This is a genomic window from Rhizobium ecuadorense, from assembly GCF_001187535.1.
Lineage (GTDB): Bacteria > Pseudomonadota > Alphaproteobacteria > Rhizobiales > Rhizobiaceae > Rhizobium > Rhizobium ecuadorense.
The window spans coordinates 54,952-112,622 of the sequence record NZ_LFIO01000947.1 but is presented as its reverse complement, the minus strand read 5'-3'; the positions used below and the strand labels follow the sequence as shown (position 1 = coordinate 112,622).

The 57,671-nt window shown below is 60.9% G+C and carries 47 protein-coding genes and 2 pseudogenes (2 of these 49 only partly in view); 18 read left to right on the top strand and 31 right to left on the bottom strand.

What is annotated here, in order from left to right:
* On the bottom strand, positions 1-379 hold the 5' portion of the coding sequence (gene hutC / locus AF337_RS17215) for a histidine utilization transcriptional repressor HutC (protein ID WP_049733007.1). The gene continues 377 nt to the left of window position 1, outside the view; the window shows 379 of its 756 coding nt (coding positions 1-379); it begins with the start codon at positions 377-379; the stop codon falls past the left edge of the window.
* A gap of 194 nt (positions 380-573) precedes the next feature.
* On the opposite strand from hutC, the gene AF337_RS17210 reads away from it, so the two are divergent.
* The 5 genes from AF337_RS17210 (at position 574) to AF337_RS17190 (ending at position 5,251) form a co-directional block, all read left to right on the top strand.
* Positions 574-1,416 carry a transporter substrate-binding domain-containing protein gene (locus AF337_RS17210; protein WP_049733006.1) on the top strand — a complete coding sequence of 281 codons (843 nt, stop codon included), beginning with the start codon at positions 574-576 and terminating at the stop codon, positions 1,414-1,416.
* Between the two features lie 105 nt (positions 1,417-1,521).
* Positions 1,522-2,247 carry an ABC transporter permease gene (locus AF337_RS17205; protein ID WP_049733005.1) on the top strand — a complete coding sequence of 242 codons (726 nt, stop codon included), beginning with the start codon at positions 1,522-1,524 and terminating at the stop codon, positions 2,245-2,247.
* A gap of 10 nt (positions 2,248-2,257) precedes the next feature.
* Entirely contained in the window at positions 2,258-2,962 is a 705-nt protein-coding gene (locus AF337_RS17200; protein WP_049733004.1) for an ABC transporter permease, read from the top strand.
* Positions 2,963-2,987: 25 nt separating this feature from the next.
* Entirely contained in the window at positions 2,988-3,764 is a 777-nt protein-coding gene (locus AF337_RS17195) for an ABC transporter ATP-binding protein (RefSeq protein WP_049733003.1), read from the top strand.
* Complete coding sequence (locus AF337_RS17190; protein ID WP_049733002.1) at positions 3,761-5,251, top strand: HAL/PAL/TAL family ammonia-lyase; 1,491 nt, start codon at positions 3,761-3,763, stop codon at positions 5,249-5,251. The genes AF337_RS17195 and AF337_RS17190 overlap by 4 nt, the downstream gene beginning before the upstream one ends.
* An 8-nt stretch (positions 5,252-5,259) precedes the next feature.
* Here AF337_RS17190 and AF337_RS17185 read toward each other — a convergent pair whose 3' ends face one another.
* On the bottom strand, positions 5,260-5,802 hold the full coding sequence (locus AF337_RS17185; protein WP_049733033.1) for a hypothetical protein: 543 nt from the start codon (positions 5,800-5,802) through the stop codon (positions 5,260-5,262).
* Positions 5,803-5,980: 178 nt separating this feature from the next.
* Here AF337_RS17185 and AF337_RS17180 point away from each other — a divergent pair, with 178 nt between their 5' ends.
* Positions 5,981-6,730 carry a phosphatase PAP2 family protein gene (locus AF337_RS17180; protein WP_049733001.1) on the top strand — a complete coding sequence of 250 codons (750 nt, stop codon included), beginning with the start codon at positions 5,981-5,983 and terminating at the stop codon, positions 6,728-6,730.
* Positions 6,731-6,790: 60 nt separating this feature from the next.
* Here AF337_RS17180 and AF337_RS17175 read toward each other — a convergent pair whose 3' ends face one another.
* The 4 genes from AF337_RS17175 to AF337_RS17160 all read right to left on the bottom strand — a co-directional run bounded on the left by AF337_RS17175 (position 6,791) and on the right by AF337_RS17160 (position 10,339).
* Positions 6,791-9,352 carry a GcvT family protein gene (locus tag AF337_RS17175; protein WP_049733000.1) on the bottom strand — a complete coding sequence of 854 codons (2,562 nt, stop codon included), beginning with the start codon at positions 9,350-9,352 and terminating at the stop codon, positions 6,791-6,793.
* A gap of 156 nt (positions 9,353-9,508) precedes the next feature.
* Complete coding sequence (locus tag AF337_RS17170; RefSeq protein ID WP_049732999.1) at positions 9,509-9,748, bottom strand: hypothetical protein; 240 nt, start codon at positions 9,746-9,748, stop codon at positions 9,509-9,511.
* A gap of 9 nt (positions 9,749-9,757) precedes the next feature.
* Positions 9,758-10,018, bottom strand: coding sequence for a hypothetical protein (locus tag AF337_RS17165; protein WP_049733032.1), 261 nt, complete (start codon positions 10,016-10,018; stop codon positions 9,758-9,760).
* A 3-nt stretch (positions 10,019-10,021) separates the two neighbouring features.
* Positions 10,022-10,339, bottom strand: a complete 318-nt coding sequence (locus AF337_RS17160; RefSeq protein WP_049732998.1) for a helix-turn-helix domain-containing protein — start codon at positions 10,337-10,339, stop codon at positions 10,022-10,024.
* A gap of 271 nt (positions 10,340-10,610) precedes the next feature.
* Between AF337_RS17160 and AF337_RS17155 the strand changes: the two genes are divergently transcribed.
* Entirely contained in the window at positions 10,611-11,672 is a 1,062-nt protein-coding gene (locus AF337_RS17155; RefSeq protein WP_049732997.1) for a class I SAM-dependent methyltransferase, read from the top strand.
* A gap of 12 nt (positions 11,673-11,684) precedes the next feature.
* Here the strand turns inward: AF337_RS17155 and AF337_RS17150 are convergent, their stop codons facing one another.
* A complete protein-coding gene (locus AF337_RS17150) occupies positions 11,685-12,527 on the bottom strand; it encodes an AraC family transcriptional regulator (protein WP_049733031.1) in 843 nt (280 codons plus the stop codon).
* Between the two features lie 246 nt (positions 12,528-12,773).
* Here AF337_RS17150 and melA (AF337_RS17145) point away from each other — a divergent pair, with 246 nt between their 5' ends.
* From melA (AF337_RS17145) to melA (AF337_RS17120), 6 genes are all read left to right on the top strand, one after another.
* Positions 12,774-14,240: an alpha-glucosidase/alpha-galactosidase gene (gene melA / locus AF337_RS17145; protein ID WP_049733030.1), complete on the top strand. Its 1,467-nt coding sequence runs from the start codon at positions 12,774-12,776 to the stop codon at positions 14,238-14,240.
* Between the two features lie 124 nt (positions 14,241-14,364).
* A complete protein-coding gene (locus tag AF337_RS17140; protein ID WP_049733029.1) occupies positions 14,365-16,455 on the top strand; it encodes an ABC transporter substrate-binding protein in 2,091 nt (696 codons plus the stop codon).
* 114 nt (positions 16,456-16,569) lie between these two features.
* Positions 16,570-17,577 carry an ABC transporter permease gene (locus AF337_RS17135; protein ID WP_049733028.1) on the top strand — a complete coding sequence of 336 codons (1,008 nt, stop codon included), beginning with the start codon at positions 16,570-16,572 and terminating at the stop codon, positions 17,575-17,577.
* Between the two features lies 1 nt (position 17,578).
* A complete protein-coding gene (locus tag AF337_RS17130; RefSeq protein WP_049732996.1) occupies positions 17,579-18,718 on the top strand; it encodes an ABC transporter permease in 1,140 nt (379 codons plus the stop codon).
* Between the two features lie 10 nt (positions 18,719-18,728).
* Complete coding sequence (locus AF337_RS17125) at positions 18,729-20,396, top strand: ABC transporter ATP-binding protein (RefSeq protein ID WP_049732995.1); 1,668 nt, start codon at positions 18,729-18,731, stop codon at positions 20,394-20,396.
* A 22-nt stretch (positions 20,397-20,418) separates the two neighbouring features.
* Positions 20,419-21,789 carry an alpha-glucosidase/alpha-galactosidase gene (gene melA / locus AF337_RS17120; RefSeq protein WP_049732994.1) on the top strand — a complete coding sequence of 457 codons (1,371 nt, stop codon included), beginning with the start codon at positions 20,419-20,421 and terminating at the stop codon, positions 21,787-21,789.
* A 99-nt stretch (positions 21,790-21,888) separates the two neighbouring features.
* Here melA (AF337_RS17120) and AF337_RS17115 read toward each other — a convergent pair.
* The 5 genes and pseudogenes from AF337_RS17115 to AF337_RS17095 all read right to left on the bottom strand — a co-directional run bounded on the left by AF337_RS17115 (position 21,889) and on the right by AF337_RS17095 (position 27,293).
* Positions 21,889-22,186 (bottom strand): annotated as a pseudogene (locus AF337_RS17115) (hypothetical protein).
* Between the two features lie 407 nt (positions 22,187-22,593).
* Positions 22,594-23,682, bottom strand: coding sequence for a methyltransferase (locus tag AF337_RS40570; protein ID WP_160320324.1), 1,089 nt, complete (start codon positions 23,680-23,682; stop codon positions 22,594-22,596).
* A complete protein-coding gene (locus tag AF337_RS42330) occupies positions 23,609-24,547 on the bottom strand; it encodes a hypothetical protein (RefSeq protein WP_049732992.1) in 939 nt (312 codons plus the stop codon). Before AF337_RS42330 ends, AF337_RS40570 begins: the two co-directional genes overlap by 74 nt.
* Entirely contained in the window at positions 24,544-26,412 is a 1,869-nt protein-coding gene (locus tag AF337_RS17100; RefSeq protein ID WP_049732991.1) for an ORC-CDC6 family AAA ATPase, read from the bottom strand. The genes AF337_RS42330 and AF337_RS17100 overlap by 4 nt, the downstream gene beginning before the upstream one ends.
* Positions 26,409-27,293, bottom strand: coding sequence for a phosphoribosyltransferase-like protein (locus AF337_RS17095; RefSeq protein ID WP_049732990.1), 885 nt, complete (start codon positions 27,291-27,293; stop codon positions 26,409-26,411). Before AF337_RS17095 ends, AF337_RS17100 begins: the two co-directional genes overlap by 4 nt.
* Before the next feature lie 153 nt (positions 27,294-27,446).
* Between AF337_RS17095 and dut the strand changes: the two genes are divergently transcribed.
* Complete coding sequence (gene dut / locus AF337_RS17090; protein ID WP_049732989.1) at positions 27,447-27,881, top strand: dUTP diphosphatase; 435 nt, start codon at positions 27,447-27,449, stop codon at positions 27,879-27,881.
* A 21-nt stretch (positions 27,882-27,902) separates the two neighbouring features.
* Here dut and AF337_RS17085 read toward each other — a convergent pair whose 3' ends face one another.
* The 4 genes from AF337_RS17085 to AF337_RS44470 form a co-directional block, all read right to left on the bottom strand.
* Complete coding sequence (locus AF337_RS17085; RefSeq protein WP_082336827.1) at positions 27,903-29,279, bottom strand: anti-phage deoxyguanosine triphosphatase; 1,377 nt, start codon at positions 29,277-29,279, stop codon at positions 27,903-27,905.
* A gap of 8 nt (positions 29,280-29,287) precedes the next feature.
* On the bottom strand, positions 29,288-29,434 hold the full coding sequence (locus AF337_RS43290) for a hypothetical protein (RefSeq protein WP_160320323.1): 147 nt from the start codon (positions 29,432-29,434) through the stop codon (positions 29,288-29,290).
* 156 nt (positions 29,435-29,590) lie between these two features.
* The gene (locus tag AF337_RS17080) at positions 29,591-30,979 is read right to left on the bottom strand and encodes a hypothetical protein (protein ID WP_049732988.1); all 1,389 of its coding nucleotides are present in this window, start codon (positions 30,977-30,979) and stop codon (positions 29,591-29,593) included.
* A gap of 18 nt (positions 30,980-30,997) precedes the next feature.
* A complete protein-coding gene (locus AF337_RS44470) occupies positions 30,998-31,279 on the bottom strand; it encodes a hypothetical protein (protein WP_152971112.1) in 282 nt (93 codons plus the stop codon).
* A 177-nt stretch (positions 31,280-31,456) separates the two neighbouring features.
* Between AF337_RS44470 and AF337_RS17075 the strand changes: the two genes are divergently transcribed.
* From AF337_RS17075 to AF337_RS17060, 4 genes and pseudogenes are all read left to right on the top strand, one after another.
* On the top strand, positions 31,457-33,418 hold the full coding sequence (locus tag AF337_RS17075; protein WP_049733026.1) for an elongation factor G: 1,962 nt from the start codon (positions 31,457-31,459) through the stop codon (positions 33,416-33,418).
* Between the two features lie 208 nt (positions 33,419-33,626).
* Positions 33,627-35,744, top strand: coding sequence for a carboxy terminal-processing peptidase (locus AF337_RS17070; RefSeq protein ID WP_049732987.1), 2,118 nt, complete (start codon positions 33,627-33,629; stop codon positions 35,742-35,744).
* Between the two features lie 136 nt (positions 35,745-35,880).
* Positions 35,881-36,039 (top strand): annotated as a pseudogene (locus tag AF337_RS17065) (type II toxin-antitoxin system TacA family antitoxin); the annotation flags it as partial.
* Between the two features lie 401 nt (positions 36,040-36,440).
* Positions 36,441-37,337 carry a sensor domain-containing diguanylate cyclase gene (locus tag AF337_RS17060; protein WP_049732985.1) on the top strand — a complete coding sequence of 299 codons (897 nt, stop codon included), beginning with the start codon at positions 36,441-36,443 and terminating at the stop codon, positions 37,335-37,337.
* A 20-nt stretch (positions 37,338-37,357) separates the two neighbouring features.
* On the opposite strand, the gene AF337_RS17055 is transcribed toward AF337_RS17060, so the two are convergent.
* From AF337_RS17055 to AF337_RS16985, 15 genes are all read right to left on the bottom strand, one after another.
* Positions 37,358-37,720, bottom strand: coding sequence for a hypothetical protein (locus AF337_RS17055; RefSeq protein WP_049732984.1), 363 nt, complete (start codon positions 37,718-37,720; stop codon positions 37,358-37,360).
* Positions 37,721-37,745: 25 nt separating this feature from the next.
* Entirely contained in the window at positions 37,746-38,216 is a 471-nt protein-coding gene (locus AF337_RS17050; protein ID WP_049732983.1) for a hypothetical protein, read from the bottom strand.
* Between the two features lie 19 nt (positions 38,217-38,235).
* Positions 38,236-39,456: a gluzincin family metallopeptidase gene (locus AF337_RS17045; protein WP_049732982.1), complete on the bottom strand. Its 1,221-nt coding sequence runs from the start codon at positions 39,454-39,456 to the stop codon at positions 38,236-38,238.
* Between the two features lie 42 nt (positions 39,457-39,498).
* Positions 39,499-40,263, bottom strand: coding sequence for a TfuA-like protein (locus AF337_RS17040; protein WP_049732981.1), 765 nt, complete (start codon positions 40,261-40,263; stop codon positions 39,499-39,501).
* Positions 40,253-41,413, bottom strand: a complete 1,161-nt coding sequence (locus tag AF337_RS17035) for a YcaO-like family protein (RefSeq protein ID WP_049732980.1) — start codon at positions 41,411-41,413, stop codon at positions 40,253-40,255. The genes AF337_RS17040 and AF337_RS17035 overlap by 11 nt, the downstream gene beginning before the upstream one ends.
* A gap of 19 nt (positions 41,414-41,432) precedes the next feature.
* Entirely contained in the window at positions 41,433-44,441 is a 3,009-nt protein-coding gene (locus AF337_RS17030) for an ATP-binding protein (protein WP_049732979.1), read from the bottom strand.
* Positions 44,442-44,612: 171 nt separating this feature from the next.
* Entirely contained in the window at positions 44,613-47,240 is a 2,628-nt protein-coding gene (locus tag AF337_RS17025; protein WP_049733025.1) for an AMP-binding protein, read from the bottom strand.
* Positions 47,241-47,420: 180 nt separating this feature from the next.
* The gene (locus AF337_RS17020; protein WP_049732978.1) at positions 47,421-49,190 is read right to left on the bottom strand and encodes an adenylate/guanylate cyclase domain-containing protein; all 1,770 of its coding nucleotides are present in this window, start codon (positions 49,188-49,190) and stop codon (positions 47,421-47,423) included.
* Positions 49,191-49,348: 158 nt separating this feature from the next.
* Positions 49,349-50,161, bottom strand: a complete 813-nt coding sequence (locus tag AF337_RS17015) for an ABC transporter ATP-binding protein (RefSeq protein WP_049732977.1) — start codon at positions 50,159-50,161, stop codon at positions 49,349-49,351.
* Positions 50,158-51,147 carry an ABC transporter ATP-binding protein gene (locus AF337_RS17010; RefSeq protein ID WP_049732976.1) on the bottom strand — a complete coding sequence of 330 codons (990 nt, stop codon included), beginning with the start codon at positions 51,145-51,147 and terminating at the stop codon, positions 50,158-50,160. Before AF337_RS17010 ends, AF337_RS17015 begins: the two co-directional genes overlap by 4 nt.
* Before the next feature lies 1 nt (position 51,148).
* A complete protein-coding gene (locus AF337_RS17005) occupies positions 51,149-52,006 on the bottom strand; it encodes an ABC transporter permease (RefSeq protein ID WP_049732975.1) in 858 nt (285 codons plus the stop codon).
* A 3-nt stretch (positions 52,007-52,009) separates the two neighbouring features.
* Positions 52,010-53,014 (bottom strand): ABC transporter permease, encoded by a 1,005-nt coding sequence (locus tag AF337_RS17000; RefSeq protein WP_049732974.1) that lies wholly within the window; start codon positions 53,012-53,014, stop codon positions 52,010-52,012.
* A gap of 122 nt (positions 53,015-53,136) precedes the next feature.
* The gene (locus AF337_RS16995; protein ID WP_049732973.1) at positions 53,137-55,041 is read right to left on the bottom strand and encodes an ABC transporter substrate-binding protein; all 1,905 of its coding nucleotides are present in this window, start codon (positions 55,039-55,041) and stop codon (positions 53,137-53,139) included.
* 192 nt (positions 55,042-55,233) lie between these two features.
* Positions 55,234-56,742, bottom strand: coding sequence for an arabinosylfuranosidase ArfA (arfA, locus tag AF337_RS16990; RefSeq protein ID WP_049732972.1), 1,509 nt, complete (start codon positions 56,740-56,742; stop codon positions 55,234-55,236).
* A 210-nt stretch (positions 56,743-56,952) separates the two neighbouring features.
* Positions 56,953-57,671, bottom strand: partial view of an ArsR/SmtB family transcription factor gene (locus AF337_RS16985; RefSeq protein WP_049733024.1) — the 3' portion only. It continues 205 nt past the right edge of the window; 719 of the gene's 924 nt are visible here — the last part of the coding sequence; its start codon lies off the right edge, out of view; it ends in the stop codon at positions 56,953-56,955.

The window sequence follows — 57,671 nt, the reverse complement described above, 5'->3', positions numbered from 1 at the left end:
CGTCGGCGATCTCAGGAGAGGCCGTTTCCTGGGCAAGAACGACGACGGAGGCCTCGTGGGCATGGCCGCGTTCGGCGATTTCCTCGGCGATGTTGCGCACCTCGAACAGCGCCGAATAGCCCTTGCGCTCGGCGACGAAGGAGCCGACACCCTGGATGCGGACGAGCTCGCCTTCATTGGCAAGTTCGCGCAGTGCCCGGTTGGCGGTCATCTTGCTGACGCCGAGTTCGACGACCAGCTCGTTTTCCGACGGCACGCGGTATTTCGGCGGCCATTCGCCGCTGTGGATGCGGTCGAGGATCACCTGCTTGACGCTGGCGTAAAGCGGCGTGCTATCATTTTCCGCCAGCTCGCGCTTCATCTCCCCGGAACGCTTCATTGCCTATTCCTTTTGCACGAATGGAATTCGCCACATAAACCGACTTTCCTCTTGCATATCACAAAATATCTCATATGGTACCATATACAACCTCCCAATCGGTCCTGGACACAGAAATAGGACGGAAAGGGCAAGCCGGCGAAGATCGGCGTGGCGCCGCAAGGTCTGTTTCAACTCCAGAGGAGAATTCATCAATGAAATTCAGCACAATCCTGTTTTGCGGCGTCGCCGCTCTTTCCGCCTTTGCCGCTCCCGCCTTCGCCAAGGACTGGACGAAGGCGACCATCACGCTCGAAGGCGCCTATGCGCCGTGGAACCTGACCAATGCCGACGGCACGCTCGGCGGCTTCGAGCCGGAGCTTGCCAAGGTGCTGTGCGAACGCGCCAAGATCGAATGCACGCTGGTTGCTTCCGATTGGGACGGCATGATCCCGGCGCTCAATGCCGGCAAGTTCGACGTCATCATGGATGCGCTGTCGATCACCGAGGAGCGCAAGCAGGTCATCGACTTCACCATTCCCTATGCTGCGACGCCCGCCGCCTTCGCCACCGCCAAGGACAGCCCGCTGGCGAAAGCCGCCGGCACCGGCGGCACGATCAAGATGACGCCCGGCCAGACCGGCGTGAAGGAGATCGAGGCGCTGAAGGCTGCCTTCAAGGGCAAGACGATCGGCATCCAGGCGGCGACCGTCTACGCCAAGTTCGTCTATGACAATTTCGGCGATATCGCCGAGATCCGCGAATACAAGACCGGTGCCGACCGCGACCTCGACCTGCAGAATGGCCGCATCGACCTCGGCTTCGACGACGCCGTCTATTTCGCCAATGCCTTCAAGAGCGCCAACGACACGCTCGACTTCACCGGTCCGGAGATCGTCGGTTCGATCTGGGGCGAGGGCGAAGGTCTCGGCGTCCGCAAGGCCGATACGGATCTGCGCGACAAGTTCAACGAGGCGATCAAGTCGACGCTTGCCGACGGCACCGTCAAGAACCTCTCGATGAAGTGGTTCAAGGTCGACGTCAGCCCGCAGCAGTAAGCGCTTCGGCCTTTTGGCCGCAGGCGCCGGTCTCCGGCTTTGTCGCCGGAGACCGCGTGTTATTCTCGATCCATAAAACACTGCCACGGACGGGGAACGGACGATATGGCAAGCTTGGAACTGCTTGGCTTCGGCTCGACGGGATGGGGCGCGCTGCTCATTCTCGCCGCCTTGATGACGCTGGCCGTCACCGCGACGGCGCTGGCGATCGGCGCGGTGCTGGGTGCGCTCGTCGCGGGCGCGAAGCTCTCCGGCAACCCCTTCCTCGTCGCGCTGGGGAACGTCTATACAACAGTGTTTCGCGGCGTTCCGGAACTGCTGATCATCTATCTCATCTATTTCGGCGGCTCCTCGGCCGTCACCTCGATCGGCAAGGCGATGGGTTACGAAGGCTTTCTCGGCCTGCCTTCCTTTGCCGCCGGCGCGCTTGCCGTCGGCATCATCTCCGGCTCCTATCAGGCGGAGGTGTTCCGCGGCGCCTTCCTCGCCATCTCCAAGGGTGAGCTGGAAGCGGCCTCGGCGATCGGCATGCATCGCGGCCTGCGCTTTCGCCGGATCATCATGCCGCAGGTGCTGCGGCTCGCCATTCCCGGCCTCGGCAATGTCTGGCAGCTCAGCCTCAAGGATTCCGCACTGATCTCCGTCACCGGCCTTGCCGAACTGATGCGCACCAGCCAGGTCGCGGCCGGCTCGACGCGGCAATATTTTCTGTTCTTCATCGCCGGCGGCTGCCTCTATCTGATCCTGACCAGCCTTTCCGACCGCATCTTCAACGGCGCCGAACGCCGCGCCAATCGCAGCATGCCGGCATCCGCCATGGGCCAGGCGTAAGGAGGCGATGATGGACTTCACCTTTCTCGCTTCGACCATGGTGACGCTGCTCAAGGCGGTGCCGACGACGCTGATCCTGTTTTCTCTGTCGATCTTCTTCGGCGGCCTGCTGGCGCTGGTCATCGTCTCGATGCGCGTCAGCGGCAACCCTCTGCTTATGGGCTTCGCCAAGGGCTATATCTTTGTCTTCCGCGGCTCGCCGCTGCTGATCCAGATGTTCCTGGTGTTCTACGGCCTCGGCCAGTTCGGCGTCATCCGCTATTCTTTCCTCTGGCCGTTCCTGCGCGAGCCGATGGTCTGCGCCGTGCTGTCGCTGGCGCTCTGCACGGCCGGTTACACGGCGGAGATCTTCCGCGGCGGCATCCGCGCCGTTTCGCCGAAGGAAATCGAGGCGGCCCGCTCGATCGGCATGTCCGGCTTCCTGCTGGTGCGCCGCATCCTGGCGCCGATCGCCTTCCGCCACGCGCTGCCGGCCTATTCCACCGAGATCGTGCTGATGATGAAGTCGACGGCGCTCGCAAGCCTCGTCACCGTCTGGGAGGTCACCGGCGTCGCCCAGCGGCTGATCTCGCAGACCTACCGCACGATGGAAGTCTTCCTCTGCGCGGCGATCATCTATCTCGTTCTCAACTTCATCATCCTGCAGGGCATGGCCCTGCTCGAATATTCGCTGTCCCGACACCGCCGCGCGGCCCCGCAGCCGCTGAAGGCATAAGCGATTTGACCTGATTGGAGCAACCATGCCAGGCGTAACCCGACTTTCGGTCCGCAATATCCGCAAGAGCTTCGGCACGCACGAGGTGCTGCGCGGCATTTCCCTCGATGCCGAGGACGGCGATGTGATTTCGCTGCTCGGCGCCTCCGGCTCCGGCAAATCGACCTTTCTGCGCTGCATCAACATGCTCGAGACCGCAAGCGACGGCGAGATCTGGGTCGATGGCGAGCACATCGAGATGGTGCACAAGAACGGCCGCAGCAAACCGGCCAGCCAGAAGCAGGTCGATCATATAAGATCCGAACTCGGCATGGTGTTCCAGTCCTTCAATCTCTGGTCCCATATGACGATCCTGCAGAACGTCATCGAAGGCCCGATCCATGTGCTGAAGCGGCCGCGCGCCGACTGCATCGCCGAGGCCGAAGCGTTGCTCGAAAAGGTCGGCATCGCCGACAAGCGCCATGCCTATCCCGCCCATCTTTCCGGTGGCCAGCAGCAGCGCGCCGCAATCGCCCGCGCCCTGGCGATGAAGCCGAAGGTGATGCTCTTCGACGAGCCGACCTCGGCGCTCGATCCGGAACTCGTCGGCGAGGTGCTGCGCGTCATGCGCGCGCTTGCCGAAGAGGGCATGACCATGCTCGTCGTCACCCATGAGATGAGCTTTGCCCGCAACGTCTCCAACCGCGTCGTCTTCATGCGCGAGGGACTGATCGAAAGCAGCGGCAAGCCGGACGAGATGTTCACCGGCGGCGCCACACCCGCCTTCCGCCAGTTCATCGGCCATTTCGGAAGCGGCCAATGACCATCACCATCGATAAAGTGCTGACCTGGCGCGACGTCGCGCGCGTCGGGGCAGGAGAGGCGCTTGCGCTGTCGCCGGCCGCCTGGGCGCGGGTCGAGCAGGCAAGCCGCATCGTCGCCAGCATCGTCGAGTCGGGCGTGCGCGCCTATGGCGTCAATACCGGTGTCGGGGCGCTGGCCGATACGGTCGTCGATCGCGCCTCGCAGAGCCTGTTGTCGCGCAGCATCGTGCTCAGCCACGCCTGCGGCGTCGGCCCGTTACTCGATGCCCGCGCGGTGCGCGCCATCATCGCCGCGCAGATCGCCAATTTCGCCCATGGCCATTCCGGCGTGCGGCGCGAGATCGTCGAGCATCTTACAGCCCTGTTGGCGCATGATTGCATTCCCGATGTGCCGTCGAAGGGCTCGGCGGGCTACCTCACCCATAATGCCCATACGGCGCTCGTGTTGATCGGCGAAGGCAGCGCCACGTTGGGCGGCCAACGCCTGAGCGGCGGCGAGGCGCTGGCCGCGATCGGCTTCGAACCGCTGGTGCTTGGCGCCAAGGAGGGGCTTAGCCTCGTCAACGGTACGGCCTGCGCCACCGGTTTGACCGCCACCGCACTTTTGCGCGCCGAACGGCTGCTCGACTGGGCCGATGCGGTCGCGGCGCTGACGCTGGAGGCAGCAGGCTGCCAGATCGCCGCTTTCGATTCGGCGGTGCTGGCGCTGCGCCCATCGGCGGGGATCGAAAAGGTGGGAGCGACGCTGCGTGCCCGGCTTCAGGGTAGTGGCCTTGTCGCTGCCGCCTTCAGCCGGCGCACCCAGGATGCGTTGAGCTTGCGTTCGGTGCCGCATGCGCATGGCGCGGCGTGGGATGTCTTCGACAATTCCGCCCGCATCGCCGATCAGGAGCTTGCCTCGGTGACGGACAATCCGGCCGTCTCAGGCACGCCGGAGCAGCCGATCGTCTCCTCCGAGGCGCATGCGGTGGCGCCGGCGCTCGGACAGGCGGCCGATAGCCTCGCCATCGCGCTGGCGCAGATCGGCGCGATCAGCGAGCGGCGCATGGACCGGCTGGTCAATCCGCTGGTGAGCGGCCTGCCGCCGTTTCTGGCGAGCGATGCCGGCAGCCATTCCGGCTTGATGATCGCCCAATATACCGCCGCAGCCCTCAGCAACGACAACCGCCGGCTTGCCGCACCGGCGGCCCTGGACGGCGGCCTGACCTCCGGCCTGCAGGAAGATTTCCTTGCCCATCCGACGGCGGCCGCCGGCAAGCTGCTCGCCGTCATCGACAATGCCGAATATATCCTGGCGATCGAGCTGATGGCCGCTGCCCAGGCGCATGATTTCCTGGCGGCGACCGCGCCGCGGGCGGCGGGCACGGATGTCGTCTACCAGGCCGTGCGGCAGCGTGTCTCTCATTACGGCGACGAGCGGCCGCTCAATCGCGATATAGAGGCCGTGCGCAGCCTGATCCGCGAGATCGCGCCGCCGGCTGTCTAAGCGAGTCGTCAGAACGGCTTGCTTGACGCCGAATCCTGCTTGGTCTTTTCGCCGGCCTCGAGGCGCTTGAGGCACTGGGCGAAGGTGGGGTAGAGCTGGTCCACCCGTGACAGCGGCAGCGTCCAGTCGCCTTCGTCGCCGGCAAAGGTCAACTGCACGTCAGGCGTTCCGGCAAAGGAATTCTTGATGAGCTTCTTCAGGCCGCCACTTCCCTTGCTGCCCACGGGCCAGAGGCGAAGCGTGTTCTTGTCGAAGAATTCGGCGGCGACCACTTTCGTCGCATTGCGATCGGTCAGCGTCACCTCGGTCTTGGTGGCGGCCGGAATGTCCCATGTGGTCTTGGTGACCAGCCAGAAGGTCTCGGTGGCGCTCTGGCGGAATTCCATGGTTTTGCCGAGCTCGCTGTTCCACAGCAGCCGGCAATAGGCAGGCTGCTCGCTGGCAAAGCCGACCGACCATTGTCTCGCCCCGCCCATCCATTCGGTCTCGCCGAGCGCCGCGACCGGCTGCAGGACGGCTGCCATCAAAACCATCGTGGTCAGAATTTTCATCGCCGAAACCATCTCCAGGACAATCGGCTCCAGCCATAGCAAAAGAAGGTTGAGCTTTTGCTACCGGGCGTTCCGGTTGGCTTCAGCATGTCTCCAAATGCCGCAAGGGCTTGAATTTGCGGCTCGCCTTGCCGATCTGGCGAGGAATGACATGATGTGAAGGGAGTTCGATGGCGGCATGAGCGAGGTTCAACGACGCGGATTTTTGGCGAGGCTCACCGCATATGAGCCGCTGACGCTGATCATGCTGGCATCGGTCGCCGGCGGGCTGTTCGTGCTGCAGCGGCTGACGAGCGAGGTGCTCGAAGGCGAGACATTCCGTTTCGACGAAACGATCCTGCTGGCGCTGCGGCGGCCGGGCGAGCTTGGCGTGCCGATCGGCCCTGGTTGGCTGACGCATGCCGTCAGCGATATCACCAGCCTCGGCGGCGTCACCGTTCTCTCGCTGATGACGGTCCTCGTCACCATCTATCTGTTGCTCGACCGGCGCTGGCCGATCGCGCTCTTCCTCTTCTCCTCGGTATTGACCGGCTGGCTGGCGAGCGCGACGCTGAAGATCCTCGTCGCCCGGCCGCGCCCCGATATCGTGCCGCATCTGGTCGAGGTCAGCGATCTCAGCTTTCCCTCCGGCCACGCCATGGTCTCGGCGGTGACCTATCTGACGCTCGGCGCGCTGCTGGCCCGGACACAGCGTTACCCCTCGACGCGGATCTTCGTCATGGGGGCCGGGGTTTTCCTGGCCGTCATCATCGGTTTGAGCCGGATCTATCTCGGCGTCCATTACCCGACGGATGTCTTCGCCGGATGGTGCGCCGGGGCGCTCTGGGCACTCGGCTGCTGGCTGATCTCGAAACGCTTCATTCCGAGCCGCGCCCCTGACGATGCGGCCGAAGCCGAAAACGGCGGCGGCAGACAGCGCGATCTCTAGGCCAGGCGGCTCACTCTCATGTTTGTGGCGCCGCATCCCTGCGGCGCCACAAAAGACCGATTAGGTGCGCGGCTTCAGATTTTCCGGGTCGTAGATCGGCTTGTAGCCGACGCCGACAACCTCGACCGGATAGGTCTCGGCAAAGTATTCGACATTCAGCTTGCGACCGACCTGGCAGTGCGACCAGGGCAGGTAGGCGAGCGCAATGTTCTTGCCGACCGTGGGGCCGTAGGCGATCGAGGTCGTGTAGGAGCGGCGGCCGAGCTCGTCGACCAGGACCTCTCCGGTGGCGGGATCGACGACCGGCAGGTTGCCGAGCGGATAACGCTTCACGCCCGATTTATCCGTATTCTCCGTCATCACAAGTGTGCAGAGCATGGCCGGCTGGTGTTCACGCGCCTTGTATTCCAGATGCTTGGCCTTGCCGCGGAAATCGGCTTCCTTGACCTTCGGACGGGCGAGATCGGCTTCGATCAGATTGTACTGGGTCAGGAGGTCGGCGTTCTGCAGGCGCAGGCTCTTTTCCATGCGGCGCGAGTTTGCATAGGTCTCGACGCCGAAGGCCATCACGCCGGTGGCGCGCAGCGCATCCCAGACGGCGAGGCCGTCTTCGTACTTCATGTGCAGTTCCCAGCCCTGCTCGCCGACATAGGAGATGCGGAAGGCGGTGACGGACTTGCCGGCGATTTCGATCGGCTTGATCGCCGCAAAGGCGAAGTTTTCCTGATCGAGCCCGGCCGGATCGGCCACGGCCTTTTTCAGCGTGTCGCGGGCGTTCGGACCCCAGATGCCGATCGTCACGAATTTCTCCGAGACGTCGGTGATAGTCACGTCGAGGCCGCGGTCTTCGGCGACCCGCTTCATATAGTACAGGTCGCGCGGGCCGGCGTCGGCGCCGTTGACGAGACGGCAGCGGTCGGCCATGCGGAAGACGGTGAAGTCGGCGCGGACCATGCCTTCATCGTCGAGGAAGTGGGTGTAGACGCCCTTGCCGATGTTGGCATCGCCGCCGACCTTGGCGGCGCACAGCCATTCCATCAGCTCGACATGATCGGGCCCCTCGATATCGACCATGTGGAAGTGGCTGAGATTGACGATGCCGCAATCCTCGCTCATCGCCAGGTGCTCGGCATTCGAGACGCGCCAGAAATGGCGGCTGTCCCATTCGTTCTCACGGGCCGGGACGCGGTCGGCATATTTCTGCAGAAGGTGCTCGTTGGCGGCGTAGCCGTGCGCACGCTCCCAGCCGCCCAGCTCCATGAAGTAGCCGCCCAGCTCCTTTTCGCGCTCGTAGAAGGGCGAGCGCTTGGCATTGCGGCCGGATACATAGGGTTCGCGGGTGTGAACAGCCGGGAAATAGATCTTCTGGGCGGCCTCGTAGCAGCGGCCCTCGATGAACTCTTCCGTCAGCTGATGCGGATAGAAGCGGGCGTAGTCGATGCTGTTGTGATCGATTTCGGTGCGGCCGTCGGTCATCCAGTCGGCGATCAGCTTGCCGTAGCCCGGGCCGTCCTTGACCCAGATGGCAACGCAATACCAGAGACCCCTGACCTTCTGGCTCTCGCCGCAGGATGCGCCGCCGCTGGCGGAAACCTGCAGCAGGCCGTTGAAGGAGTGGCCTTCGTTGTAGCCGAGTTCGCCGAGGATCGGCGTCAGTTCCATGGCGCGCTCAAGCGGCTCGATGATCTGTTCCATCTCGAGGTCACGCTGCGAGGGCGAAAGGCGCGCTTCGTGTTTTTCGAGAATATCGCGCGGATGGCACATGCGCGGATTGTTGGCTTCGTAATAGCCCCACTCGATCTGGCCACCTTCCGTCGTCGCGGGGTCGCCGGTATCGCGCATATAGGCGGAGTTGCCCTGGTCGCGCAGCAGCGGGAACCCGATTTCCTTGCCGGTGCCTTCGAACTCGTTATAGGGGCCGAAGAAGGTGAGCGGGTGATCGACCGGCATGACCGGCAGGTCTTCGCCGACCATCTCGGCGATCAGGCGGCCCCAGAGGCCGGCGCAGACGATGACGTGGTCGGCCATGATCGTGCCGCGATGGGTGACGACGCCCTTGATGCGGCCGCCTTCGACGATCAGCGACTTGGCCGGCGTGTTGCCGAACACCTGCAGCTTGCCGGCCTTTTCGGCGGCATCGACCAGCTTGCCGGCAACGGTCTGCGAGCGCGGAATGACCAGGCCGGCATCCGGATCGTAAAGACCGCCCATCACCTGATCTTCCTCGATCAGCGGGAACTTCTCCTTGATCTCGGACGGGCTGACATAATGGGCGCGGGTGCCGAAAGCCCGGGCCGAGGAGAGCTTGCGCTTGATTTCCTCCATCCAGGCATCGTCGCCGGTGCGCGCCACTTCGAGGCCGCCGATGCGGGCGTAGTGGCCCATCTTCTCATAGAAATCGATCGAATATTGCGTCGTCCAGACCGACAGATAGTCGTGGCTGGTGGTGTAACAGAAGTCCGAGGCATGGGCTGTCGAGCCGATATCGGTCGGGATGCCCGACTTGTCGATGCCGACAATATCGTCCCATCCGCGCTCGACGAGATGATGCGCGATGGAGGCGCCGACGATACCGCCGAGGCCGATGATGACGACCTTTGCCTTTTCCGGAAATGCTGCCACGTGCTGTTCCTTCTACTGATCGGACGAACTAAAATTTTGCCAGCCGCCCTCGACTTGCGACAGGGGCATTATGCATCAGGCGGATGATCGCCATTGGTCCTACGCCGCCGAGGACCGGCGTGATTGCGCCAGCGGGGCTTGCCAGGCGCCCCGGGATCACGGCGCCGAAATCGCCTGGAGCCGGTCGATATCCACCAGCACGATGTCGTCGGAAACCGGCTCGCGATTGTGCAGGCGGAACCATTCCACCGCTTCGCGCACACGCTCTCCATGCGGGCCTGGATAGGCGCCGAGGCCGAGGACCCATTCGCGCACGGTCTCGCGCTCGATTCGCCCGGCCCGGTATCGATCGCAGACGGTTTTCGCCGAGGCGACGAGATCATTGATGCTTTTCACGACGATTCCTCAGTGAACGGACGGCTCTTCATCGTCGAGAAAGGATCGAATGCCATCGCGCGCGACAGTGGCGAGGAATTCGTCGAACGCTTCCCGGTCGGTGGCAAAGGGCTCGTCCCAACGGATCAGATCCTCGCCTTGCGTGACGACTTCCATCGTCCAGTCTTCATTGCTGCCGGAGGTGCGGAAGATATCGACGAGCACGGTGATCCCGTCATCGCTGAATTCTCCGGCCAGTTCCGAGTGTTCGAGCTTCTGCTTCTTCGTCATCATTCAGCCACCCGCGCCGGGCGGCGCGTCGTTTTCGAGATATTCTTCATATTGAACCGTTTCGGTCTCGTTGGTGTCGATCGAATTTGTCCGTTTGGCAAGGCGCACACCGGCCCCTCCACCGTTTTCCGGGATGAAAACGACGCCGCCTGCTTCGAGCGCCTGCTTCATATCCTGAAGGGTTCGGTCATAGGGCGAGCGTTTGCCGGCCTCGAAATTGGCGATCGTCGCCTTGGCGACGTTTGCGGCCGAGGAGAGATCGTCCTGCGACCAGGCCAGCAGGGCGCGCGCGGCGCGGCATTGGGCGGGGGATAGAGACATAAGGATAACCCTACATCAAAAGTGTGATTCTGCCTCGGGGAGATTTCCGGACCAGGCGTTGATGCAAACACCGCCAGGCGCTTACGGCGGTCCTGATACGGTTTCCTGCATAGGTTGATAACTCCTACAGGTACGTGATGCGGGCTGAAATCTTCTGGAATCTTTCGACCCTTCATATCCTACTTTCAGCCGCTGAAAGGGAAGGTTGATTGACGGAATATTATTAAAGCCTAATTTTGCAGTCCCTTAATCACGCACTCGGGAGGAAACAATGCGTGAGCCGGATATGCAGAAACTCGATGCACTCGTCGGCCGGCTGGTCGGCGATGTCGGCGCCGCCATGTCGGGCGCCCTGGTCGTGCTGGGCGACAAGGTCGGAATTTTCAAGGCGATGGCCGATGGCACGCCGATGAACGTCCAGCAGCTTTCGCAAAAAACCGGGGTGAAGGAGCGTTACCTCCGGGAATGGCTGAGCGCCCAGGCAGCGGCCGAGTATATCAGCTATGACGAAAAGACCGATCGTTTCAGCCTGACGGCGGAGCAGGCGATGGTCTTTGCCGAGGAAAACAGCCCGGCCTTTTTCGTCGGCGCCTTCGAGGTCGTGCAATCGATGTGGATGGATGAGCCGAAGGTCACTGATGCCTTCCGCACCGGCAAGGGTCTCGGCTGGCACGAGCACAGCACCTGCCTGTTCCGGGGAACCGAGCGGTTCTTCCGTCCTGGCTATAACAGCCATCTCGTCGCCGAATGGATACCGGCCCTGGCCGGGATGGAAGACAAGCTCAAGGCCGGCGCCAAAGTCGCCGATGTCGGCTGCGGCCATGGCGCCTCGACCATTCTGATGGCGCAGGCCTATCCGGCCTCGCGCTTTACCGGCTTCGATTATCACGGCCCGTCGATCGAAAAGGCCAAGGCGGCTGCGAAAGAGGCAGGTGTCGGCGACCGTGTGACCTTCGAGCAGAGCCGGGCGGCGGAATTTCCCGGCCGCGGTTATGACATGGTCGCCATGTTCGACTGCCTGCACGACATGGGCGATCCGGTCGGCGCCGGCCAGCATGTCAGGGAAACGCTCGGGCCGAACGGCACCTGGCTGATCGTCGAGCCCTTTGCCCATGACCATCTCAAGGACAATCTCAACCCCGTCGGCCGCGTCTATTACGGCGCCTCGACGATGATCTGCACGCCGGCATCGCTCTCGCAGGAGGTGGGGCTCGGGCTCGGCGCCCAGGCGGGCGAAATGAAGCTGCGAAAGGTGGCGCTCGACGCCGGCTTCACGCATTTCCGCCGCGCCACGGAAACCCCGTTCAACATGGTGTTCGAGGTGCGGGCCTGAAGGAACTGTGTCCTATCTGAGCTTGCCGATGCTGGCATACATGCCGGTGGTGCGGAATTCCGTCGGGTTGGTGCCGTAGACCCGGCGGAAGACCTTGGAGAAATAGTTCGGATCCTCGAAGCCGCACATGATGGCGACTTCCTTGACCGGCAGAAAATCCGCCTTGGTCAAAAGCTTGGCGGCGCGCTGCAGCCGCTGCTGCAGCACGAATTCGGCCGGCGGCATGCCCTCGCTCTCGGCGAAGCTGCGCGAGAAATGCGCGCGGCTGAGGCCGACGATGCCGGCAAGGTCGCTGACCGGCAGCGGTTTTTCCAGATTGGCGTTGATATGGTCGATCACCGGCTGCATCAGGCTGAGCTCGGCGGCAAAGGCCGGCGAGCCGAAGACGTCGTCATAAAGCGCCATCGCCGCTTCATAGGCAATCGCCGAGGCAGCCCCCGGCGAGGTCGCGCCGGTGACGAGGCGCAGGCTGCAATCGGCGAGATGATCGATGGTCGAGGGCTGCAGCTTCAGCACCGGGCCGGCGGTCGACAACACCAGCTGGTGGATGCGCAGCGTTTCCTCGCCATTCATCGAAATCCAGAAATACTCCCAGCGGTCGCCTTTCTCCAGCCAGTAGCGATGATTGTGCGGGACGAGCACCAGCAGCGTGTCGCCGCCCTGCAGACGATAATTGCGGTTCTGGTAGCGCAGCCGGCCGGTGCCGCTGATCGTGTGCTGCAGCACGGTGAAGGGCGTCTGGCCGCGCCTGCGGCCATCCCAGTCATAGGGTTCGTTCTCGCGCACTTCATAGCCGGAGCTGGTCGGCATGGCATGCAAACGCTGCCGGCCGCGGGGCAGCGAAACCGTCCTCATCGACTGTCCGTTGGCAATCAAATTCTGCAGCACAAAATTACCCCTGAAAGCATAATCCTTCTCTGGTCGCCCCGCTGAATTCGGGCATAATCCCGCTCGACAAACAGGGAAGAGACCACGGCCGATCGAGCGGCCGGGAGGAAAACAGGCAGTTTTTCGGCTTTTTCAACCACATGTTCCGGCATGCGGGCCGATCCTCCATATCAGTTCCTTTCTGTAGCATTCGAATGGGCCGAGGTGAAGATCATGAGTTTCAAAATCGCTATCATCGGTGCGGGCAGCGTTGGGTTCACCAAGAAGCTGTTCACCGATATTCTGTGCGTTCCGGAGTTTCGCGACGTCGAATTCGCGCTGACCGATCTCAGCGAGCATAATCTGGAGATGATCAAGGCGATCCTCGACCGGATCGTCGAGGCGAACGGATTGCCGACCAAGGTGACGGCGACGACCGACCGGCGCCAGGCGCTTTCCGGCGCCCGTTACATCATCAGCTGCGTCCGGGTCGGCGGGCTCGAAGCCTATGCCGACGATATCAGGATCCCGCTGAAATACGGTATCGACCAGTGCGTCGGCGATACGATCTGCGCCGGCGGCATTCTCTACGGCCAGCGCAACATCCCGGTCATTCTCGACTTCTGCAAGGATATCAGGGAGGTCGCCGAGCCGGGTGCGAAATTCCTCAACTATGCCAATCCGATGGCGATGAACACCTGGGCGGCGATCGAATACGGCAAGGTCGATACCGTCGGCCTCTGCCACGGCGTCCAGCATGGCGCCGAACAGATCGCCGAGGTGCTCGGCGCCAAGTCGCTTGGTGAGCTCGACTATGTCTGCTCCGGCATCAACCACCAGACCTGGTTCATCGACCTGCGCCTCAACGGCCGCAGGATCGGCAAGGACGAGCTGATCGCCGCCTTCGAGGCGCACCCGGTCTATTCGCAGCAGGAAAAGCTGCGCATCGACGTGCTGAAGCGTTTCGGCGTCTATTCCACCGAGAGCAACGGCCATCTGTCGGAATACCTGCCCTGGTACCGCAAGCGGCCGGAGGAAATCACTCGCTGGATCGACATGTCCGACTGGATCCACGGCGAGACCGGCGGTTATCTCCGCCACTCCACCGAAACCCGCAACTGGTTCGAGACGGAATTCCCGCAATTCCTGGAATCCGCCTCGAAGCCGATCGATCCGGCCAAGCGCTCGAACGAACATGCGAGCCACATTCTCGAGGGGCTGGAGACGAACCGGGTCTATCGCGGCCATTTCAACGTCAAGAACAACGGCGTCATCACCAACCTGCCGGCCGATGCGATCATCGAATCGCCCGGCTTCGTCGACCGCTTCGGCATCAACATGGTCTCCGGCGTCACCCTGCCGGAAGCCTGTGCCGCCACCTGCATCGCCTCGATCAATGTCCAGCGCATGTCGGTGCATGCGGCGGTTACAGGCGACATCGACCTTCTGAAGCTCGCCGTGCTGCACGACCCGCTGGTCGGCGCCGTCTCGACGCCCGAGGAGGTCTGGCAGATGGTCGACGAGATGGTCGTTGCCCAGGCGCGCTGGCTGCCGCAATATGCCGATGCCGTGCCGGCCGCCAAGGAGCGGCTGTCGAAATCCAAGGTGCAGACCCGCGACTGGGCGGGAGCCGCACGCCGCAACGTTCGCTCGATCGAAGAGCTGCGCGCGGAAAAGGCGGCGCTGAAACAGGCCGTCTGACATTTCGTGAAGGCTGGTCGTCATGGGTTTCCGGGAGGGAGGTCCATGACACCGGGCCGGCCTTCATATCGTTCGAGGAGAAGAGAGCCGCGTGACCCGCGCTCCGGAACAAAAGGGAGAAACGATCATGAATTTCCGCAACGCAAGCATTCTGGCCGGACTGGCGCTCGGCGTCTCGGTCCTGGCGCTGAATGCATACGCCTCCGAGGCCACCGTGCCGCCGGCGCCGGCGGATTTCCCGGCCGAAGGCAAGATCAATTATGTGGCGCGCGACTCCATCCTGGAGTTCAAGGCGCTGCCCGAATATCACGAGCCCGATTGGGTCACGAAGAATTTCGTCGCCACCGGCAAGCTGCCGGCGGTGAAAGACCGCCTGCCGAAGGAGCCGCTGGTCTTCAAGACGGGCAACATGCCCGACGGCGTCGGCGTCTACGGCGATACGATGCGCCACGTCATCGGCGGCCGGCCGGAAGGCTGGAACTACGGCGCCGGCCAGACGCAGGGCTGGGGCGGCATCGACATCGGCCTGTCCGAATGCCTGACGCGCACCGCGCCGCTGTTCCAGGTAAAGGCCCAGGACACCGAGCCGCTGCCGAACCTGGCCAAGAGCTGGGATTGGTCCGCTGACGGCCATAAGCTGACCATGCACCTGGTCGAAGGCGCCAAATGGTCCGACGGCGCGCCGTTCAATGCCGACGACATCATGTTCTACTGGGACGACGAAGTCGTCGATCCGAACGTCTCGCCGCTTGGCGGCGGCGCCTCGCCGGAGGCTTTCGGCGTCGGCACGACACTGAAGAAGATCGACGACTACACCGTCGAATGGACCTTCAAGGAGGCCTTCCCGAAGCAATATCTCTACACGATGTCCTACCCGAACTTCTGCCCGGGTCCGTCGCATATCCTCAAACCCCAGCATCCGAAATATTCGAAGAACACCTACGACCAGTTCAAGAACGCCTTCCCGCCGGAGTTCATGAACATGCCGGTGATGGGCGCCTGGGTGCCGGTGGAATACCGTTCCGACGACATCATCGTCATGCGCCGCAACCCCTATTACTGGAAGGTCGACGAGAAGGGCAATCAGCTGCCTTATCTCAATGAGCTGCACTACAAGCTCTCGACCTGGGCCGACCGCGACGTGCAGGCGGTGGCGGGCTCCGCCGATATTTCCAACCTCGAACAGCCGGAAAACTTCGTGGCGTCGCTGAAGCGCGCCGCCGAGAAGACCGCGCCCGCCCGCCTGGCTTTCGGCCCGCGCCTCATCGGCTATAACCTGCGCATGAACTTTTCCGCCAACGGCTGGGGCAGCCCGGATGAGCGCGGCCAGGCGATCCGCGAGCTGAACCGCAATGAGGACTTCCGCAAGGCCGTCACCATGGCGCTCGACCGCAAGGCGATCGGCGACTCGCTGGTCAAGGGACCGTTCACCGCGATCTATGCGGGCGGGCTCTCTTCCGGCACCAGCTTCTACGACCGCAACTCCACCGTCTACTATCCCTTCGATCTCAAGGGCGCCAAGGCGGAACTCGCCAAGGCAGGCCTGAAGGATACCGATGGCGACGGCATCGTGAACTTCCCGGCCGGCACGGCCGGCGGCAAGAATGTCGAAATCGTCATGCTGATCAACAATCAGTACACGACCGACAAGAGCCTTGCCGAAGGTGTCGTCGGGCAGATGGAGAAGCTCGGGCTGAAGATCGTCATCAATGCGCTCGACGGCGCCAAGCGTGACGACGCGCATTATGCCGGCCGCTTCGACTGGCTGATCCAGCGCAACACGACGGAACTGTCGTCGGTGGTGCAAAACACCGAGCAGCTTGCCCCTGTCGGCCCGCGCACCAGCTGGCAACACCGCGCCGGCAAGGACGACAAACTCGATCTGATGCCCTTCGAAAACGAGCTCGTCGACATCGTCAACAAGTTCACGACGAGCCAGAGCAATGACGACCGCGTCAATCTGATGAAGCAGTATCAGAAGATCTCGACCGAGCACGTCAACACCGTGGGCCTGACCGAATATCCAGGCGCGCTGATCATCAACAAGCGCTTCTCGAACGTGCCGCAGGGCACCCCGATCTTCATGTTCAACTGGGCTGAAGATTCGGTGATCCGCGAACGCCTGTGGGTGGCCGCCGACAAGCAGGGCAAATACGAGCTGTTCCCCGAACAGCTGCCCGGCAAGCCTGGCGACAAGGGCCCCGTGAACAACTAACTCCCTCCCAGCTGAAGCGAGATTCAGGCCGCGCGTGGCGCGCGGCCTGATATGACCAACAAGCCGGCCGCGCTGACAAGGAGCGACTGGCGGCAAGGAGAAGCGGACCGTCCGATGTTACGATTCCTGCTCGTGCGCATAGCCTCCGCGATCCCCGTCCTGTTCATCCTGAGCGTGGTGACCTTCGCGATCATCCAGGCCCCGCCCGGTGACTACGCCGATTATATAAGATCGCAGCTGATCAATCAGGGCGGCGCCTCCTACGCCCAGGCCGACGCCCAGGCGCAGGCCTACCGGGTCGAACACGGCCTGGATAAGCCGATGGTCGTTCAATACGTCAACTGGATCGGCGGCATCGTCACCCGCGGCGATTTCGGTTACAGCATGTTCTACAACAAGCCGGTCGCCGACGTCGTGGCCGAGCGGCTGCCGCGCACGCTGCTTCTGGCGCTCGTCTGCCACATCTTCGCTTCGGTGCTCGGCATCGGCTTCGGCATCTGGGCGGCGACCCGGCAATACAGCTGGATCGACAGCACGCTTTCGGCGGTTTCTTTCCTCGGCATGACGGTGCCGCGCTTCCTGATGGCGCTGATCATCGTCTATCTCCTGGTCTTCCAATTCAATGTGTCGGAAATCGGCAGCTTCTTCTCGCCGCAATATGGCGGGGCGCCCTGGTCGTGGGCGAAATTCGTCGACCTCGTCCACCATGTCTGGCCGGTCGTGGCGATCGCCACCTTCGGCGGGCTCGCCTACAATATGCGGGTGATGCGCGGTAATCTGCTCGATACGCTGAATGCCCAATATGTCGAGACGGCCAAGGCCAAGGGGCTTTCCGGCGGCGCCGTGGTGATGCGCCATGCGGTGCCGAACGCGCTGCACCCGCTGGTGATGTACCAGGGCGTCGTGCTGCCTTACATGCTGACCGGCGAGATCGAGACCGCGATCATCTTCGCGCTGCCGACCGTCGGTCCGGCGATCGTCGGCTCGATGGCGATCGGCGACGTCTATGTCACCGCCACCTTCATGATGGTGCTGTCGGCGACGCTGATCGTCGGCAACATCATCGCCGACATGCTGCTGGCGCTGCTCGACCCGCGTGTCCGCCAATTTGAAGGAGCCTGAGATGCTGGCTTTCGACTCCTCGCCGCCACCGCCGACGACGACCGAACCTTCGGTCAGCAAGCCATCGCGCGGGCATGAGAGCTATATCGCCCTGGTCTGGCGCCGGCTCAGGCGCTCCTGGACCGGCATGGCCGGGCTCATCCTCGTCGGGCTGCTGCTGTTCATGGCGATCTTTGCCGATTTCGTCGCGCCGATGGATCCGAAGGCAACCGATATCGGCTTCGCGCCGCCGCAGGTGATGAGCTTCCACGACAAGGACGGCAATTTCGTCTTCCAGCCGCGCGTCTATGCGCTGTCGGATTCCGAGGAGCTCGATCCGGTCACCTTCCAGCCGATCGTCGGCATGGATTACGACAATCCGCGGCTGCTCGGCTTCTTCGTCAAGGGCGCCGAATACCGGCTTTTCGGCCTGATCCCGGCTGAGCGCCACTTCTTCGGCTCGACCGACGGCCAGCCGGTGCATTTCCTCGGCACCGACAAGTTCGGCCGCGACGTGCTGTCGCGCGCCATCATCGGCTCGCGCATCTCGCTGATGATCGCGCTGACCGTCGTCTTCATCGTCACGCTGATCGGCACCACCGTTGGCATGGTCTCCGGTTATTTCGGCGGCAGTTTCGATGTCTGGCTGCAGCGCTTCGTCGAGCTGGTGCTCGCCTTTCCGCAGCTGCCGCTCTATCTGGCGCTGACCTCGCTGATCCCGGTGACGGCGCCGACCAATGTCTTCCTCGCCTTCGTCATCATCGTCATGTCGGCGCTCGGCTGGGCGCAGATGTCGCGCGAGGTGCGCGGCAAGACCTTGGCGCTCGCCCGCATCGATTATGTGAGGGCGGCGATGGCGGTGGGCGCCACCGACCGGCGCATCATCATCCAGCACATCTTCCCGAATGTGATGAGCCATGTCATCGTCGCGGTGACGCTCGCCATCCCAAGCGTCGTGCTGCTCGAATCTTTCCTCGGTTTCCTCGGCTTCGCCGTCAAGCCGCCGCTGATCTCCTGGGGGCTGATGCTGCAGGATACCGCGACCTATTCGGTCATCGGCTCCTATCCCTGGATTCTCTCTCCCGTCGGCTTCGTGCTCGTCACCGTCTTCGCCTTCAATGCGCTGGGCGATGGACTGCGCGACGCGGTCGACCCCTATTGAGGTGATTGATATGGCTCTTTCCCTGGTCAATTCCTTCGCCCCGCTTGTCCGCCACGATCATGACGGCCGCTCGGACACGCCTGTTATCGACGCCCGCAATGTGGCGGTGAATTTCAAGGTCGAGGACGGCATGGTCGAAGCCGTCAAGGACGTCTCCTTCCAGCTCTATCGCGGCGAAACCATCGCCATCGTCGGCGAATCCGGTTCCGGCAAATCGGTAACCGCACGCACGGTGATGGGGCTGTTGTCGAAGCGCGCCGTCGTTTCCGAGAAATCGACGGTTGCCTATGACGGCAGCAATATCCTGAAATTCTCCGAGCGGGCGCGGCGCAAGCTGCGCGGCGACCGCATCTCGATGATCTTCCAGGAGCCGATGAGCTCGCTGAACCCGATCTACACGATCGGCAGCCAGATCGTCGAGGCGATCCGCGTCCATCGCCGGATCAGCAAGAGCGATGCGCAGAAGCGGGCGCTCGAACTGCTCGAACATGTGCAGATCCCCGATCCGGCGGCGCGGCTGCGGCAATATCCGCATCAGCTTTCCGGCGGCCAGCGCCAGCGGGTGATGATCGCCATGGCGCTTGCCAACGATCCCGATGTGCTGATCGCCGACGAGCCGACGACGGCGCTCGATGTCACCGTGCAGGCGCAGATCCTCAACCTGATCCGCAACCTGCAGAAGGAAATGGGGATGGCCGTCATCCTCATCACCCACGACCTGACGGTGGTGCGGCAGTTTTCCGATTACGTCTATGTGATGCAGCATGGCGAGGTGCGCGAGCACAACACCACCGAAGCGCTGTTTGCCAATCCGCAGCACGCCTATACCAGGCATCTGCTTGCCTCCGAGCCGCGCGGCGAGGCCAATCCGCTGCCGGAGGGATCGGATGTCATTCTCGATGCCAAGGGCGTGCGCGTCGCCTTCATGCTGCGCCACGGCACCTTCCTGAAGCCGGCGATGCGCGAGCTTGTCGCCGTCGACAGCCTCGATCTGACGCTGCGCCGTCACGAGACGCTCGGCCTCGTCGGCGAATCCGGCTCCGGCAAGACGACCTTCGGCCAGGCAATCCTGCGGCTGAACACGCCTGACAGTGGCGAGATCCATTTCGACCATCAGCCGATCCACGGGCTTTCCCGCGCCGAGATGCGGCCATTGCGGGCCCGCATGCAGGTGGTGTTCCAGGACCCGTTCTCTTCGCTCAACCCGCGCATGACGATCGGCCAGATCATCGAGGAAGGCCTCGTCGTGAACCGGCTGGGCGCGACCAGGGCAGAACGGCAGGACCGGGTGCGCGAGGCGCTGATCTCGGCCGGCATGCCCGGCAATATCCTGTCGCGTTTCCCGCATGAATTTTCCGGCGGCCAGCGCCAGCGCATCGCCATTGCCCGCGCCATCGCGCTCGAGCCGGAATTCATCCTGCTCGACGAGCCGACATCCGCGCTCGACCTTTCCGTCCAGGCCCAGATCATCGAACTCTTACGTAAGCTGCAGGACGAGCGGGGCTTGAGCTACCTCTTCATCTCCCACGACCTCAAGGTCGTCCGGGCGCTTTGCCACCGCGTCATCGTCATGCAGCATGGCAAGATCGTCGAAGAGGGGCCTGTCAACGAGGTTCTCACCCATCCCAAGACCGCTTACACCGAACGGCTCGTCAAAGCCGCTTTCGAGGTAGCATGACTATCGAATGCCGGAGGTTATAATGGCAGCAAATCCCAAGATCACATTCATCGGAGCTGGCTCCACCGTTTTCATGAAGAACATCGTCGGCGACGTGTTGCAGCGCCCGGCGCTGTCGGGCGCGACGATCGCGCTGATGGATCTCAATCCGCAGCGGCTCGAGGAAAGCGCCGTCGTCGTCAACAAGCTGATCTCGACGCTTGGCGTCAAGGCCAAGGCCGAGACCTATTCCGACCAGCGCAAGGCGCTTGCCGGCGCCGATTTCGTCGTCGTTGCCTTCCAGATCGGCGGCTATGAGCCCTGCACCGTCACCGATTTCGAGGTGCCGAAGAAATACGGCCTGCGCCAGACGATTGCCGATACGCTCGGCGTCGGCGGCATCATGCGCGGCTTGCGCACCGTGCCGCATCTCTGGAAGATCTGCGAGGACATGCTCGCCGTCTGCCCCGAGGCGATCATGCTGCAATATGTCAACCCGATGGCGATCAACACCTGGGCGATCGCCGAGAAATACCCGACGATTCGCCAGGTCGGCCTCTGCCATTCGGTGCAGGGCACGGCGATGGAGCTGGCCCATGACCTCGACATTCCCTACGAGGAAATCCGCTACCGCGCCGCCGGCATCAACCACATGGCCTTCTATCTCAAATTCGAGCATCGCCAGGCCGACGGTTCCTACCGCAATCTCTATCCCGATCTCTTGCGCGCCTATCGTGAGGGCAGGGCGCCGAAGCCCGGCTGGAACCCGCGCTGCCCGAACAAGGTGCGCTACGAGATGCTGACGCGGCTCGGCTATTTCGTCACCGAAAGCTCGGAGCATTTCGCCGAATACACGCCCTATTTCATCAAGGAGGGCCGCGACGACCTGATCGAGAAATTCGGCATTCCGCTCGATGAATATCCGAAACGCTGCATCGAGCAGATCGAGCGCTGGAAGGGCCAGGCGGAGGCCTATCGCAGCGCCGACAAGATCGAGGTGACGCCCTCGAAGGAATATGCCTCCTCGATCATCAACTCGGTCTGGACCGGCGAACCCTCTGTCATTTACGGCAATGTCCGCAACAATGGCTGCATCACCTCGCTGCCGGAGAATTGCGCTGCCGAAGTGCCCTGCCTGGTCGACGCCTCCGGCATCCAGCCGACCTTCATCGGCGACCTGCCGCCACAGCTGACGGCGCTGATCCGCACCAATATCAATGTGCAGGAACTGACGGTGCAGGCGCTGATGACCGAAAATCGCGAACACATCTACCACGCCGCGATGATGGACCCGCACACGGCCGCCGAACTCGACCTCGACCAGATCTGGTCGCTGGTCGACGACCTGCTCGCCACCCACGGCAACTGGCTGCCGGAATGGGCCCGCGCCAGCCGAAAAGTTCAAGCCGCCTGACCTTTTTCTCCCGGGTTAGGCGTTAAAGAGCCCCGCGGTGTGGCAACGACCGCGGGGCTTTTGCATGGGGATGCCTGTCGGCATCAATTGCCGGAAACGCTAAATCCCCGATCCATCGAGTTGCTCGTCGTCGTCGCCTTCCCAGGGCGAAGGCATCGAGGTGCGATTGGCGGACGGCATCGGCATCCAACACTTCAGCTCCGGCTCGGCATATTCGATAATGTGCCTAGGCGAGGAATCCGAGGCGCCAGCCTTCTCCTGCGAATTGATCGCCATGCGACCAATAGGCAAGGTCAACTTCCGCCGGCCCCTGCTCGGACGCGCGGATCGTCACCAGAATCCGGCTGCCGTCCTTCGGTGCGCTTGCCATCTGGCGCCAGCGATCTGGGTCATCCATCGATTTTCCTCCCTTTTCGTCGGAGGTGGTCAACTCAAACTTTGTGGGGCCCTCGTCTGGCGGAGAAAGCGAGCTTCTACTCTTTGAGGGTGCAGAACCATGCCCACCGTGAAGGCTTGTCCGCCAGTATGTGCCCGCTCACGGCCACGAAGGTTGAGAATTCCTACGGGAGTAAACAAACAGTATGTTATCTCCTTTTATGTATAATCGAGAAACCCTTCCATCTTCCGTTTATTGTTCCAATCATTGAAATCTGCAGAAGTTTACTTCATGGATTATCTGGGTTTCGATAAGCTTTACTTATCGGTTGTTAGAAGCCGCTGCCGCAAAACATCATGAGTGGCGGAAATAACGGCAGATATCATTAATGTCGGCTAAACCCAGTCGGACACCGCGCAGGAATATGCTTACGGCATTTCGGCGAGGAAGGCGTATAGCCTATCTCGCGTTATGTAAGGCGCACCGGTGCCCCCGTAAAAGGTCTGTAATTGTGAGAAATTAGACTTGAGAAGATCGACTATGAATTCAGGATCCCGTGTGGAATGTCCAATTGCGAATATACAATCCGATATATGCTCCCCGTGATCGCGGTCCACCAGTACGATTTTGTCGACACCAAAGCGTCCCACTCTAGGAAGCAGTATCGATCCCGCTGGTGCGATCTTTCCGTAAGCTTCGGCGGGAAACTCATATCGATGTGATATTCCTCCTTTATTCAAACCTGTTGTATGCACCCAGCCACAAGTTCGTGCGTTCCGGCGGTGAGCTCGAGCGATTGAGATATTGCCTCTGGTAATCTTCCAAGATTGCAGATCGCCCTTTCGAGTTTCAGAAAGGAAAGCTGGCCGATCACGTGCAGAAATCCGTAGAAAATACGTGGAAACATCGGCACCTTCAAATAGACCATACGCGGGTTCCCGCACAACTTCGACCAAGTAGTTCGACTGCAGCACCGCTCTCGCGGTCTGGTCGATCTTGTTTAGTAACGTTGAACTCGGGAGGATTGCGAGCAGTTGTCCGTCGGCAGATAAGTATTGAACAGCGGTCATTACGAACGCCATCGATCGACTACAACGAAGTCCGGAGTGGCGCCCCAGTGGAACATGAACAGGTGCCTCCCGCTGAGAGAAAGGAGGATTTAGTAAGATTATGGACCAACCCTGTACTTCGCTAGCATTGTGTGCGTGGAAACGTGACGAGAGAAAATCGGCGCTCCACGCCTCAGCCAGTGGGAGGCGTTCGCCGGCCTGTCTGATCGCATCGGCATCAACGTCGTTCGCATATAGCAACGCATTTGGCCATTTTTTGAGTGCGGCGGCGAGCAAGTTGCCGGTACCAGCTGCGAAATCCGCCACGGACGTAGGGTTGACAGTCGCTAAGTTCACCAGCTCATCGGCGAGGACGCTCGGTGTGTAGAACTTATCAAGCTCCGGCCGCTTTTTTCCGACGGACGAACTCACTGACGTTGTAGATATGGCATCTTCCAGCACCGGCACTCCGCTGTTTCTTGCGCACGGGATGGTCATAAACCAGTTCAGTTTCTGGATTCAAGATCGCGAAAAGAGCCGCGCCCAAAGCGTGTGGCTTGGTTCCGATTGGGGATATCTGCAAAAAGTTGGCAGCTCTAGCGTGCTTAATATCTGAAAGAGTGCCGTAGAGCGTAAACGGACAAGCCGCATCAGAGAAACGCACATTCTCCCAAGCCCTATTGAAACTAAGTGCATCAGCGTTGCCGCGATAGCTGTGAAATGGGAAATCAAGCTGGAAACCAGGGATGCCAATGATGGGGAATATGTCCTGTCCCTCGGGCTGAAGGGTCTCGATTACGTGCTTGAACCGCGTACCTTCAAATCCAAGCAGAGGAATAAGGACGGGCGCCTTGCTTCGAGGATCTGACAGCTTCGAAAAAGTGGGAATAGGACTTATGCCCCGTATTTTCTCGCTCAAATCGAAAAAATCACTGAGACGAGGGTTAGAAACGAACTGGTAAGCCGCTGGCTCAGAATAGATCAGCTTCATATCGAAACCGGATTCGAGTCCCACCTTCAATAAGGGCATCCATACGTGATGACTGAGGCCGGTATAGTCGATCAACAGCTGGCGACCTTCGAATTGATCCAGGAACCCCGTGATGGCGCCCCGACGCCGCAATGTGATTTCGGCCCCGCCTAGCGATCCAACCCGGAATGAACTTAGATGGTCACTCTCGAAAATCTCTACAAATTCGAGCCCTGCGACGGCTCGCCATGGATCGGGGACAAGGCTGCGCTCCTCTAGCGTTCCGTGGATCAATACGCCGCCGCTTGGCGGTACAAACTCAGCAGCGCTGGCGGTCACTTCGATTGGTAGCGGCGCAATCATTTTGCACCGGCATAATATTCGTTGAACAACTGTAATTGCTGCGGCGGCTCATCGTCGATCAGGGAAGCTTTTTCCTTGAGAAGAAACTTGATGGTTTCTTGGGGCGCCTCGACCATGCCAAGGAACTCCTTCTCGCTTATGTCGAGTTTACGCTTCCGACGATGCGAAAAATTGAAATACGGGGCGAAGATCGGATGGAGCGAGTAATCCCACTCTTTGATATCCGCCTCCGTCGCAAGCTTTGTCCCCTCTGAACGAACAAGTGCTAGATGCATCACCGCGTTTGTTATCAACTGCCTAACGGGCTCTGCAGTCCCGGATGCGCCCTTTTTCTTAATGGAGAACTCCATCGTCTCAGGAGCTTTTCCTAACGGGTTCCGGGAAAGTATTTGGAACAACCTGCCGAAGCCAAGGATCAATTTGACGAGCTGGACGCCCTGAACCGTAACGCCCTCAAGCTCAGTTAGATACTGCAAACCAACTTCCCGGGCTGCCAACGTCTGGTCAGCTGGGGAGATTGGCTCGCCCAAATTTCGCCCCCGCGCCTGATGAAAATCAATCGCCGCAGAAACGAGATGAAGATAAAATCTGATATTGTTACGAGAGATGGTCGAGAAAACCCGATTTCCACAGTAATATTTCGATAGTTTCGCGCCATTTGAGGCGATCGTAAACAGCATCGCATATTTATAGTTGCTAAATCTGTCCTTTTGATATGTACTGCCTGCGGCGTACTCTCTCACACTCTTCAGTGTCTTATCGTAATTCTTGTCATCCAGCGACCAGAATACATAGATCGGAAAGTCTTCGATCTTGAGCAGGACGGCAGCGTCGTCTTCGCCCTGGAGACGTCGCCTGATTTGCTGAATCCGATCGGATACACCGAGAAGTTCGGCTTCCTTCTCGTAGGGCAAATCCAACAGTAAGTCATCGAGGGATAGGTGCGGGCTGTTGGTCCGCGACGACCACTCTCTCAGCCGCGCCTCACATACATCCCGCGCAAACTGGGTGAAGTTTGCACTAAGGCGCCGTTCAATATGGATCAACTCGTAATCGGCCGGATGGATTAATTGCTCGGTGCCATTCAGCGTGGATCGCATACGCCACCCTAGTTCTCGGACACCGACCTTAAATACGTAGTTGACGCTTGAGTGCTTGATAAGCGTGTTCACGACAATCTGTTGGTAGTCGAGGAAGTTCTCGTACTCGTCCAGAAGGATATAGAAGAACGGCTGATCCAGTTCATCGATCTTCGAGAGCTCATTCGTCAGATCGTCGATAGGAGCCTGAAGCATCGACAGCTGCGGCGGCTCGCCATCAAGATTATTGACGTAGAGCTCCAAAGCCTGTTTCGCTGTTGCCACCTCCTCGGCCAGTTCCTCTCGTGTAGCAACCCTTCCGACACCAAACGCTTTAGCGATCCGAGCGCAAGCGGCGGAAGGAAGGTCGACATTTTTCCCCCGGTTGACAGCGAACCAGTCGAGGTATTCAAAGATCATCTCGGCGATGAGCAGGTTCATGTAGTGCGCGAAGAGCTTACGCCATTCGAGCTCAGACAACTCCGGCCCCTGAAACGCGGTAACACGGTTGCTGTTCACGCGATGGTAGAGCCCAATGTATGAGCTTTGACGGTTTTCCTTTCGAATTCCGCTTAGTGCCGCCTGTCCCTGGTAAGACATGCAACGGAGCACAGTGGTCTTTCCTGTTCCCCTGCCTCCCATGAGGACGCAAGGACGGCGATCTTTGAGAGATGGGAAGTATTCTGGTTCATTGAATAGCGAGAAAAGCCGCTCCCGCAGCCATTCCGCGCGAAAACTTCCGAACAACTCTCTCAGCTCTTCCGTCTTTCCCGAGGAGTCACTCATCCTTTGGTCCTTACCAGCGGTTTCCAGTTGTTTCGCGTTGATCGGAACACCGGCAACGTGGCATCAGGCACCCCGTGCCAGTAAGCCAATCCCAGGCCTTGTCGGTGAAAGCCCCGCCAGTCATTTTCGCCACCATTCTCCGCCTGATAACCAGCTTTCTCGGAGTAGTGCTTTAGCAAGGCCATGCTCTCGTCATATCGACCCCGCCAGATAGGGCGGCCAGGGTAGATGAGACTGTCTTCCTCGCGAAGCACGTTTGCTGCGAATAACCGCAGGTCCGGCAGAAATTGACCTAAGTTCGAGTGCCCGACAGCGCTGCAGACCGTAGCACAATAGTAAAACCTGTGGCCCCCAAGTGCGTTTACATCCTGAAATGAATTTATCTGTCCGGGGGCGATCTCGTGTTTGCCATGCCACGTATGCAGCATCTGCTGCCCAGACCCGATAAAATCATCGACGAACACGACATTTCGAAACTGGTTAATAGCTTTCAATGCGCTCGCGGGATCCTTGATCCTCTTTTCTTCAACCCCGAGCTTATCTCGCAACTTCCTTGCATATATATAGCCACTGTCGGAGGCGCTGGGCTGCTCGCCCTGCACAAGCACGAAGATGGATTCACTGAAAAAACCGGGGCCAGAAGTCAACGAAGCCCCTGACGCGTGGGTAACCAAGCGCTGCATCGCTCCGGCAAGCATGGCGTTGATAAGCGGATCGGCAACGTAATTAAATGCGTCGAGCAGCCTCAATGCAAATTCGAGGTGCTGATCCTCAAAATTGCTGAGCCACTGGCGAACGTCGAGTTCTGACGAGAAAGGCCAAATATGAAACTCCCTGAACTTTTTCTCTTTTTCGAATATCAGTGAACTTTCTGAAGACATGCGTATTCTTGCCAGTAGCCGGTGGAGAGTCGCCCGTTAAACTGTCCGGACACTCGCAGGTAAGTTGTACGCTTTCAAGGTAGGCGCCGCCGATTTCCCAAGCATTTCCGTTGGGGTATCATTCCCTTCCTATCGGCAGCGAAAGGAATTCCAATGACCGAGATAATCTTTCAACGACTTCATCCAGACGCTCGGTTGCCCTCGTACGCAACTCCCGGCGCCGCAGGAATGGACTTGGCGGCGATTACCGCTTCTTCGATTTCCCCGGGCGACTATGCGATCATCCCGACCGGACTTGCTGTTGAGATCCCGCCGGGCTGGGAGGGTCAGGTCCGGCCTCGCTCGGGATATGCTGCACGGAATGGCGTGACGGTCCTGAACACACCTGGCACGATCGACGCCGACTATCGTGGCGAGATTCAAGTGCTACTTATCAATTTCGGAAGGGAGACTTTTCACATCGAAGTCGGCATGAGGATAGCGCAGCTAGTTATAGCTCCAGCGCCCCAAGTAACGATGCGCTTCGGAGACCAGCTACCCCAATCGGATCGAGGATCAGGCGGCTTCGGTTCGACAGGAAGTAACTAGTTCCTGGAAGCCACGCCCGGTCTATATGTCCTTAAACATACTTTCTGCGCCATCAGACTTCAGTCGTGCCCAAAACTCCATTGCGTAGCGATCCGTCATTCCGGCGACGAAATCGCAAATCGTGCGTGCCCTATGTCCCTTGTCTTCGGAAACCAGAAACCTCTCGCGGACGTCATCGGGCATCAGGAGTTCGCCCTTATCTCCTGCGAGCGCTTCAAATATTTCTTTAACTAGCTGAGTTCCCCGGAACTCCCCGAGCTTCACTCGCGGCGAATAGATGATGGACTTGTAGGTATATTGCTTGAGAACCTCGACCTTCAGCTTGATTTCCGGCTTAAGCCACACCTTAGAAAGGGCTGGTCGATTTGGATCGAATTTGAACTCGACGCCGTTTATGAATTCGTGGACGAGCTGAGAAGACAGCTTCGTTCGGGTATAACCGTTCGAACTCAGCTCATGCGACCCCTGAACAGCCTTCGCGAAATTCACGACTGCGCTGGCATGGTCTTCGGACACTTCAGGGATCATGCCCTTGAACAGGTCAACGAATACCGACATGACCTCGCCCCGATCGACAGGCCGCCCCATTTGATTTGTTACATCGGCAGCCACGTCGTCGAGACGCTTGTCATCCGTTGCTAGGATCGTTGCAGGCGTAAGGAATCCGGCTTTGAGACTGTCTTCAAGATCGTAAACCGAGTAGGCGATATCATCTGCGATATCCATGATCGCGCATTCGATTGTCTTGAATTCGCCTTCCGGAGGGCCGCTCTTCCCTCTGAGCACCTTCTCTTTGATGCGATCAACTATCGGCTTCTCAGATAGGTAATAGCCCTTCGTGAGTTTCGACCCCTCTTCTCGTTCGAGGGGGATTACCCTGTCGTATTTTAAGATAGCAGCAAGAGTTCGATAGCAGAGGTTCATCCCTGCTCTATTGTCACCCGCAACCTCATCCTTATAAAGCGCCTTCTTGTCCAGGCGGCTAAGAATACGAAGCGTTTGAGCGTTCCCTTCGAACCCTCCATACTTTTTCATCTTATCGTCGAGCGCCCGCTCCCCGTTGTGACCAAACGGGGGATGGCCGATGTCGTGGACCAGACCCGCAGCAGCACATAGTCTGCTACTGATCGGGTTTTTCTCTAGAACCTCTTTGTAAACGACATTAAGACGGTCTGCGATGCCTTCAGCGATCTGGGCGACCTCCAGCGAGTGGGTCAGCCTGTTTCTGAAGAAATCTGATTCATGACCAGGAAAGACCTGAGTCTTCCCTTGCTGGCGTCTAAAGCTTGCACTGTGAATAATCCGACCGTAGTCGCGGATGAAGGGCGGGCGCCATTCAGTATTTTCAGTATCCGAAGTTGGAACCGGACGCTCATAGTCGCCAGCAGAATACATCATCGTATATGTTAGTCCTTCTTGCCTTCGGAGGCTTTTTTCTGAGCGTCGGAGGCCGCTGCTTTCGCACGCTCCTCGCTCAGCCTGACAGCCGCGCGAAGTGTCTCAACTTTGGTGTCAGCAATTTGTCTGGCTTCCAGTACTGCAGCATAAGTCATTTCGAATCCTCCTTGGGGCGGTTTGCAAGACTCATCAAATGAGCCTTGCTTAGAGCTTACAACGCATTTGTTTACGTTTCGTTCACGTTTTCTTGCAAATCGCGAGAAATTGCAAATCACTTTTCGCGAATTGGATGTGGCGACGAAGACAGCCACTCAGAGCAACCTTGTTGGCACATGGGCTTTGCGAACGACATCCGCGATGTGACTGGTCCTTCCCACGGCACCGTCCAATTGAATGCCGGTATTAGCCGGAAGAGTGCGAATAAGGTCTCGCAGGGCCTCCAAGCCTTGATAAACGTTGAATGTCACCCATTGTTCAGCATCACCAGGCACAATGGCGCGGCCAGCAGATTGGCTGGCTCCGGTGTGAAGTTGGACTATCCAAACCTGAGCGCCGTCGAACACCCACTCGAACCGAACACTCCCAAGCTGAGCGTTAAGCTGTTGGCGAACTTGGGAAACTTTCGTGATCACATCTTCAGGCATGACCTGCGGCGCAGTCGTTCCGAGCATGAACCCTTCACCAGAACCCGCCGCGCCCTCAACGATGAACTCACCGTCCGCTCCTTCAATCGCAGCACCGGAGTAAACCGCTGTTACTGAGCGCTGCGAAAGGATCGACGCCAAAGCCGTTCCGTCGGAGTCCTCGTCCTGAACCAACTTAAACGGATCGAGCCAACCTTTAGCCGTCGTGAATTTACCTGGCACCTGGACGATTGGGCTCGTACGTATCCACTGCTCAGCAGAGCCAGTATCCCTCCCAAAGGAAAAAGGTGCGACCCTCCGACCTATTACAGTCGTCTTCGGAACTGGAACGCCGATCAAGTCGGCGATCAGGAGACCGTATGCTTTATCACCAATCATACGGCTGAAGTCATTTGGCCACGCCACGTCAGCGCTACGATCAAAATGGTCGACTTCGCCATACTCCCAGAAGATAAGATGGCTTTGCCGCCAACCCCGTCTTACGGGGTGAAGACTGAACTCCACACGAGCATGCCGCGCCGCCTCCAAGGAGGCATCAATGCCGTATACCGTTTTGAACAGGGACGTAGCCCAGTCGAGGGGCAGACTGGCGAAGCCGGGAGCTTCGACGCCACGTGGGGTCGCGTCAGGCCGGAACTCTACCAGGCCGTCCATGGCAACCCCCGAGACGCCGCCGTCGGAAACGTCAATGGTTTCGTTGGCTATGGTGTACGCACCCTCGGATGATATTCGGCGGATCGCTGATACGGCGTCATCGAGTGTCGAAAGAGCGTAAATAAACTCTCGGCTCTGGGAATCGGCTTCGCTGAAGCTCCGGATGTTGACTGTTCCCTCGGCGCTGCGAGCGAACAGAGCCTCCATACCCTCATCAACGGACGTGAATGTCGGATTTGGCGGAATGTCGGATAAGCGGGCGTACTGCTGGACTGGGCCATCAACGCCCGGGCCAAAGCTTATAAATTGAGCGACATTGAAGCGCTCTGCGAGACGATCGAGCTTCTGGTCCTTACGAAAACCCGGAATGACGTCTTCGCCGCTGGCTGGTATTCCCGTCAACGCTGCCCGCCTTCTGGTCTACGCATTAAACACGTTCTTTTCACGCAGCATTCCACAAACGATACGCCGGTGGCAAATGACAATCCGGATATATAGTGGGGAACTTGAGATCAGTCCCCAACAAATTCGCCTTTCCACTCCGCTGAGCGGCATACCGGATACCGTTTTTGAAATTTCTGGCTTGTGCTCAAGACGCATCTCAGGTTCGATTCCCATCAGGGGACCAACTCCAATTATCCTGGAAGTTTTCACCCGGTCATAGTCGTTAAAGTAGCTTGGACCGATGACCGCGCTTTTCATAATCCATCCAGCATCGCATGAGCGGGCGAAAAGAACGCTTCGGCCCCCAGAGCACTCGACGATAGATGCAAGTCCAGCTCAAAGCGTTGTGAAACCGAACACCTCTGGCGCCTTGCGGCGGTTCAGGGCATCCTATGATGGCTGAAATTTGTGTTTATGGCAGTTGGAGGAATGCTGATGCGTTGCTTTACCGTGCTTGGACCCTCGCAGACCGGAAAATCGACAGTCGTGGAAAAGCTCGGCTCGCTGGAGGGGACGCCGAGAAAATCCAGCTCCCCTTATGGATTGAACCTCACAGAGTTCACCTTCGGAAACGAGGCGTGGTGTGCACTGGATGCGCCAGGACCCAACGAAGCGTTGGCGCATGCGCAGCACGCGCTTCTTGCCAGCGACGCCTGCATATTGTGCGTTTCATCGGCACCCGAGGAGGCTGTGCTCGCCGCCCCCTATCTCAGGATAATCGAAGCCTCGGGGACGCCTTGCATCCTCTTCGTCAACCGGATGGACGAACCGAGAGGGCGGCTGAGGGACGTGATCGCCGCGCTTCAAGACTACGCCGGCCACACCCTTCTGCTTCGCCAGATCCCGATCCGCGAGGGGGACAGGATCATCGGCAGTTGCGATCTGATTTCGGAGCGGGCGTGGCGCTACCGGGAAGGCCAGCCTTCGGCGTTGATCGCAATCCCCGAAAGCACCGCCGAACGCGAGCACGAAGCGCGCACCGAGCTCCTGGAACACCTGTCCGAATTCGATGACTGGCTTCTCGAGGAACTGATCGAGGACCGCGAGCCATCCAGCGACGCGCTCTATGCCATTTCATCACGGGTTCTCAGGGAAAACAGAATTATCCCGGTCCTGATCGGTGCTGCAAGCCACGGTAACGGCATGATGCGGCTGATGAAGGCGCTGCGCCACGAGGCGCCGCCGGTCGGGATTCTCAGGCAGCGTCTCGCTGAGACGGGAACTGTCGATGAAGGCAAGCTGGCGGCCGTGAGTTTCCATGCCTATCATCGCCAGAATGTCGGCAAGACGGTGCTGGTGCGCGCCCTTGGCGAGGGACTGCGGCAAGGCGCATCGCTCGGCGGCTCCAGCCTCGGCGCCGTCCAAAGTCTTGCAAACGGGCGGTCCAATGCGGCGGTTCTGCCGGCACCCGGGGATGTCTTCGCGACCGTCAAGTCCGACCATCTGTCCGTCCCTTCGCTGTTGACCGCCGGCGCGGTGGTCGCCCCGCCTGAGTGGACGGAACCACCGACGCCGATGCTTGAGAGGATACTGGTTCCGGGCAGCGAGCGCGATGAAAACAAGCTTTCCGAAACGCTGGCGAAACTTTCCGAGACGGATCGCGGCCTGAAAGTCTTGCAGGAGGAAGGCACGGGCGCTCAACTCGTCCGCGCGCAAGGGCCGGTGCATCTGCGTGATCTCTGCCGAACGCTGGCGGATGTCTTTCACATCTCCGTGACCGACCGAACGCCCAGCCCAATCTACCGCGAGACGATCGCCAAACCATCGGAGGTTCATTACCGCCATCGCAAACAGACCGGCGGTGCCGGGCAATTCGCGGATGTCAAGTTGAGCATTCACCCCAACGAGCGCGGCCAGGGCTTCACCTTTGGCGAAACCGTCAAGGGCGGCGCCGTTCCGCGCAATTACTTCCCCGCCGTCGAAGCGGGCGCGCGCGAAGCGATGGAGAAAGGACCGCTAGGCTTCGAGGTCATCGATGTCGGCGTAACGCTGCAAGATGGCCAGCACCATGCCGTCGACAGTTCGGAACACGCCTTCCGGACCGCGTCGAAAATGGGGGTGCGACAGGCGCTTGCCGAAGGATCGAGCGTGTTGATGCAGCCGGTCTTCCGCAGCGAGTTCCACATCCCGTCGGTCTATTCAGGCAGCCTTGTCCAGATCGTTGCCGGTCTCAACGGCCAGGTTCTCGGCTTCGACCGCGATGAAACCGCCAAGGGATGGGACATCTTCCGGGCGCTCGTTCCGGGCGGCGCACTTGACGATCTGGCGCGGTCGCTGCGCTCGGCGACGCAGGGCATTGGTTATTTTTCCAAGACCTTCGATCACTTCGAGGAACTATACGGCAAGGAAGCGGACGCCATTGTGAGGGCAAAGGAGAAATCAGGCGCCGCACACTGAAACGTTTGCGCCACTGCTCACGCGCAGGTCTGCTGCCGGACGTCCGATACGAGATTTCGCTCCGATACGCTGCACTGCCTCCTGGCCGATCAGCTCGGATAGTTTTGCGGCTGCCGGGACGAAGTTCCTTCCTGCTTGCCAAAAAACCACAATTGCCTCACTTAGTTCACACATCCACCCTCGGCATGAAGAATTGGATCAACGCTGCATGCGCATAGCTTACGTTTTTCTCGGTGCATTTCTTGCAATCGTACAGTCCGCCTCCGCTGAAGTCGCATCGCCGCCGGTTTTGGCGCCGCTGGAGCGACAGGCAGAAGCCGCTCAGTTGAGCGCGCAATTTCTCTCGCGCTATAGCTACAAGCCCGTTCCGCTCGACGACGCCTTGTCGGCGCGGGTGATGGATGGGTTCATCAAGTCGCTTGATCCGGACCGCATGCTGTTCCTGCAGGCCGATATCGACAAGTTCATGGCCGAACGCAGCGAGATCGACGATGCAATCGAGCGGAAGGATCTGAAGATCCCGTTTGCGATCTTCAACGCCTATGAACAGCGTGTCGTCGACCGCATGACCTATGCGCGCAGCCTGCTGAAGCAGGATTTCGATTTCAGCGGGCAGGACAATTATTCGGTGCTGCGCGAGAAGGCGCCCTGGCCGCAGTCGCAAGCCGAGAGCGATGAGCTGTGGCGCAAGCGCGTCAAGAGCGACTGGCTGCGGCTGAAGCTCGGCGGCAAAGCCGATGCGGCTATTCGCGAAACGCTCGACAAACGTTATGAAAACACGCTCGAGCGCGCCTACAAATTCAAAAGCGACGACGTTTTCCAGTCGTTCATGGACGCCTATTCGAACGCGATCGATCCGCACACGGATTATTTCGGCGCCGCCGCTTCGGCCGATTTCGATGTGTCGATGAAGCTTTCGCTGTTCGGCATCGGCGCGGTGCTGCAGGAGCGCGACGATTATACGACGATCCGTGAGCTGGTGCCCGGCGGGCCGGCTGAGCTTTCCGGCAAGCTTGCGGTCGGCGACCGCATCACCGGCGTCGGTCAGGGCAAGAATGGGCCGATCAAGGAAGTGGTGGGCACGCGGCTGGATGAAGTCGTGCAGATGATCCGCGGCAAAAAGGGCTCCGTCGTGCGCCTCGATATCCTGCCGGCCGATGCCGGCGCCGATGCCACGCATCGCGTCGTCAGCCTGGTGCGCGACAAGATCAGCCTGGAAAAGCAGGCGGCCAGGAAAACCGTTCAGACCGTGAAAGTCGGTGATACCGAGCGCAAGATCGGCATCATCACGCTGCCGGTCTTCTATGAGGATTTCGAAGCCAAGGGCAAAGGCGACAAGGATTACAAAAGCGCCAGCCGCGATGTCGCCAAGCTGCTCGGCGAGCTGAAGGATGAAAAGGTCGACAGCGTTCTCATGGACCTGCGCAACAATGGCGGCGGTTCCCTGGACGAGGCGATCGATTTGACCGGCCTCTTCATCGGCAAGGGCCCGGTCGTTCAGCAGCGTCGCAGCGACGGCAAGATCGAGGTCAAAAGCTCGGATCTTGCAGAGCCTGTCTGGTCAGGCCCGATGGGTGTGCTGATCAATCGCGGCTCGGCCTCGGCTTCGGAGATTTTTGCCGCCGCCATCCAGGATTACGGCCGCGGCGTGATTGTCGGCGAAGGCAGCTTCGGCAAGGGCACGGTTCAGACGGTCGTCGATCTCGACCAGATGGTGCACAACAGCAAACCCGAATATGGCGAGCTGAAGGTGACGATCGCCCAGTTTTTCCGGGTCAATGGCGGCACGACGCAGCTGCGCGGCGTCACCCCCGATATCAGCCTGCCGGGACTGTCCGATCCCACCAGCTTCGGCGAGACCAGCTATGACAATGCCCTGCCATGGGCGGAGATCAAGCCGGCGAAATACGCGCCCGAGGGCAATGTCACGGCCTTGCTGCCGGCATTGCAAAGCCGCCATGACGCGCGGGTCAAGGGCGATCCGGATTTCCAGCGCCTGGTGAAAGACATTGCCGACCTGAAGGCGCAGCGCGAGAAAGGCATCGTCTCCCTGAACGAAGCAGAACGCCGCAAGGAAGCAGCGGCGCGCGAGAAGCGCTTCAAGGAGCGGGCGCAGGCGAGCGATGGCGACAACCCCGCTGGCGATGATGGCCTGGAAGCGGGCGAGCGCAGCCTGAGCGCCGATATCGCCCTCGAAAACGCCCGCAAGAATGCAAAAGACGTCCTGCTCGACGAGGCCGCCGCCATTCTTGCCGACGAGGTGGGTTTGCAGGACGGCGTGTTGAATGCCGCCACGAAACCATCGGGACAGTCGGACGGGAAATAGGCATACCGGCTGGGTGAGAGATAGCCGACAGATGCGTAACGATGCCATCTTTACAGCGCTTGTAGAGATGAGCACCGTTGCGCTATGTATCCGCTCCAGACAGGAGTTTCCCATGCCCTCCTTGCCCAGGAACAAAAGTCTGGAAGTGCTGCTCGAGCGGACCATGTTCACGGTTAGCCCCGAGATCTATGCCGAATACCTTGCCCGCCTCGACGCGCCAGCACAGCCCAATGACCGCCTGAAACGGACCATGTCGACCAAAGCGCCGTGGGATGAGCCTACATCGCCGGGCTGACATCTGCCGCCAGCCGCGATGTCCGCTAGTTGCCCCTCACCCTAACCCTCTCCCCGTTTTGACGGGGAGAGGGGACGTGCCCTGCGAGAGGTGGATGGAGACGGAGAGGTCGCGGCATACCCCTTCGCCCCGTTTACGGGGAGAAGGTGCCGGCAGGCGGATGAGGGGCGCCCTCGCCGATCTCCCAGCCGGGATGTCGCGTAGCTATTGAGATCCTGTTCGTTCCCGATCAGCGAAAAATGCAATCGCTTGGGCGCATCATCATGTTTTTGCCGCTGGTGCAGAGATATTCTCGTTGACGTTTCCGTAATCACGGGAAGTGTCTTTGCTTGATGCAGCCGGCTCTTTCCTCGTAGGATTTCTGCGCCATGTCATGCCAGGGCAACCACACAGGGTTCGGTATGGACGCGCTCGTCGAACAGTTTCTCAATCTTTCCGCACGCACCGATACGCTGATTGCCGTCTATGACGGCGATGACCGGCTGCAATATGCCAACAGCGCCTTTTGTTCGGCCTATTTCATCGAGCCGGAGGAGACGCCGCTGTGGCCGGATCTGATGCGGCGCAATTTCGAGCTCGGCCGGGGCACCGTCATCCGCACCGATAATTTCGAGGCGTGGCTGCGCTCGACCCAGTCGCGCCGCGGCAAGATCGGCTATCGCGCCTTCGAGACGGATCTCGGCGACGGCCGATGGCTGTGGATGACCGAGGCGGTGCAGAGTAACGGCTGGATGCTGTGCATCGCCAGCGACATCACCCGGCTGAGGGCGCAGGGCAGGACGGTCCGGCAGGATCGCGATCAGGCGATCAAGGCGTCCTATACCGACGAACTCACCGGTGTCGCCAACCGCCGCTTCGTCATGGCGAGGGTCGAAGACATGCTGGCCGCCGCCCGCAATGGAAGCAGCGGCTGCCTTGCCGTCTTCGACATCGACAATTTCAAGCAGATCAACGATCGGCTCGGCCACCACGCCGGCGATCTCGTGCTGCGCGATTTCGCCCATCGCATCCACCAGAATGTGCGCCGCAACGATTGTTTCGGCCGGGTCGGCGGCGAGGAATTCCTTCTCGCCATGCCGGCAACCGGCGCGGAAGACGCCCTCGCCATGATCGAGCGCATGCTGACGGTGATCCGCTTCTCCCGGCCGCTCGCTGACTCGCCCGATTTCAGCTACACCTGCTCGGCCGGCATCGCCGCCTGCCTGCCGACGGACAACGCCTCGGAGCTTTACCGGCGGGCCGATGAGGCGCTCTATGCCGCCAAGCTGAGCGGCCGCGACAGGGTGCGCGCGGCGTAGGGTGTCGGCGCTCGGACGGGCTACTTACCGCTTTTATTCGCCGCGATATGCTGCGTTAATTTCTGGACGTCTTCGGCAAGTTTGGCGAGATCGCTTTGCAAGGCTGCCGCTATTTTCGGAACGTAGATATTCCCTCCGGGAGCGCAGTCATCTGGTATGTTGTATCTGGAGGAAGAAGGTACGGATGTAGCGTTTGTAGCGTCGACGTAGATTACAGCCTGATTGTTATCGTCAAGCGCCACGGTTACCTCGAAGAGTGAGGGACCGGCGGCCAGATTCTTGAGTAGTAAATTGTTTTTGTCTCTGTAGGGTTTTCCTTGGTCGTTTCTCACTGTGAAACCTGTGAAGGCTTCTGTCACATTTATTTTCAGTTCACACGGCATGATCGTTCTCCCTGTTGTAATCGAGTTAATCATTGCTGAGTCGGCCATTGCGATGCGCCGTTCTGAGTGTGATGGCGTAGGAACTCGGGGATCGCTTGCCTGGCAGCTGAGCATCCAGAATGAGCGCCCTCGCATCCGCGAAATTCGTCGAGATTTCCAGGATTTGCGAGGCGGCCGTCAGTCGCCACATCCTATATCCCATGGAAGCCTCGAAACAGCAGCCGATTGCAGGTTCGGCAATAGGACCTGTGACGACAAAAATCCGGTTGGAATCCAACCGGTAACAATGACCTTCGAAGGCGTAGCCGTATGCAAGGACAGTCGATCCGGTAATGCCGACCGCGCTTGAGAGTCTTGTCTGCAGTTCCGCCCTTCCCGCCATTCCGACATTCAGGTGGGCGACGCCATTGGCGTCATTCAAGTCTATGCCGTAAAGTATGATCTCATCCGCGATATAGCGGGGTCCAGAAGGTGCTGGAACGCTGTCGTCTGTCATCGATGCCTCCCGTTGTTGGTTAGAGAATGCCGCGCCACCTCATGCAATCTTCAAGCTGATCGAGATAGGAGATCCCGCGTCCGCGGCTGGCCGCCTCGAGCAAGGCCAAGGCCGCCGCCTCAAAGGTCAGGCTGTCGGGATCGAGGTATCTCCAGGAGCGAATGAGCGCTTCGCCGATGATGTCGCGCGCCTCCTGCAGGGCGGCTTTCGATGCGAAATGCGTCAGCTCATAGGACGCTGCCGAGACGTGAAGTCTTTCTTCCATCAGCGCCGGCGCCATCTGCTGGCGCAGATCGCTGAACCGCCTCGGATCGATGTCGGATACGCCGCGCTCGAACAGCAGCGACTGGTAGACCTCGACGAGGCAGTCGAAGAGGCCTGATGCAAACGGTTTCGACTGGTCGTGCACTTCGCCGCTGACATCGCCGATGCGAAGCGAATTGTTGAGCGATCTCAGCTGCTTCTCGTCGCTGAGTTCGGCGAATTTGTCGAGTTCGTTGTGCAGCAGCAGGTTGCCGCCGGTGCGGCGCAGCAGCCGGTCGAGCGCCGTGTCGAAGCTCAGCAATCCGAGCAGCGAGATGAAATCGGCGATCGCTTCGTGGTAGGCAAAGAAATCGCTGCCCGCGCCATCGCCTTCGAGGATGCCGAGTTCGCTGAGCAGAATGAGATGGCCCATTTCATGGGCGACGGCGTCGAAATTCAGCGCGAAACAGGATGCCGCGCCGTGCTCCTCGCTTTCGCCGAGCTCGAGAAAGCCGAAGCCGGATTGGGCGTTTTGCCAATGCGGAATGCGGGGAACGATTTCCAGCCGTTCCAGCGTCGGCTGAAAAAACCAGACGATCGAACGGCCGAGATAGCTCTCGCAGATATCGAGCACGCGGCGGGCGCAGGCATAGCTGTGGGTCGCAAGGAAGGCCGGTGCATCCGGCCCGATATGATCGAAATGGCCGTCGGGGCCGGGCTCGGCCGGCGGCCGCAGCAGGCCGGGATAGGGCGGGATGTAGGGCGCGGCATAGGGCAATTTCGGCTCGACCGGATTGGCCACATAGATCCGGGCGTCGGATGGCCCCGCCAGGATCGGTCCTGCCGATGGCCCGATCCACACGACTTCGGGCCTTTCGTAACCGGGAATGAAAGGGGGCTGGGGAAAGACAAGGAAACGTGTCCCGAGCGGCCGCTCTAGAGCTGCCCCCTGGCCTGCGCCCTCGTTCTGCGTGATGGCATCCACTGCTGCCCCCACCGCCCGTTGCCCAACGTCAAGCGATCGTTAACTATACCAGTACTACGTGCTATCAGGCAATAGACTATCGAGCATGTTGTAGTACTCCATGTCATTGGCAAATGATTCCGTAAGTTCAAATACAAAGGGAAGGGCTTCATTCGGCCGGTTGATCTTTTGGTCGGCGAGATATGTCAGAAGATTTACCGCATCGCGGCGCTTGCGGCTTGCCGCTCCGGTTGGCAGCCAGGCCTTTAATGCTTCGATTTCGCCGGCCGCGATGCAATTGTTTTCAGCCGCCGCCAGGAGCTTCGGGAAGGATCTTTCGCTGAAGTGAAGCGCGCGCGCCAGAGATTCGAGCTCGCATCGCAGCCGTCGTTGGATGATGCCGGTGCGCTCGGCTCTCTTGAGCGTCAGCCTGATATCGATCAGAGCGTCGCCCAGGGCGCGTGATCCGAGTGCGGCGGGGGCCATCGGCACCGTGACGTCGGCATCGTCGGCGAGCGGGTGCCTTCGGTACCATCGGTAGATCAGCCCGTGGCCGATCATTCCCTGGGGCGCCAGTTCGGCTGCCCGGAGCGCGCCGATGCTGGCGGCGCCATAGATGCGCACGCCGCGGGCCATCGCCCACAGGATTTCCTGGTGGCGGACGGCCGGAAGCTGGCCGAAGACGCCGTCGATCAGCACGATCGCCGCCGGCGCATATTTGGTGATGGCCCGCACGACATCGGCGCAGCCGACGGGGGGAAGATAGACCGCATCCAGATAGGCCCGGGCTTGCGCCTCAGAGAGGGTGGGGCCGAGAAAAACCACGATATCATCCCGCAAGATCGGCCTCCGGATTTGTTTCCAGCGGCGGCGCAACGACGCGGACGACGTGAAGCGGGATGCGCTCATCCGAATGAAGGACGACAAGAGCGGCCGCATGCGCGCCGGCCAGCTTCAAGGCCCCGATGATCGGCCGAAGGGATCGCGCTTCGGCCGCGGGACGGTCCGTGGCGAAGGAACGGCCCCCCTTTGCCAGCTGCCGGCGCCAGGCGGCCAGTTCGCCGGCGTCGGCATGGGCGTAAAGCTCTGTCCTGATATCGTCGCGCGCCGCTGAAATGACGCCGAGGCGGGACTGGCAGGCTTCCAGCAAGGCGCTGGTCAGCGCCCTGTTATGGCTGATATCGCAGCCGAAACCTTCGGCCGGCAGCGGCGCAAAGGGGGCTCTGCCGGCATCTTCCATGACATGGCACCAGTAGATCGGCAGGGCGTGCGGCGCCGGGATCTGCCAGATCCCGACGACAAACCCTGCCTTGGAAAGCCGCCGCATGATGTCGCCGGCGCTTCCCGATTGAACCGACCGGCTGTCGATCTGGCAGCGGTCGAAGAAATGCGGCGTCTTCATCGCCGTGCATCGCGCCTGCCGCTCGAGGATCTCCAGGCAGGCATGCAGGACAGCGCCTTGCAGGCTCGTGCCGGCCGCCAGCCCCGTCGTATCCCGGGCGATCCAATGGGGATGCGGCGACGGGACGATGTAGGCGGTATCGACGAGGGCAAGCGGAACGGCGATGTTCCGCCCGGAAATGAGATCCAGCCCGGCAATCCAGGAGAGCATCTCATCGCCGCGGCCGGTGCCGAGGTGCGACCAGTCTCCCCGGGCGTTCATGTCGCGCAGGCTTGCGGTGAAAATGCGCTCCGCCGCAATCCGCTCCGAGGCCCAGCCTTCCAGGGATTCCATCAGGCCCGATATCGCCGCCAGGGGAAAGGTCAGTCCTTTGCCCTGGCTGACGGCGACGGAGCGCGAGTGCGGCCGCACGACCTGGACGACCGGAACGCCGATCCAGTCGAGCCCGGTGATCGAGCCGAGTCTGGTGATGCCATAGTCCTGTCTGCGCGCAAGGATGCGCTGCACCGTCTGCCGGGGATCGGGAGGCGAGAGGGGGCCGATATTCAGGATGGTATCGAGGATGGTATCGAGCGTCGCGTCGTCCATCACATCCTTCCGTCCGAGGTTAAAATACCGCCAGCCCGTCCAAAGTGCGCCTTGCCCTTGCGGCCAGCCAGCCGGCCTTCTGGCCCTCGGCAATCTGGATGGCGCGTATCAGGTCCCTTTTTATCGGCGCGGGCGGCTCGTTCAGATCACGCCTCAGCCTGGCGCTGCGGCGGTAGAGCTCGGCAAGCCAGAAGGATTGGCCGCTGCTGCGCCCGACATTGATGGCATTCTGGACGGTCGCCAGGGCTTCGGCCGACCTGCCGAGATGCTGCAGCACCTGCGCATGCATGTCGCTGTGCATGGAAAAATTGTCGTCGGTGCCCAATTGCTGCTGGAGAGCCAGGCCGCCGGCAAAACGTTCTTCGCCGCCTGCCGCGGAAGACGTCATCAGCTCCGCCCAGCCGCAATACATGTTGGCCCGCGCCTGGCTTGCCGCCAGCCCATGCCGCTCGGCGAGCGACAGCATCTGTTCGCCGAGCGCATGGACATCGTCATATCGGCTTTGGCAGCGGGCAAGCACCATGGCGTAATAGAGGGCGTGCACCATGCTGCCGGCATGATCGGTCGCGTTCGCCCATTCCAGGCATTGTTCGATCGCACTTTCACTCGCGCCGGTTTCGTCGAGCAGCAGGTAGGAGAGGGCGCTTTCGCCCAAGCCGCAGACTTTGGCATCATGTCCACCGAAGAAGGCTCGATTCCGCACCGCGCTTTCGGGATCATAGAGCGTAAGGCCTTCGGCGACACAATCGAGACAAAACTCATGCTCGCCGGCATGGAAGCTCGTCGCCCAGCCGCAATGATAGGACTGAAGCCTCGTCTCGCGATCCGCGACGACGCGCATGTCGCCGACGAGGATGCGCGCCCGCGACTGCTGGGTCAAAATATTGGGGGCGGTGAACCACCATCCCCAATAGACCGGGAAATGGTTCACGCGCACGGCCGAGGACTGTTTGCGCAGAAGCTGCATGGCGCGGGCATAGACCCGCCGCGCGCTCTCCGATCCCTCGCCTTCGAGGGCGCTTGCCACGAGGCCTTGAAGTTCGAACAGGCTGAGCGCCAGTTCGGTGCGGTCGGGGTGGCGCCGGGAAAGGCTGTCGACCTCCTGGGCACAGAGTTCGAGCGAGACGTTTGCCTCCTGCATTGCCGAGCGGAGAACACTTGCCTCAGCCGCCGCCAGGGCAAATCGGGCGGCCGCGTCATGCAGTCCGGCCTCGGCGCACTGCCAGGCGGCGATTGCCGCCGGCAGGCTGGGTTTTCTTTCGCCGATCAGGAGATCTGCGATCCGCCGGTGGATGCGGCGCCGGTCGCTCTTGAGGAGGCTGCTATAGGCTGCTTCCTGCGCCAGCACGTGCCGGAACTGATAGGAGCCATGCGTGACGGTCGAGGGCTCGATGATGCCTTGAGACAGAAGCCGCTCGATATCGACGTCGACGGTGCGGCGGCTGCCCCCTTCGACGAGATAGGTGAGCAGCGAGACGCTGAATTCGCGGCCGATGACGCTGGCAAATTGCGCCGCCCGGCGTGCCGAACCGGTCGCGGCCAGCCGGGCGGACAGCAGATCGTTGAGCGAGGTGACGCCGCCTTCCCGCAGCAGCCCTTTCCATTCCGAGAGTGACTTGCCCAAAGGCTGCCTGCCGCGGAAGAAACTGGCCAGTTCTTCCGCATAGAGCGGCATGCCGTCGCATTGATCGAGAATGAAATCCGACAGGCCCGGCGGGGGATGCTCCCGCCAGATCGAGGCGACGAGATCGCGAACCGCGGCCGCCGTCAGCCCCGGCAATTCGATCTCGCTTGCAACCGCGAGCGATCGTCGGATTCTCGACGTCTGAATGACCAGGATCGGAAGCCGGGCGGCCAGCGATCCCAGCCTGTCGATCAGCTCCAGCGTCATGTCGTCGGCCCAGTGCACATCCTCGAAGATGAGCAGCGTCGGGACCGCCTTGCATGTCAGAATGTCGGCGGCGGCTTCGATGACCTTCCGCCGGAAGGCGCGTCCGGAGAGATCGGCGACGCGGATATTGCGCGACGTTGCCGGCGAACGCTCGGCGGTGAAGGCGAGCATGGTGTCGGCGACGGCTGCATCGAGTTCTCGGCCGGAGGCGCGTAGAGCCCGTAGGAAGGCGTCGCTGTCGCCATCCTTCAGCACCAGGGGTTCGGCGGCCAGCCGTTCGAGAAACGAAACGAAGGGATGCAGCGGCTGGCTCTCCAAGCGCCTGCCGCACTGAAAGACCAGTGTCTCATGCGCCGTCTGCCGCAGGCTTTCGGCGAATTCGCCGACCAGCCGGGATTTGCCGATGCCGGCCTCGCCAACGACGGCGATCAGGCTTCCCTTGCCGCCGAGGGCCGAATTCCAGGCGCCGGAGAGGGCGGCAAGCTCTTTCTCCCGGCCTCGGATCGGCCTCGCCTGCGCCTCGGACGGCGATGGCTCGGCGGTCGATCGATCGCGCTCCCGCGGACGCCACAGCGCAATCGGATGTTCGAACCCTTTAAGCCTCGCCTCCCGCAGCAGGGTATAGTCGAATTTCTGCCGGGTGAGCTGAACGGTGGAATCGGCGACAAGGACGGAATTGGGGTCGGCCTCGGCTTGCAGCCGCGCCGCCAGAACCGGCGCCGTGCCGACGATCTCATCGCCGGCCGTGGAGAAGACGACAAGACCGGTGGCCACCCCGATCCGCAGCCGGAACGGCCTGCGTGCCTTGGCCCTGATCTGGGTCTCGGTCTGCGTCTGGCCCCCGGCCACGACGCGCAGCAGTTCCAGAGAAGCGCGCACCGCGCTTTCCGCGGTATCTTCGGACTGTTCGGGATAGCCGAAGAAGCAGCATCCGCCATCGCCGAGCCGCTGATGAAGAAATCCCCCGTGCTTCTTGATGATCGTTTCGGCACTTTGATGTAACGCCGAGACAGACCGGAAGAATTTCTCCGGCTCGCTTCGCAACAAAAGTTCCGTGGAGCCGACGATGTCATAGAAAAGGGCAGTGACCTGTCGCCGCTCACCTGTGAACCGAATTCGTGCGTCGAGGGTTTTCATAGCGGGTCGCCCAACACCACAGAAGCCGTAGTCAGGACATCCGATTTATTGCCTGCATGCAAGCTTTTCCTGCGGGAATGCTAATATAGTGATCGGTTATTTCTGTCCGATGCTTCGGACAATTGTGATGGGCGCGGCCGCTCCATCAGGATACGAACGGGTGAAACCGATTCAGACAGGCTCCGCCGTCACGGCGCGCCTACCCGTGCCGCGGGCCATTGCTACCCCGCCAAGCAGGTTGCGAAGATCCGCCGCGATTTTGTTGGCGATGATGCCGAGCCCCAGGCCACCTGATATCGCCAGCAGATGAAAGAGGGGAACCGGCAGCACGGCCGCTGCCTGCGGCATCAGCAGTTCCGGCACAAAACGGTGCAGCAGGTAGGTGGGAAAGGCCGAGACGGCGATCAGCGTCACCAGGCGCCTGAGCCGCACCGGCAGGTGGATGCGCGGCAGGTAGAGAAGGGCGAGAAGCGCTGCGAAGATCGTCAGATATTTGACCGTCGTGCCGATCCAGAGCGTTTCCCAGAAAGCGAGATAACCGAGCACGATGGCGGCAACCGCCGACAGGATGATCCGCTGCGCCTTCCTGCCGGCAAGGCCCGCGCACCAGCCGAACATGCCGAGATGCAGGCCCCAGTAGAGGGTGAAGATCTGCCGCCTGCCGATATCGAAGAGGAGCGGCAGGGAAAACCGCGCCGCGACCGCCAGCCCGAGCAGCGCCAGCGAGAAGGCAAAGGGTTGCGCCCGCGCCAGCCTGCGCACAGCAGGCACGGCAAAAACCAGCGAGAAGACGAGAAGCGTCTGCGCATAGGCCTCGATGAACCAGTAGAGATAGGGGAGCATCTGGTGGCGCTCCGGCTCGGCATAGCCGAAATTGCCGGTCAGCGTGACCGAGGCCCAGGGAACGGTGCGCCAGGCGAGCGCATAGGCGGCGACGATGAGAAAATAGGGAATAAGAACATGGATTGCCGGCCGCAGCGCATGGCGGAAATTGCCGGCGAGGAAATGGCCCGACTGGAAGCGCGCCAGGCTGAAGCCGACGAGGAGCAGCATCACGCCCGATCCGCCGGGAATGGGCCAGAGCATCTCGTGATGGGTGACGACGAGCAGGATGGCGACCGCCCTCAGCACCAGATCGGTCGGCAGTGCCCTGACCTCGGCGCTATCCGTCCGTGCAGCTTGCGGGGCGACATCGAGGGCGGCAATTGCCGTCTGCTCCCAGCCTTCCGGCAGTTCGATGCCCAGCCTGTCGAGTTCCATCGTCAATTGCAGGAAGCGTAGGGAATCGCCGCCGAGCGAGACGAAGCTGTCGTTGCGGCTCACCCTGTGGGGGTAGAAGACCCTGGTATAGGCGTCGAGCACGCTGACGGCCGCGGCGCGGCACGTTTCGCGCGTCGCCAGCATCTCCTCGCGAAGGCCGGCATAATCGATCTTGCCGGAGGCAAGCCTCGGAAGCTCTGGTCGCGCCCTGACGGAGACCAGGCTCGCCGGAAGATGGCTCGCTTCGACGAGCATATCAAGCGCCCGGTCGGCGTCACGCGCATCGCTCACATAGGCCTGCAGGCCGTGATCGTCACCGACAACGGCAGCCGCGATCCCCTTCTCGGCCAGAACCTGCTCCATGATGTCGAAGCCGATCCGGAGCCCGGCGACCTTGGCGAAACGGCTCTTGCGGCCGACGATCCTGTAGAAACCGTCCTCGTCGCGCATGGCGATATCGCCGGTCTTCAATGCCGCGACCTCGGCGCCCCGCTGAAGATCGGCGCGGTCAGTGCCGTAGCCCATCATCACGTTCGGGCCGGCATAGACGAGCTCTCCGGCAACCTCAGCTCGGTCGAGCGGATGCCCGTCATCGTCGACGAGGCTGAGGCTGCCGCCGGGAATGGCGATGCCGATCCGTTCCTCATTGTCCGCGAGGCTTGCCGGCGGCACGAAGGCGATGCGGGCGGCTGCCTCGGTCTGGCCGTACATGACGAAGAGGCGGCCGCCGTTCGCGCGCATATGGTCGCGGTAGAGGCGGATGAGTTCGGGTGCCAGCCGTCCGCCGGCGACCGTCATGAAGCGCAGCGCCATCAGTTCATGGCTTCGGAAGCGCGTCCTTTCCATCAGTTCAAAGGAATAGGGCACACCCGAAAGATTGGTGCAGCCGCTTTCGCCGAGCAGCCGTGCAAATTCCTCGCTCACCACGGAGACGCCGGGAATGAAGATGCTGCCGCCGGCGACAAGATGCGAATGGAGGACGGAGAGGCCGTAGGAATAGTGAAGCGGCAGGACGAGCGCGGTTCTGTCGGCAGGGGAGAGCTCGAGATAGTGAGCGATCGAGCGCGCATTGGCGTCAAGATTGACATAGGACAGGCGCACGGCTTTCGCGAGCCCGGAACTGCCTGAGGTCATCAGCAGCAAGGCGAGATCCGGATGCAGCGGCGCGGCACTTTGCCTTTGCCTTTGACTTTGACTGGGCCGAGTTTCCTCGACCAGCCGCCAGCGGCCGCCGGCGGGGCGGTAAGTGAAATCCGGCTGAAAGGCCGACAGAAACTCTCGCCACAGCCTGTCATCGCAGGGCGGCAGCATGGCCACCGCATTGCCGGCGCGCAACGCGCCGAGATAGGCGACGATCACATGTTCCGAAACATCGGCTGAAATCGCCACAAGCCGCTTTTCCCCCCGTCCCAGCCGCTCGGCAAAGCGCTGTGTCCGGGCGTCGAGGTCGGCATAGGAGAGCGTCCGTCCGTCGGCGAAGATAAGGGCGGGGCGCTGATCGGCGCGAGCGATTTCAGAAAACAGGTCGGCGGGGGTCATGCTCGCGCTTCGAATGGCAGAAAACTGGCCGAAGCGGGTATAATCCTTGACAATCGCAGTCAAGTAATTTGCTGCATAACCTTGATGCGGCGCGATTTCGAGGTTAGCCGCGGGAAGGGCGGCTTCGCGCCCGGCTCAACGGCCGTTAGAACCTCAGGCCCATCTTATCACGCTCACCCGTCATACGACGCCGGCCTTGCGTAACCCCTCTACGGCGAGCTCGAAATCGGCGGAATTCTTGAAGGGCAAGACTTTGCGGCGGTATTCCAGGGAGAAGTCGGGATTGATGCGCAGCACCTCCTGCCACGTCGCCCGAGCCTCTTCGAAACGGCCGAGGTGTCCGTAACAGGCGGCGAGAAGCGCGCGCGAGACATCGGTGACGGGATTGCGGTTCACGCGCTGCAGCAACAGGTCGACGGCCTCTTCGTACCGTCGCAGTTGAAACCAGGCCCAGGCCTGAAAGTGGAGAACGACATCCGGAAAGTACGGGTTTAGGACCCTTGCTCGATCGAAACAGGCGAGTGCCTCCTCGGATCTGCCTGAATAGAGCAGTGCCTCGCCGAGGCTGACCTGCCCTTCGGCGAAGTTCGGATTGAGGACGATCGCACGCTCGGCCTCGCTGATGGCTCTATCGTGCTGGCGTGAGTAAAGCCTGACCACGCTCAGCGCCCAGTGCGCCACGGGATCGCTGTCATCCCGCCCGACCGCCAGCGCCGCAGCCTCTTCAGCCTGCTCGATCGAGCGCTGCGGCGACGCGCTCCATCGGTTCAGGTAGTCGAGCCCGTGAGTCAGGGCGAGGAAGGCGTGCGCCGCGGCGAAGTTCGGGTCCAGTTCGACGGCCCGTTGCAAGAGGTCGCGGGCGTCGCTGTTCGTCTGCTTCGTCAGCCGGTGCCACAGCTCCCGGCCACGCAAGAAGCAGTCATAGGCCTCGGGGTGCCCGGTCTGCCCCGGCGCCAGCCTTTTCCGATCGCGCTCCGTCAGGTTGACCGCCAACGCATCGACGATCTGCTGGGTGACATCGTCCTGAACCGCGAATATGTCGGTCAGGTCGCGATCGAACCGCTCCGCCCACAGATGCCCGCCGGTGGTCGCGTCGATGAGCTGCGCGGTGATGCGCACCCTGTTGCCCGATTTGCGGACGCTGCCCTCAAGCACATGCCGCACGCCGAGCTTCGTACCCACCTCCTGCACCTGGACGTTCTTGCCCTTGAAAGTAAACGAGGAATTGCGGGCGATGACGAAGAGTTGCGACAGTTTCGATAGCGCCGTGATGATATCTTCCGAGATGCCGTCGGCGAAGTAGTCCTGTTCGGCATCGCCGCTCATGTTGACGAAGGGCAGGACGGCGATCGACAGCTTCGGCGACGCTGCCGCCGCCGGTTGGCCCCTCGCGGTTTCCGGGGTCGCGGCTGCCTTGATCCCGGCGCTGCCGACTTGCAGCGAATAGACCCGGATCGGCTCGGCGATGTTCTTGAGTTGCGTGTTGCCGAGATCGCTGACCGAGAGGTCGAGCCTCGCCTTGACTTGGCGATAGGCATCCTCGGACAGGCAGATCGCGCCCGCCGCGGCGACGCCCTCCAGTCGCGAGGCGATGTTGACGCCGTCGCCCATCAGATCGCCGTCGCTTTCCTCGACAACGTCGCCCAGATGGATACCGATCCGGAACTCGATGCGACGGTCCTGCGGCACGCCGTCATTGCGCTCCACCATACCGTTCTGCACCTCGATAGCGCAACGCACGGCGTCCACCACACTGCGGAACTCGACCAGCGCACCATCGCCGGTCCGCTTCACCACCCGGCCGTGGTGCACGGCGATCGTCGGATCGATGAGATCGCTACGCAGTGCCCGCAATCTCGCCAGGATGCGCTCCTCGTCGGCGCCGGCAAGCCTGCTGTACCCAACCACATCAGCAGCCAGGATTGCAGCCAGCTTTCGGATCTCGCTCATGGCGCCGTCTCCTCACTTTCAGGATAGCAGGGAGACAGAGGGCAAGAAAGAACTTTCAGCCGTTGCTCAGAGCGCTCTCGGCTGCCATCGAGCTGGACGCGGCCGGCGTTGCAGCCCGACGCATGGCATCCAAGCAAAGCCGATGTCGTCTACGCCGCCTACACCACCTCACCAAACTCCGCCGCCAGCACCGCATCCTTCAGCGCCCGTGAATAGGGATGCTGCGGATTGTCCAGCACGGGTCGGGCCGGGCCCCGCTCGACGATCTCGCCCTTGCGCATGATGATGATGTTGTCGCTGACGTAATAGGCGGTGGCCAGATCATGGGTGATGTAGATGATCGAGAGGCCAAGTTCGCTCTTCAGCCGGCCGAAGAGGTTGACGATCGCCATGCGCAGCGAGGCGTCGACCATCGAGACCGGTTCGTCGGCGACCAGCAGGCGGGGCTGCGGGATGAGCGCGCGGGCGATGGCGACGCGCTGCTGCTGGCCGCCGGAGAGTTCGTGGGGGAAACGGCCTTTTACCTCTTCGAGCGTCAGGCCGACATGATGGAGCGCGGCATCGGCCATGCGCTCGGCTTCTTTCCGGTCTATGCGCTTTCCCGGGCCCGACAGATTGCGGGCGGTTTCGAACAGGTAACGGTCGACCCGCTTCAGCGGATTGAAGGCTTCGAACGGGTTCTGCAGGACCGGCTGCACCTCCTTCATGAAGGCCTTGCGTTCGGATCGGCTGTGGATGTGCACGGCCCTGCCGGAGAACTCGAGCTGCCCTTCCGTCGGTTCGGTCTGCCCGAGGATCATCGCGGCGATCGTCGATTTGCCCGAGCCGGATTCGCCGACGATCGACAGGATCTCCGGTTCCGCCCCGACTTCGAAGCTGACATCCTTGACCGCGGTGATCAGGCGCCGGCCGAGCATGCCGCCCTGGCGATAGACTTTGGTGACATGCGAGAGGTGAAGCAGAGCGGTCAAAGCTGATCTCCCGTAACGGCAAAACAGGCGACGCGCCGCTCAGGCTCGACGGTGACGAGCGGCGGCACTTTCTGCGAGCAGATCGCCATCCGTTTGGGACAGCGCGGGTGAAAGCGGCAGCCTTCCGGCGGCATGGCAAGGTTGGGCGGACGTCCCTCCAGTGACGGCCGCGTCGTCGCATCGCCGATCTTCGGCAGGCTGCCGACCAGATGCTGGGTATAGGGGTGGAGCGGCTTGCTGAAGAGTTTGGCGGTCGGCGCCTCCTCGACGAGACGCCCGGCATAGACGATGCCGATGCGGTCGGAGACTGTCGCGTGAACGCCCATATCATGGGTGACGAACAGAAAGGACGAGCCCATCTCACGCTGGATTTCGCGGATCATCGACAGCACGTCGCGCTGAACGATCACGTCGAGCGCCGTCGTCGGTTCGTCGGCGATGATGAACTCAGGCGTCAGGATGGTGGCAAGCGCAATGGTCATGCGCTGGCGCATGCCGCCGGAGAGTTCGTGGGGATAGGCATCGAGCAGATGCGGATCGAGCTTCAGCCGCTGCAGATGGGCGGCGACCTTTTCGAAGAAGACCGATTTGCTGACCTTCATGTGGCGGAAGGCGAAATCGGTGAAGGAATGGCGGATCCGGCGCACCGGATTGAGCACATTCATCGAGCCCTGCATGATATAGGACAGATGCTTCCAGCGCAGCGCCATGCGCTCTTCCGGCTTCATCGCGTAAATATCCTGGGTGCCGCCGTTGAAATGGAATTTCACGCTCCCCGACACGACCCTCAGCGGCGGCCGGATGGCGCCGGCGATGGTTTTGATCAGGGTCGTCTTGCCGCTGCTCGATTCACCGGCGACGCCATAGACCTCGCCGCGGCCGATCGTCAGGCTGATATCGTCGACGGCGCGCACTTCGCGATCGACGCCAAAAAGGAAGGCGCGGTAATAGGCTTTCAGATTCTCGATTTCGACCAAAGGGTCCATGCTAACTTCCCATCCGGTTCAGCCGGCTGCGCGGATCATTGTATTCGTTCATCGACATCGACAGCAGGAAGAGCGCCAGGAAGAGGATGACGATGACGGCGACGGGGGCGGCTACCCACCACCATATTCCCGATATCAGCGCCGAATGCGCATTGGCCCAGTAGATCATCATGCCCATGGTCGGCGTCTCGATGTCGGTGAACCCCAGCACCGAAAGGGTGATCTCCATGCCGATCGACCAGATCATGTTGTTCATGGTGGTGGCAAAGACGATCGGCAGCACATAGGGCAGGTGCTCCTCGACCAGGATCTTGCGCATGCTCATGCCGGAATAGACGCTCTGGGTGGTAAACGGCCTGGTCTTCAGGCCGATCGCCACCGAGCGGATCAGCCGCGCATCGTAGGACCAGCCGAGCGAGGCCATGATGACGATCAGCACCGTCCAGGTCATGCTGTCCTTCAGCACGAAATAGAAAAGGATCAGCAGCGGAAATTGCGGGATGACCATGACGCTGTCGTTGATCGCCATCAGCACCCGGTCGACCGCGCCGCCGGCATAACCGGCGACCAGGCCGACGACCAGCGAGATGATGCGCGAGAGAAAAGCGACGCCGATGCCGAAATACAAGGTATTGCGGAGCGCAGTCGTCAGCTGCCAGAAAACGTCCTGGCCGCGCGATGTCGTGCCGAGCCAGTAATCGCCGTCGGGTGGCATGTCGGGCGGCAGCAGATAGATATCCGTCGGGGCGTAGGGCGAGAAATAGGACAGGATGATGAACCCGACGATGACGGCAAACAGCAGCAGGCCGCAGAGAAATTCCAGGTTCTGGCGTGCGAGGTCGCGGACGATGGTAAACATGGCCTATTCCACCTTGATGCGCGGGTCGATCAGCGGGCTCAGAATGTCGATGATGAAGACGGCGGCGGCGACGCCGACGATCGACAAGGCGCTGAGGCCGAGCACCAGGCTGTAGTCGCCGGCATGCACCGCCGAAATCAGCAGGTTGCCGATGCCGGGATAGCCGAAGACGATTTCGGTGATGACGGTGCCGTTGAAGATCGCCCCGAGCGACATGGCAAGCCCGGTGAATTGCGGCACCATGGCGTTGCGGGCGATATAGGAGCGGAGAATTTTCCGCTTCGGTACGCCGCCGAGCTCGGCGAAGACGACGTAGTCATCGGTGATGATGTTGGACACCAGCGCGCGCATGCCGATCAGCCAGCTGCCGGCGCCCACCAGGATCAGCGACAGGGCCGGCAGGATCGAATGTTCGAGAATATCGAGCACCAGCGCAAAGGAGAGATCCAGATTGGCGTTCATCTCATAGCCGCCATTGATCGGCAGCACCGGCCAGAGATAGCCGAAGACGATGAGCAGCACGAAGGCCAGGATATAATAGGGAATGGGAAGCAGGGCGATGCAGACGAGGCTGACCGCCTTCAGCACCATGTTCTTCCGGTAATAGCCGGCGAGCGCGCCGAGCGCGTTTCCGAGCACGAAGGTGATCAGCGTGGAGACCGTCATCAGCCCGATCGTCCAGGGCAGGGACCGCAGAATGATCGTGGAAACGGGCGTCGGAAAGGCCGACAGCGAGGGGCCGAGATCGCCGGTCGCAAGCCGCAGCCAGAAATGCACATATTGCTGCCAGATCGAGCCCTCCATGCCGTAAAGCTCGCGCAGCGACTGGCGCATCAGTTCGATCGCATTCGGATCGGACTGCCCCATCTGGGTGATGGCGCCTATGCTTTCTTCGACCGGATCGATCGGGGTCAGGTGGGTGACGAAGAAGGTGATGCTGACGCCAAGAAAGACGACAAGCAGAAACTGACCGAACCGCTTCAGCACAAAGATCAGATAGGGCGTCATAAGGCAGTGGTTCCTCTCTGGTTTTCCTTTCATCGATTGGACGGCATCGACGGGAAAGGATCGGCGGGCAGAGCCCGCCGATAAGGGGCCGGCGCGTGGCTAAAGCGCCGGCGTTGGGAGGATTATTTCGGTTGAGCCGGCTTCAGCTTGACCATCATCAGCCGGGAATTCGCCCAGTTCGGCACCGGGTCGGTATAGGGGTCCTTGATCGTCGGATAGCCGGTCCAATAGGTCGTATCCATCGAGGTGAAGACGTTATAGGACATCAGCGGGATCGACGGCATTTCGCGGGCGACGAGCTTCAGATAATCCTTGCCGAGCTCGATGCCCTTCGGATCGTCGGCGCTGATGCCGCGGATGCTCTCGATGATCTTGTCGAGCTCCGGATTGGACCAGCGCTGCCAGTTGCGCGGCGGCTGATTATCACCCTTCTTGGCCACGAACTGCGAGTGCCAGCTGTCGAGGAAGAAGGAGAGGTCGGGATCGCCGCCCCAGGTTTCGACGCTCCAGGCGATCGCCACCTGGAAATCGCCGGGCTGCAGCGCCACCTGCCACAGTTTCTCGGTGGGCACCGCCTTGGCGTCGATGCCGAAGGCGGCCCATTGCTGGGCAATCAGCGTGCCGGCGCGGGTGAAGACGGAGCGCGTGTCGCCTTCCACCGTCATCCGGATCCGGAACGGCTGGCCATCCGGGGTCATCCACTTGCCGCCACTCTTCTTGAAGCCAGCCTTTTCCAGCAGTTCGGCAGCTGCTTTCGGATCCGGCTTCCACCAACCATAGCCGAAGGCGTCGCTGATCGCCTGCGGGTCAGTCGGAATCTGGTCCTTGAATTTCGGCTGCTTGCGCAGGAGGTCGGCGATCTGCTGGCCGACCGTCGGATCATAGGGCTTGATCTTGCGTTTGCCGGTATCGACCTCGAAATCCTTGAGCCAATCCTGCATCGGCGCCTGATAGTCTTTCATGGCGCTTGCCGTCGGCGGCACGCCGAGCGCAGACAGCGTCGCTGCCCCGCGGTAGCTCGCCATGTCGACGGCCTTGATGTCGATCAGCAGGGCAAGCGCCCAGCGCACATCGGCATTGTCGAACGGCGCATCCTGGGTGTTGAAGATCAGGGCCGGCAGCGTCGGGTCCGGGTGGGCGAAGGGGAAGCCCGGGAACCAGGTGTCGATGGTCTTCGACTTCTCCTTGAGGGTGAACATGCCCTCCGGCGTGTTGTCGTGAATGATATCGAGATTGTGCTCGAGCTGGGCGATCGTCCGCTTATCCGGCGGGCCCGGATCGGTATAGGTGACATATTTCGGCGCCGGCTCGCCGAAGCGGGCAAGCGAGGTCCGCTGCCAGTCGTCGCGCTTCTCCCAGGTATACCATTTGCCCTGCGGGTCATAGGCCTTCAGCTTATAGGCGCCGAGCGAGACGGGATTGGCGAAATCATAGCGAAGCGGATCCTCCACCTTTTCGAATACATGCTTCGGCATGATCCAGGCGCCGTTCCAGCGCACGGTGAAGATGGCGTGGAAGCGCGAATTCGGCTTCTTCAGCTTGAACACCACGGTCTGAGGATCGGTCGCCTCGACACTTGCTACCTGCACCGTGAAGGCAGCGCTCCAGATCATGCCGGGATGATCCATCTGCGTCTTGACGGTATAGACCACGTCGTCGGCCGTGAATTCGACGCCGTCGCTCCAGAAGAGCCCCTTGCGCAGTTTCACGGTCATCTCGGTGAAGTCGGCATTATATTGCGGCTTGTCGGCGGCGAGCGAATTGTCCCAGGCCGCGCCGCCAAGCCCCTGTTCGGGGTCGATATACCAGAGCGTATCCATGGTCAGCTGCTGCAGACCGGTGGAAACCCCGCCGCCGCCATTGACCCAGATGTTGAACCAGCCGGGATTTTTGATCGTCCCTTCCGGATTTTCGACGATGAGCGTCTCCTTGCGCGGCAAGGAGGTATAGTCATCGGCCTTGGCCGCCGCCGTCAGGCCGAGTGCGGCCAGCGCGACGCCAAATGCGAGCCTCTTCCACTGTTGCATGAACTCCTCCCTAGAAAGCGACGATACGGCGGCCGCAAAGGCACGCATGGGCACGTCGCGGTTGTCGGTTTGCTAAGGCTCGGGACGTCAGGTCCAGAGCTCCAGCGAACCATCCCTCCGGCCCGCCTGCCTCCTCGCAGTCGAGCCGAATCTCTTAAGCCGGGGCCAATCGGCCTTACCCGGCGGCGGCTGTCACACCGACAGCCGAATGACGTTGTAGGACAGCGGCTTCAGCGCCGCCCGCAACCGTCCATCCTCGATCTTGGCGCTCTCGACATTGACCGGCGCGACCGTGTCCTGCCGCTGAGCCGTGTTGACGGCTTCGAGATCGCTGTGGGTCATCTCCACCTGCTCGATCACCCGGGCGGATCCGAAGCCTTCCAGCCGCACATCGAGATCGAGTGCCGTGTTCGGATGGCGGTTGACGGCAAAGAAGGTCAGGCTCCTGCCGTCTTCGGAATGGACCGCCGAGACGTCGAGATAGGGAACGTCGTTTTCCTCGTCACTGTCATAGCTCGGGCCATCGACGACCAGCTGCAGCGCTGCGCCGCGGCCATAGCGGGAGGCGTAGTAGAAGGGGTAATAGATCGTCTGGCGCCAGGCGGCCCCGCCATCATCGGTCATAATCGGGGCAATGACGTTGACGAGCTGGGCAATGCAGGCGATGCGCACCCGGTCGGAACGGCGGATGAAGGTGTTCAGGATGCCGCCGACCTGCAGCACGTCCTCGAAATTATAGACGTCCTCGAGCAGATGCGGCGCATCCGGCCATTCGTCACGCGCCAGGATTTCCTTGTCCTGCTGGTTGGAATGGTACCAGACGTTCCATTCATCGAAGGAAATGCCGATCGTCTTCTTCGAGCGCTTTTTCGCCTTGATATAGTCGATCACGCCGCCGATCGTGGTGATGTAGCGGTCGAGCTTCGTCGCCCGGGCGAGATAGTTCAGCGTATTCTTCTCGCGGTTGGCAAAATACATATGCAGCGAGATATGGTCGGCGCTGTCATAGCACTGCTCAAGCACCTGAGCCTCCCAATCGGGATAGGTCTTCATGTCGGAATTGGACGAGCCGCAGACCACGAGTTCCAGCGACTTGTCGAAGCCGCGCATGGCCTTGGCCGTTTCGTCCGCCAGCCGGCCATATTCATAGGCCGACTTGTGGCCGACCTGCCAGGGGCCGTCCATCTCATTGCCGAGGCACCACAATTTGACATCGTGCGGATTGGCCCAGCCGTGTTTGCGGCGCAGATCGGAATAATAAGTGCCGCCGGGATGGTTGCAATATTCGAGGAAATTGCGGGCCGCATCCAGGCCGCGGGACCCCAGATTGACCGCAAGCATCGGCTTGGTATTGGCCTTCTTGCACCAGTCGACAAATTCGTTGACGCCGATCTGATTGGCTTCGCGGGTGCGCCAGGCAAGGTCGAGACGAACAGGGCGCTCCGAACGGGGGCCGACGCCATCTTCCCAATTATAGGCCGAGACGAAATTGCCGCCGGGATAGCGGCAATAGGGCGTGTCAAGATCCCGGACGAGATCGAGCACGTCACGGCGGAAACCGTCCTCGTCGGCTGTTGGATGTCCGGGCTCGTAGATGCCGCCGTAGATCGCTCTGCCGAGATGCTCGAGAAATGAGCTGTAGAGCCTGGCGTCAATGGTCGCGATGCGGAAATCGCGGTGGGCAACGACATTCGTCTTCAACGGATCCTCCCGTTTATGTATCAGGAATTTTGTTTTCTTGCCTCTAACTTGATATCAGGAATGTCGTTCTGTCAACCAACTCGCATCTTTTGTCATACTAATTTGGATTTCGAAAAAAATCGTTGTATTACAATATTTTGTCTCGATTTTGCGGCCGTAAAATCCGGAAGGTAGCGCTATTTTTAAATCAGTATTTCCGATATTGATTGCTCACACATGCAGCCGCATGATGATGTCGCGTCCATGATTTCCGAAGCCGCGGCCGAAAATATTGACGCCGCCGGTATGACCGGCATTTTCGGCGATGCCGACCCGCAACCGGATGGAGGAGTGCTGGCCGAGCGCCAGATCGCCGAGCGTGACATTCGATGCAGCGAGGCCATCGATGAAGGTGCCGCGCGTCGAGATGCGCCAGGTCTTCATCATCCCATATTGCGAGCCCTCGAGCTTCCACCAGGCCGGTGTGAAGGCGCCGCGCTTGTCGCCGTAATCGCCTGGAGAGGTCCAGGTGCCGATCGCCATGCCGTTGACCCAGAGCGTGATGTCGGAGGGCCAGTCCGCATTGGTGCCGGGCACTTCCGACGACAATTCCAAGGAGAATTCGATGGCGCGGATATCCTTGTTCAACACCTTGGCATTGTTGGGGAATTTATATTCGACATAACCCCGGCCGAACCAGACGAGCCCGGCCTGCATGCGCTGCGGATCAAGGAAATAATCGGGCACATCGAGAGGACCGATGACGCTTTCGCTGGAGCAGAGGCCGCACGGCGCATGCACATCGCAACTGGTATAGAGCCCCACCGGCATCTCGACTTCGATGATATTATTGGCCCGCTGGGCGGCGCTCTCCTCGAAGCTGATCAGGATTTCGCTATAGACCGCCGAGCAGATCTTCTGGTTCCCCTTCCGCGCCTTCGCCAGCCGGG

Bases quoted from the DNA above. Each gene is read 5' to 3' on its own strand.
- AF337_RS17035 (WP_049732980.1), bottom strand. From the start codon at position 41,413: ATGGACGACGCGACGCTCGATACCATCCTCGATACCATCCTGAATATC.
- AF337_RS16995 (WP_049732973.1), bottom strand. From the start codon at position 55,041: ATGCAACAGTGGAAGAGGCTCGCATTTGGCGTCGCGCTGGCCGCACTC.
- melA (WP_049733030.1), top strand. From the start codon at position 12,774: ATGAGTTTCAAAATCGCTATCATCGGTGCGGGCAGCGTTGGGTTCACC.
- dut (WP_049732989.1), top strand. From the start codon at position 27,447: ATGACCGAGATAATCTTTCAACGACTTCATCCAGACGCTCGGTTGCCC.
- AF337_RS17055 (WP_049732984.1), bottom strand. From the start codon at position 37,720: ATGCCGTGTGAACTGAAAATAAATGTGACAGAAGCCTTCACAGGTTTC.
- AF337_RS17085 (WP_082336827.1), bottom strand. From the start codon at position 29,279: ATGATGTATTCTGCTGGCGACTATGAGCGTCCGGTTCCAACTTCGGAT.
- AF337_RS17130 (WP_049732996.1), top strand. From the start codon at position 17,579: ATGCTGGCTTTCGACTCCTCGCCGCCACCGCCGACGACGACCGAACCT.
- AF337_RS43290 (WP_160320323.1), bottom strand. From the start codon at position 29,434: ATGACTTATGCTGCAGTACTGGAAGCCAGACAAATTGCTGACACCAAA.
- AF337_RS17010 (WP_049732976.1), bottom strand. From the start codon at position 51,147: ATGGACCCTTTGGTCGAAATCGAGAATCTGAAAGCCTATTACCGCGCC.
- AF337_RS44470 (WP_152971112.1), bottom strand. From the start codon at position 31,279: ATGAAAAGCGCGGTCATCGGTCCAAGCTACTTTAACGACTATGACCGG.
- AF337_RS17000 (WP_049732974.1), bottom strand. From the start codon at position 53,014: ATGACGCCCTATCTGATCTTTGTGCTGAAGCGGTTCGGTCAGTTTCTG.
- AF337_RS17100 (WP_049732991.1), bottom strand. From the start codon at position 26,412: ATGAGTGACTCCTCGGGAAAGACGGAAGAGCTGAGAGAGTTGTTCGGA.
- AF337_RS17200 (WP_049733004.1), top strand. From the start codon at position 2,258: ATGGACTTCACCTTTCTCGCTTCGACCATGGTGACGCTGCTCAAGGCG.
- AF337_RS17185 (WP_049733033.1), bottom strand. From the start codon at position 5,802: ATGAAAATTCTGACCACGATGGTTTTGATGGCAGCCGTCCTGCAGCCG.
- melA (WP_049732994.1), top strand. From the start codon at position 20,419: ATGGCAGCAAATCCCAAGATCACATTCATCGGAGCTGGCTCCACCGTT.
- AF337_RS17150 (WP_049733031.1), bottom strand. From the start codon at position 12,527: ATGAGGACGGTTTCGCTGCCCCGCGGCCGGCAGCGTTTGCATGCCATG.
- AF337_RS17180 (WP_049733001.1), top strand. From the start codon at position 5,981: ATGAGCGAGGTTCAACGACGCGGATTTTTGGCGAGGCTCACCGCATAT.
- AF337_RS17030 (WP_049732979.1), bottom strand. From the start codon at position 44,441: ATGAAAACCCTCGACGCACGAATTCGGTTCACAGGTGAGCGGCGACAG.
- AF337_RS17070 (WP_049732987.1), top strand. From the start codon at position 33,627: ATGCGCATAGCTTACGTTTTTCTCGGTGCATTTCTTGCAATCGTACAG.
- AF337_RS17210 (WP_049733006.1), top strand. From the start codon at position 574: ATGAAATTCAGCACAATCCTGTTTTGCGGCGTCGCCGCTCTTTCCGCC.
- AF337_RS17190 (WP_049733002.1), top strand. From the start codon at position 3,761: ATGACCATCACCATCGATAAAGTGCTGACCTGGCGCGACGTCGCGCGC.
- AF337_RS17020 (WP_049732978.1), bottom strand. From the start codon at position 49,190: ATGAGCGAGATCCGAAAGCTGGCTGCAATCCTGGCTGCTGATGTGGTT.
- AF337_RS17075 (WP_049733026.1), top strand. From the start codon at position 31,457: ATGCGTTGCTTTACCGTGCTTGGACCCTCGCAGACCGGAAAATCGACA.
- AF337_RS17165 (WP_049733032.1), bottom strand. From the start codon at position 10,018: ATGACGAAGAAGCAGAAGCTCGAACACTCGGAACTGGCCGGAGAATTC.
- AF337_RS17205 (WP_049733005.1), top strand. From the start codon at position 1,522: ATGGCAAGCTTGGAACTGCTTGGCTTCGGCTCGACGGGATGGGGCGCG.
- AF337_RS17060 (WP_049732985.1), top strand. From the start codon at position 36,441: ATGGACGCGCTCGTCGAACAGTTTCTCAATCTTTCCGCACGCACCGAT.
- AF337_RS17155 (WP_049732997.1), top strand. From the start codon at position 10,611: ATGCGTGAGCCGGATATGCAGAAACTCGATGCACTCGTCGGCCGGCTG.
- AF337_RS17095 (WP_049732990.1), bottom strand. From the start codon at position 27,293: ATGTCTTCAGAAAGTTCACTGATATTCGAAAAAGAGAAAAAGTTCAGG.
- AF337_RS17050 (WP_049732983.1), bottom strand. From the start codon at position 38,216: ATGACAGACGACAGCGTTCCAGCACCTTCTGGACCCCGCTATATCGCG.
- AF337_RS17195 (WP_049733003.1), top strand. From the start codon at position 2,988: ATGCCAGGCGTAACCCGACTTTCGGTCCGCAATATCCGCAAGAGCTTC.
- AF337_RS17025 (WP_049733025.1), bottom strand. From the start codon at position 47,240: ATGACCCCCGCCGACCTGTTTTCTGAAATCGCTCGCGCCGATCAGCGC.
- AF337_RS17125 (WP_049732995.1), top strand. From the start codon at position 18,729: ATGGCTCTTTCCCTGGTCAATTCCTTCGCCCCGCTTGTCCGCCACGAT.
- AF337_RS17135 (WP_049733028.1), top strand. From the start codon at position 16,570: ATGTTACGATTCCTGCTCGTGCGCATAGCCTCCGCGATCCCCGTCCTG.
- AF337_RS17160 (WP_049732998.1), bottom strand. From the start codon at position 10,339: ATGTCTCTATCCCCCGCCCAATGCCGCGCCGCGCGCGCCCTGCTGGCC.
- AF337_RS42330 (WP_049732992.1), bottom strand. From the start codon at position 24,547: ATGATTGCGCCGCTACCAATCGAAGTGACCGCCAGCGCTGCTGAGTTT.
- AF337_RS17005 (WP_049732975.1), bottom strand. From the start codon at position 52,006: ATGTTTACCATCGTCCGCGACCTCGCACGCCAGAACCTGGAATTTCTC.